At 36.7% G+C, this 57,671-nt stretch carries 55 protein-coding genes (1 of these 55 only partly in view); 8 read left to right on the top strand and 47 right to left on the bottom strand.

Annotation, left to right across the window (positions count from 1 at the left end):
- The 22 genes from AC0KTX_RS06905 to AC0KTX_RS07010 form a co-directional block, all read right to left on the bottom strand.
- On the bottom strand, nucleotides 1-1,444 hold the 5' portion of the coding sequence (locus AC0KTX_RS06905; RefSeq protein ID WP_474251484.1) for a glycosyltransferase. 458 nt of this gene lie to the left of the window's left edge; 1,444 of the gene's 1,902 nt are visible here — the first part of the coding sequence; it begins with the start codon at nucleotides 1,442-1,444; the stop codon falls past the left edge of the window.
- Nucleotides 1,445-1,700: 256 nt separating this feature from the next.
- A complete protein-coding gene (locus AC0KTX_RS06910; RefSeq protein WP_474251485.1) occupies nucleotides 1,701-2,399 on the bottom strand; it encodes a class I SAM-dependent methyltransferase in 699 nt (232 codons plus the stop codon).
- A gap of 28 nt (nucleotides 2,400-2,427) precedes the next feature.
- The gene (locus AC0KTX_RS06915; RefSeq protein WP_474251486.1) at nucleotides 2,428-3,348 is read right to left on the bottom strand and encodes a glycosyltransferase; all 921 of its coding nucleotides are present in this window, start codon (nucleotides 3,346-3,348) and stop codon (nucleotides 2,428-2,430) included.
- 727 nt (nucleotides 3,349-4,075) lie between these two features.
- Entirely contained in the window at nucleotides 4,076-5,212 is a 1,137-nt protein-coding gene (locus AC0KTX_RS06920; protein ID WP_474251487.1) for a hypothetical protein, read from the bottom strand.
- Between the two features lie 102 nt (nucleotides 5,213-5,314).
- Nucleotides 5,315-6,286 (bottom strand): UDP-N-acetylglucosamine 4,6-dehydratase (inverting), encoded by a 972-nt coding sequence (gene pseB / locus AC0KTX_RS06925; protein WP_474251488.1) that lies wholly within the window; start codon nucleotides 6,284-6,286, stop codon nucleotides 5,315-5,317.
- A 687-nt stretch (nucleotides 6,287-6,973) separates the two neighbouring features.
- On the bottom strand, nucleotides 6,974-7,336 hold the full coding sequence (locus tag AC0KTX_RS06930) for a hypothetical protein (protein WP_474251489.1): 363 nt from the start codon (nucleotides 7,334-7,336) through the stop codon (nucleotides 6,974-6,976).
- A gap of 2 nt (nucleotides 7,337-7,338) precedes the next feature.
- A complete protein-coding gene (locus tag AC0KTX_RS06935; protein WP_474251490.1) occupies nucleotides 7,339-9,075 on the bottom strand; it encodes a motility associated factor glycosyltransferase family protein in 1,737 nt (578 codons plus the stop codon).
- A gap of 105 nt (nucleotides 9,076-9,180) precedes the next feature.
- Nucleotides 9,181-9,993, bottom strand: coding sequence for a flagellin N-terminal helical domain-containing protein (locus AC0KTX_RS06940; RefSeq protein WP_311066850.1), 813 nt, complete (start codon nucleotides 9,991-9,993; stop codon nucleotides 9,181-9,183).
- A 303-nt stretch (nucleotides 9,994-10,296) separates the two neighbouring features.
- Nucleotides 10,297-10,527, bottom strand: coding sequence for a carbon storage regulator CsrA (csrA, locus tag AC0KTX_RS06945; RefSeq protein ID WP_474251491.1), 231 nt, complete (start codon nucleotides 10,525-10,527; stop codon nucleotides 10,297-10,299).
- Between the two features lie 4 nt (nucleotides 10,528-10,531).
- Nucleotides 10,532-10,966, bottom strand: coding sequence for a flagellar assembly protein FliW (gene fliW, locus AC0KTX_RS06950; protein WP_474251492.1), 435 nt, complete (start codon nucleotides 10,964-10,966; stop codon nucleotides 10,532-10,534).
- A gap of 14 nt (nucleotides 10,967-10,980) precedes the next feature.
- A complete protein-coding gene (locus AC0KTX_RS06955) occupies nucleotides 10,981-11,571 on the bottom strand; it encodes a DUF6470 family protein (protein ID WP_474251493.1) in 591 nt (196 codons plus the stop codon).
- Between the two features lie 537 nt (nucleotides 11,572-12,108).
- Nucleotides 12,109-12,981 (bottom strand): flagellar hook-associated protein FlgL, encoded by an 873-nt coding sequence (gene flgL, locus AC0KTX_RS06960; RefSeq protein ID WP_474251494.1) that lies wholly within the window; start codon nucleotides 12,979-12,981, stop codon nucleotides 12,109-12,111.
- 95 nt (nucleotides 12,982-13,076) lie between these two features.
- Nucleotides 13,077-14,594, bottom strand: coding sequence for a flagellar hook-associated protein FlgK (gene flgK / locus AC0KTX_RS06965; protein ID WP_474251495.1), 1,518 nt, complete (start codon nucleotides 14,592-14,594; stop codon nucleotides 13,077-13,079).
- A 17-nt stretch (nucleotides 14,595-14,611) separates the two neighbouring features.
- Nucleotides 14,612-15,091, bottom strand: coding sequence for a flagellar protein FlgN (locus AC0KTX_RS06970; RefSeq protein WP_474251496.1), 480 nt, complete (start codon nucleotides 15,089-15,091; stop codon nucleotides 14,612-14,614).
- A gap of 110 nt (nucleotides 15,092-15,201) precedes the next feature.
- Nucleotides 15,202-15,468 (bottom strand): flagellar biosynthesis anti-sigma factor FlgM, encoded by a 267-nt coding sequence (flgM, locus tag AC0KTX_RS06975; RefSeq protein WP_474251497.1) that lies wholly within the window; start codon nucleotides 15,466-15,468, stop codon nucleotides 15,202-15,204.
- Nucleotides 15,469-15,563: 95 nt separating this feature from the next.
- Nucleotides 15,564-15,986 carry a TIGR03826 family flagellar region protein gene (locus tag AC0KTX_RS06980; protein ID WP_474251498.1) on the bottom strand — a complete coding sequence of 141 codons (423 nt, stop codon included), beginning with the start codon at nucleotides 15,984-15,986 and terminating at the stop codon, nucleotides 15,564-15,566.
- 73 nt (nucleotides 15,987-16,059) lie between these two features.
- A complete protein-coding gene (locus AC0KTX_RS06985; RefSeq protein ID WP_474251499.1) occupies nucleotides 16,060-16,761 on the bottom strand; it encodes a ComF family protein in 702 nt (233 codons plus the stop codon).
- Nucleotides 16,749-17,033 (bottom strand): late competence protein ComFB, encoded by a 285-nt coding sequence (gene comFB, locus AC0KTX_RS06990; protein WP_474251500.1) that lies wholly within the window; start codon nucleotides 17,031-17,033, stop codon nucleotides 16,749-16,751. Before comFB ends, AC0KTX_RS06985 begins: the two co-directional genes overlap by 13 nt.
- A 101-nt stretch (nucleotides 17,034-17,134) precedes the next feature.
- On the bottom strand, nucleotides 17,135-18,541 hold the full coding sequence (locus tag AC0KTX_RS06995; RefSeq protein ID WP_474251501.1) for an ATP-dependent helicase ComFA: 1,407 nt from the start codon (nucleotides 18,539-18,541) through the stop codon (nucleotides 17,135-17,137).
- A gap of 340 nt (nucleotides 18,542-18,881) precedes the next feature.
- The gene (locus tag AC0KTX_RS07000; RefSeq protein ID WP_474251502.1) at nucleotides 18,882-19,721 is read right to left on the bottom strand and encodes a DegV family protein; all 840 of its coding nucleotides are present in this window, start codon (nucleotides 19,719-19,721) and stop codon (nucleotides 18,882-18,884) included.
- Between the two features lie 228 nt (nucleotides 19,722-19,949).
- Nucleotides 19,950-20,630 (bottom strand): response regulator, encoded by a 681-nt coding sequence (locus AC0KTX_RS07005; RefSeq protein WP_474251503.1) that lies wholly within the window; start codon nucleotides 20,628-20,630, stop codon nucleotides 19,950-19,952.
- Nucleotides 20,631-20,697: 67 nt separating this feature from the next.
- The gene (locus tag AC0KTX_RS07010; RefSeq protein ID WP_474251504.1) at nucleotides 20,698-21,861 is read right to left on the bottom strand and encodes a sensor histidine kinase; all 1,164 of its coding nucleotides are present in this window, start codon (nucleotides 21,859-21,861) and stop codon (nucleotides 20,698-20,700) included.
- 187 nt (nucleotides 21,862-22,048) lie between these two features.
- On the opposite strand from AC0KTX_RS07010, the gene AC0KTX_RS07015 reads away from it, so the two are divergent.
- Both AC0KTX_RS07015 and AC0KTX_RS07020 read left to right on the top strand, forming a co-directional pair.
- Nucleotides 22,049-22,699 (top strand): YigZ family protein, encoded by a 651-nt coding sequence (locus tag AC0KTX_RS07015; protein ID WP_474251505.1) that lies wholly within the window; start codon nucleotides 22,049-22,051, stop codon nucleotides 22,697-22,699.
- 10 nt (nucleotides 22,700-22,709) lie between these two features.
- Nucleotides 22,710-23,696, top strand: a complete 987-nt coding sequence (locus tag AC0KTX_RS07020) for an LCP family protein (RefSeq protein WP_474251506.1) — start codon at nucleotides 22,710-22,712, stop codon at nucleotides 23,694-23,696.
- Nucleotides 23,697-23,818: 122 nt separating this feature from the next.
- On the opposite strand, the gene AC0KTX_RS07025 is transcribed toward AC0KTX_RS07020, so the two are convergent.
- The 16 genes from AC0KTX_RS07025 to AC0KTX_RS07100 all read right to left on the bottom strand — a co-directional run bounded on the left by AC0KTX_RS07025 (nucleotide 23,819) and on the right by AC0KTX_RS07100 (nucleotide 43,428).
- Complete coding sequence (locus tag AC0KTX_RS07025) at nucleotides 23,819-24,874, bottom strand: glycosyltransferase family 4 protein (RefSeq protein WP_474251507.1); 1,056 nt, start codon at nucleotides 24,872-24,874, stop codon at nucleotides 23,819-23,821.
- Between the two features lie 153 nt (nucleotides 24,875-25,027).
- Complete coding sequence (gene galU / locus AC0KTX_RS07030; RefSeq protein WP_474251508.1) at nucleotides 25,028-25,912, bottom strand: UTP--glucose-1-phosphate uridylyltransferase GalU; 885 nt, start codon at nucleotides 25,910-25,912, stop codon at nucleotides 25,028-25,030.
- Nucleotides 25,899-27,026: a glycosyltransferase family 4 protein gene (locus tag AC0KTX_RS07035; RefSeq protein ID WP_474251509.1), complete on the bottom strand. Its 1,128-nt coding sequence runs from the start codon at nucleotides 27,024-27,026 to the stop codon at nucleotides 25,899-25,901. Before AC0KTX_RS07035 ends, galU (AC0KTX_RS07030) begins: the two co-directional genes overlap by 14 nt.
- Nucleotides 27,027-27,081: 55 nt before the next feature.
- Nucleotides 27,082-28,167 carry a glycosyltransferase family 4 protein gene (locus AC0KTX_RS07040; RefSeq protein ID WP_474251510.1) on the bottom strand — a complete coding sequence of 362 codons (1,086 nt, stop codon included), beginning with the start codon at nucleotides 28,165-28,167 and terminating at the stop codon, nucleotides 27,082-27,084.
- Nucleotides 28,168-28,321: 154 nt separating this feature from the next.
- Nucleotides 28,322-29,845 (bottom strand): murein biosynthesis integral membrane protein MurJ, encoded by a 1,524-nt coding sequence (murJ, locus tag AC0KTX_RS07045; RefSeq protein WP_474251511.1) that lies wholly within the window; start codon nucleotides 29,843-29,845, stop codon nucleotides 28,322-28,324.
- 472 nt (nucleotides 29,846-30,317) lie between these two features.
- Nucleotides 30,318-33,587: an SH3 domain-containing protein gene (locus AC0KTX_RS07050; protein WP_474251512.1), complete on the bottom strand. Its 3,270-nt coding sequence runs from the start codon at nucleotides 33,585-33,587 to the stop codon at nucleotides 30,318-30,320.
- An 86-nt stretch (nucleotides 33,588-33,673) separates the two neighbouring features.
- Entirely contained in the window at nucleotides 33,674-34,948 is a 1,275-nt protein-coding gene (locus tag AC0KTX_RS07055) for an ArnT family glycosyltransferase (RefSeq protein WP_474251513.1), read from the bottom strand.
- A gap of 19 nt (nucleotides 34,949-34,967) precedes the next feature.
- Nucleotides 34,968-35,339, bottom strand: a complete 372-nt coding sequence (locus AC0KTX_RS07060) for an EamA family transporter (RefSeq protein ID WP_094245081.1) — start codon at nucleotides 35,337-35,339, stop codon at nucleotides 34,968-34,970.
- Nucleotides 35,336-35,698 (bottom strand): DUF2304 domain-containing protein, encoded by a 363-nt coding sequence (locus AC0KTX_RS07065; RefSeq protein WP_474251514.1) that lies wholly within the window; start codon nucleotides 35,696-35,698, stop codon nucleotides 35,336-35,338. The genes AC0KTX_RS07060 and AC0KTX_RS07065 overlap by 4 nt, the downstream gene beginning before the upstream one ends.
- Nucleotides 35,699-35,709: 11 nt before the next feature.
- Nucleotides 35,710-36,396, bottom strand: coding sequence for a glycosyltransferase family 2 protein (locus tag AC0KTX_RS07070; RefSeq protein ID WP_474251515.1), 687 nt, complete (start codon nucleotides 36,394-36,396; stop codon nucleotides 35,710-35,712).
- Between the two features lie 171 nt (nucleotides 36,397-36,567).
- Nucleotides 36,568-37,944 carry an O-antigen ligase family protein gene (locus AC0KTX_RS07075; protein ID WP_474251516.1) on the bottom strand — a complete coding sequence of 459 codons (1,377 nt, stop codon included), beginning with the start codon at nucleotides 37,942-37,944 and terminating at the stop codon, nucleotides 36,568-36,570.
- 147 nt (nucleotides 37,945-38,091) lie between these two features.
- Nucleotides 38,092-38,799 (bottom strand): WecB/TagA/CpsF family glycosyltransferase, encoded by a 708-nt coding sequence (locus AC0KTX_RS07080; RefSeq protein WP_474251517.1) that lies wholly within the window; start codon nucleotides 38,797-38,799, stop codon nucleotides 38,092-38,094.
- 10 nt (nucleotides 38,800-38,809) lie between these two features.
- Entirely contained in the window at nucleotides 38,810-40,093 is a 1,284-nt protein-coding gene (locus tag AC0KTX_RS07085; protein WP_474251518.1) for a nucleotide sugar dehydrogenase, read from the bottom strand.
- A 173-nt stretch (nucleotides 40,094-40,266) separates the two neighbouring features.
- Nucleotides 40,267-41,397: a non-hydrolyzing UDP-N-acetylglucosamine 2-epimerase gene (gene wecB / locus AC0KTX_RS07090; protein ID WP_474251536.1), complete on the bottom strand. Its 1,131-nt coding sequence runs from the start codon at nucleotides 41,395-41,397 to the stop codon at nucleotides 40,267-40,269.
- Between the two features lie 98 nt (nucleotides 41,398-41,495).
- Nucleotides 41,496-42,380, bottom strand: a complete 885-nt coding sequence (gene galU, locus AC0KTX_RS07095; RefSeq protein WP_474251519.1) for a UTP--glucose-1-phosphate uridylyltransferase GalU — start codon at nucleotides 42,378-42,380, stop codon at nucleotides 41,496-41,498.
- Between the two features lie 256 nt (nucleotides 42,381-42,636).
- Nucleotides 42,637-43,428 carry an SGNH/GDSL hydrolase family protein gene (locus tag AC0KTX_RS07100; protein ID WP_474251520.1) on the bottom strand — a complete coding sequence of 264 codons (792 nt, stop codon included), beginning with the start codon at nucleotides 43,426-43,428 and terminating at the stop codon, nucleotides 42,637-42,639.
- A gap of 389 nt (nucleotides 43,429-43,817) precedes the next feature.
- Between AC0KTX_RS07100 and tagU the strand changes: the two genes are divergently transcribed.
- Nucleotides 43,818-44,777 (top strand): polyisoprenyl-teichoic acid--peptidoglycan teichoic acid transferase TagU, encoded by a 960-nt coding sequence (gene tagU / locus AC0KTX_RS07105; protein ID WP_474251521.1) that lies wholly within the window; start codon nucleotides 43,818-43,820, stop codon nucleotides 44,775-44,777.
- Nucleotides 44,778-45,070: 293 nt separating this feature from the next.
- Here the strand turns inward: tagU and AC0KTX_RS07110 are convergent, their stop codons facing one another.
- Nucleotides 45,071-45,613, bottom strand: a complete 543-nt coding sequence (locus AC0KTX_RS07110; protein WP_474251522.1) for a competence protein ComK — start codon at nucleotides 45,611-45,613, stop codon at nucleotides 45,071-45,073.
- 170 nt (nucleotides 45,614-45,783) lie between these two features.
- Between AC0KTX_RS07110 and AC0KTX_RS07115 the strand changes: the two genes are divergently transcribed.
- The 5 genes from AC0KTX_RS07115 to AC0KTX_RS07135 all read left to right on the top strand — a co-directional run bounded on the left by AC0KTX_RS07115 (nucleotide 45,784) and on the right by AC0KTX_RS07135 (nucleotide 48,429).
- The gene (locus AC0KTX_RS07115) at nucleotides 45,784-46,659 is read left to right on the top strand and encodes an alpha/beta fold hydrolase (RefSeq protein ID WP_474251523.1); all 876 of its coding nucleotides are present in this window, start codon (nucleotides 45,784-45,786) and stop codon (nucleotides 46,657-46,659) included.
- A gap of 545 nt (nucleotides 46,660-47,204) precedes the next feature.
- The gene (locus AC0KTX_RS07120) at nucleotides 47,205-47,540 is read left to right on the top strand and encodes a PadR family transcriptional regulator (RefSeq protein ID WP_474251524.1); all 336 of its coding nucleotides are present in this window, start codon (nucleotides 47,205-47,207) and stop codon (nucleotides 47,538-47,540) included.
- Nucleotides 47,541-47,542: 2 nt separating this feature from the next.
- Nucleotides 47,543-47,665 carry a hypothetical protein gene (locus AC0KTX_RS07125; RefSeq protein ID WP_474251525.1) on the top strand — a complete coding sequence of 41 codons (123 nt, stop codon included), beginning with the start codon at nucleotides 47,543-47,545 and terminating at the stop codon, nucleotides 47,663-47,665.
- Nucleotides 47,666-47,779: 114 nt separating this feature from the next.
- Nucleotides 47,780-48,220 (top strand): hypothetical protein, encoded by a 441-nt coding sequence (locus tag AC0KTX_RS07130; RefSeq protein ID WP_474251526.1) that lies wholly within the window; start codon nucleotides 47,780-47,782, stop codon nucleotides 48,218-48,220.
- On the top strand, nucleotides 48,217-48,429 hold the full coding sequence (locus tag AC0KTX_RS07135) for a hypothetical protein (protein ID WP_474251527.1): 213 nt from the start codon (nucleotides 48,217-48,219) through the stop codon (nucleotides 48,427-48,429). The genes AC0KTX_RS07130 and AC0KTX_RS07135 overlap by 4 nt, the downstream gene beginning before the upstream one ends.
- Before the next feature lie 321 nt (nucleotides 48,430-48,750).
- Here the strand turns inward: AC0KTX_RS07135 and AC0KTX_RS07140 are convergent, their stop codons facing one another.
- The 8 genes from AC0KTX_RS07140 to AC0KTX_RS07175 form a co-directional block, all read right to left on the bottom strand.
- A complete protein-coding gene (locus AC0KTX_RS07140; RefSeq protein WP_474251528.1) occupies nucleotides 48,751-49,038 on the bottom strand; it encodes a PTS sugar transporter subunit IIA in 288 nt (95 codons plus the stop codon).
- Nucleotides 49,039-49,370: 332 nt separating this feature from the next.
- Nucleotides 49,371-50,321, bottom strand: a complete 951-nt coding sequence (manA, locus tag AC0KTX_RS07145) for a mannose-6-phosphate isomerase, class I (protein WP_474251529.1) — start codon at nucleotides 50,319-50,321, stop codon at nucleotides 49,371-49,373.
- Nucleotides 50,322-50,555: 234 nt separating this feature from the next.
- Complete coding sequence (locus AC0KTX_RS07150) at nucleotides 50,556-51,377, bottom strand: carbohydrate ABC transporter permease (protein WP_474251530.1); 822 nt, start codon at nucleotides 51,375-51,377, stop codon at nucleotides 50,556-50,558.
- Nucleotides 51,377-52,279 carry a carbohydrate ABC transporter permease gene (locus AC0KTX_RS07155; RefSeq protein WP_474251537.1) on the bottom strand — a complete coding sequence of 301 codons (903 nt, stop codon included), beginning with the start codon at nucleotides 52,277-52,279 and terminating at the stop codon, nucleotides 51,377-51,379. The genes AC0KTX_RS07150 and AC0KTX_RS07155 overlap by 1 nt, the downstream gene beginning before the upstream one ends.
- Before the next feature lie 88 nt (nucleotides 52,280-52,367).
- Nucleotides 52,368-53,657: an ABC transporter substrate-binding protein gene (locus tag AC0KTX_RS07160; protein ID WP_474251531.1), complete on the bottom strand. Its 1,290-nt coding sequence runs from the start codon at nucleotides 53,655-53,657 to the stop codon at nucleotides 52,368-52,370.
- A gap of 101 nt (nucleotides 53,658-53,758) precedes the next feature.
- Nucleotides 53,759-55,156 (bottom strand): response regulator transcription factor, encoded by a 1,398-nt coding sequence (locus tag AC0KTX_RS07165; protein WP_474251532.1) that lies wholly within the window; start codon nucleotides 55,154-55,156, stop codon nucleotides 53,759-53,761.
- The gene (locus AC0KTX_RS07170; RefSeq protein WP_474251533.1) at nucleotides 55,153-56,580 is read right to left on the bottom strand and encodes a sensor histidine kinase; all 1,428 of its coding nucleotides are present in this window, start codon (nucleotides 56,578-56,580) and stop codon (nucleotides 55,153-55,155) included. Before AC0KTX_RS07170 ends, AC0KTX_RS07165 begins: the two co-directional genes overlap by 4 nt.
- Nucleotides 56,577-57,554 (bottom strand): sugar-binding protein, encoded by a 978-nt coding sequence (locus AC0KTX_RS07175; RefSeq protein ID WP_474251538.1) that lies wholly within the window; start codon nucleotides 57,552-57,554, stop codon nucleotides 56,577-56,579. The genes AC0KTX_RS07170 and AC0KTX_RS07175 overlap by 4 nt, the downstream gene beginning before the upstream one ends.
- Nucleotides 57,555-57,671: the final 117 nt, after the last annotated feature.

Raw genomic sequence — 57,671 nt, forward strand, 5'->3', positions numbered from 1 at the left:
GATTCCAAACATTATAGTAACCTTTTTCCAATATCTTTAGACATAAATCTACGTCATTATAAACAACGGACAATTCTTCATCAAATCCATCTATCTCCTCAAAAATCTTTTTGGATACCATTAAACATGCACCGGTAACAGCTGAACAATTTCTTGCGACATATAGCATATCAATAAAAGGAGATTCTGAAGGATATCCATAAAAAGCATGCCAAGCAATCCTTTCGCCAAATACAACGCCAGCATGTTGTATAGTATTATTGGGATAAATTAATTTTGCTCCTACTGCCCCAACGTGTGAACGCTGTGCATATCCCAATAATTCTTCAATCCAGTTATTAGCTATAACTTCTATATCATTATTTAAAAACAATAAATAGTCGCCATTAGCCTTATGTACTGCCAAATTATTTAATTTAGAATAATTGAATTCAATTGGCAAATCAACGATATGTATTTTATCTATCTTTTGCAGTTCCTTAAAATACAAAAATGTTTCATTCTCTACACTATTATTATTGATTACAATAATTTCAAAATTACTGTAAGTGCTTTTTTCATAAATAGAAGATATGCACTTTTTCAACAAATCTACCTTATCTTTGGTTGGTATAATAATGCTAACTAGTGGATTACCAACGATCTTGTAACGAACCCGATATATTCCAGGGTGTATCATATCAACGTTTCCATCAATTCCTCTTCTTTTCAACGAATCTTCTAATGCTCTTTTAGCAGAAATTAAGGCATATTCCTTTGCATTAATTTTATCCGCTGTTGAACCCGGAACTTTTCTCCAGTGATATAAAATTTTTCTTATATGTGCTACCCTGTTTGTTACTTCTGTTACTCTTAAAACTAAATCGTAATCTTGACTTCCTTCATAATTTTTACGCCATCCGCCCACTTTTGTAATGATACATTTTCTAAATACACTAAAATGATTAATATAATTCATTGCCATAAGCAAGTCTGGTGAAAAATCGGGCTTAAAAAATGGTTCTACATATCTTCCATCGTAGGCAATTTTATCTTCATCTGTGTAAATAAAATCAAGTTCAGGATTTTCATTTAATAATTTGACAACCTCATATAGACAAGAGGAATCTAACTCATCATCATGGTCCAATAATCCAACAAATTCCCCACTAGCTAGTTCAAACGCATTATTAGTCGCACCTGAAATACCTTGATTTTCTTCAAGAAAAATGATTTTAATTCTCTTATCCTTTTCTGCATATTCTTTAAGTATAGTACGTACATCCTCATTAGGAGAACAATCATCTGCTATACAAAGTTCCCAATAAGGATAACTCTGATTTATTACCGACTCTATTGCAGAACGTAACCATGTTTCTTTAGAATTATAAACGGGCATTATAATACTTATGATTGGCCGATATTGAAAATCTTTTAAACCATCTTTTCTATTTGAAATAGTCAAATATAATCACTCCCTAAAATGAAGTGAAATTACCACAATTGTGGTTTCATGATATCTAATTATGCGTTAAAACAGAGTATCACAGTTATTTTAATTTCAATTCCTTATTAATGTTTATTGCATTTCTACAACCGTCGATATGAATAATTCTAGGTTTAACAGACATGCTAAATTATGAAAAATCCCGTTGAAAAAACAACAAACAAACTATAATATAAGATTTCCCGGTCTTCTTTAAAATACTAAATAAATAGTTTTACTCCCATTTTAACCAACACACATCTTTGGTAATTTCATAGATAGTATGTTCCCTGTATTGTAACAAAGGACGTACGACTACATTTCGATCGACTCTTTCAATTAACTGTTTTAAATCCCCGTAAATAGCCGTGTCAGCACGGGGAATATCCGGGTCTAATTTGCTGAAAAATTCAAGAAATTCCTTTTCTTCACTAATAACACTATAAGGAGCGTTTTCTAAAACAAATTTAGGTATTACATTATTAACTTTCATTTGTTCTCCAGGTGTTAAATAGCTGATCAATGCATGTTTTTTGGTAGAGAAAATTATATTTCTTAATACTCTCAAAAATAATTCAAAACTACATTGATGAATAAGAACATCGAAGGAAACAATTAGTTCTCCTTTTATCTGTATAGGTTCTTCTGCCAAATCATGGTGCTCAAACTGTAAATAAGGGAATTTTTTTCTGTTTCTTTCTATTATTACCTCGGAAATATCAATTCCAATATAATCTGTATCTTCTAAAATACCATCTTTTAACCAACATAAATCACCACAACCAATATCAATTATTGTGGAAATATCATTTAGCTTTAAAGCTTTTTCAATTACATAACTTTTAATCCATGCTGCATAGCCTCTAGATCCTGGACCACTTCCTAATTCAGGATTCTCCAGATATCTTTTGTTCCAAAATTCTCTATTATCCACAACCTTTCCTCCTTTGTATTTCTCTAAATTATTTAAATACATATTCGCTTAAATAGTTAAACCAGTTTTCATCAAAAATTTGTTTAGTAAAACGTTGGGCTTCCCTCATACCTAACTTTGCCGTCAAAAAAACCTCTTCAGGATTTAATTCGGTCAAATACAAAAGTTCTATTAATTCATTAACAGAACCATATTGTACTACATAAGAGTTATGAGATTTAAAATATTCTCTTCCACCCATTCCATCAAATCCAAAAACTGCACATCCAGATGCCATTGCTTCAAGAGGAAGTAGCCCAAAACCTTCTACAGGTGAGAGAGTTAAATAATATCTATAACGTCCCATTAATTCCGCTAAAACTTCTTGTTTAACATTACTTATAACTTGAATCTCTTTTTGCGAAAAGGGATAGCGTTTTTTATAACATGATATTATATGTTCTAGTAATGGCATTGTATGTTCTTTAAAGTTTAATACAAGAAATTTATCTTCTCTTTCTTCCCACGGCAATCCTTTATTAAACAGATGATGATTTATAAATGGAAGAATTACTTGAGTTTTTATATTATAATAGCGAGAAATAAAATCTTGGACAAAGCTAGACACACTGACATAGTAATCGAAAAACACATCTAACACTTGAAATGTTTTAATATCTTGTATATACATTAACTTTTTACAAGGTAACTTAATCCCAAAAAAGTTATTTGAGAACGAGGGATTGCAGATAAGTAAATCATCATCTTTAACCTCTTTATGTAGATATTCAGTGGAAACAACAGGAAACTCATAATCATAATTAAAAAAGTTGCTGTTGGTTTTATTACTTCCAACAACATATACTGGTACACCAAATTTTTCATAACATATACGACCTATTTGATATGCCATATATGTTCCGCCACGTGGAATATATCCCTCAAAAACAAATACACGCTTAATCGACAACTATAACCTCTCCCTTATTACTTAATCCGGTAAGAATAACTATTAACCTTTGCTTTTATCAGACCATAATAACCGTGAAAATCTCTTTCAGACCGTTGAATGAAAGTAATAAATGTTATTTCTTCACACAAATTCTGAAAACATTTTCTTCAGTTTCAAACTTGATCATTCCCAACAACACTCGTTTATGGTACTAATAGATAGACACTTAAACATCAATTTTCTAAAAAACTACGACACTATTTCAAAAATCAAGTCGACCTTTTAAAAATCAAATATTTTCCTCACTTTCTTCAAAGAATACACTTGTACAAAATATTCAACATATCCTGTCTTGTATAACTCTTCCCTTGATATAATATGTTGCACAATACGGAACAGCTTTTTTTAGCTTCTTCTTCACCAGCCAGAACCAAAATTAACTCCCCATCTGGTTCTACTGAAGGTATAAGTTCTTCTGTTTCTTCTTCAAGGCTTCTGAACACGTCTTTCTTTATTAATTATGATGCTTTATAATGACATGCCAGGGAATTGCCCCTTCAACACTCAACCCTTCCCAAAGAATTTAGGCGTTCAGTATCCAAAAGTAGTAGTCATCATCGGACAGTACACCACACGGAGATAGCCCCTTTGATTTGCTAGATAGATAGCTCGATCCACTCACTTATAAAAAATGCTTTTGAGGTTTTAAATTCTAGTTTTGCAACACCACTAATTCATTTGACTATTATTTTACAAACGGTGATATAAGAATTCTAGGATCATGTTCTTTATAGCCGTATGCACGCAAATCCTGAATTATCTCCTTATAAAACATTGAACAAATCATAATATAAGGTTTGCTGTTCTGATTATGTAAGATACTGGGCGAATGAACAGTATACCCATGAACAATAGAACCATGTTTTTTTGAATTGCTATCAATAATGCCCTTTATATTGTATAAGCCTATTTTATTCAATTGCTGAAGGGTTTTTCTGCCTCCTTCTCCAATTCCCCATAAATAAATACCAGACAAATAAATTGAATTACTTAAAGCCATTAAAGATAAATACAAATCTGCTATAAAGCTTTTGAATTCATCACTTTCCAGGTACATCCGATTATCTAAACATCTTAATATCTCTTTATATAGATTTCTGCTATCATAATCAACAGAATCGTCGGATAAAAAAGTTCTATCCTGTGTTTGACTATGTCTTAAATCTTCACTTAAAAAGTCATCAATTTTTTCTTTTAAATCCATGTATGAAACATCTATTCCAAGAAATTTAGAAATCCCATTAATCACCAATTCTCTATTATCCAATAACCTGTCAAAATGTACAATTAACCTATCATAACCATTAGTCCAATAAAATGAAGATAATGTATAATGCTTCCAAACATCTATTGATTTAGAAAGATCGAATTCGTCTCTTTTTGCTAATGAATAGTGAACATCTAATGGATTCCTAACACAAATGATAAACCGAAAGTCAATCCCAAGCTCCTTTAAAATATCATTATAAAGCGGTAGAAGAATAGAAGTTCTAGGGTCTTTCCAAATCCATCTTCCCGTGCCTTTTAAATTACGATTTAATACTTCAATAATCTTATCTCTAAATGGTTTTATTTTGCTTTGCTTCCACCAATCATCATGTATAGGGTAAGAAGTATCCCATCCTCTTAAAAAAAATTTTAAAATCTCATTATTAATTTCTACTAATTCCTTATTTTCCCAATAACCTTTAGGATTAAACATTTGGGGCTCTATTAATGTAGTTTCATCACCTACTTCAACTCCTAAAAGATTTATCACCCTTGTAACAGCCGATGTTCCACTCCGATGCATTCCTATTACACATACAACAGTCTTCTTCATAATTTTCTATCCCCTAGCAGACAATGATTATTATCTATACATTCGATAAATACATTTATGAAAAAAATGGGTTCACAATAACTTGAAAATAAGATCTAAAAATTACATTTCCTCTGCTAACATCCGCAATTCATCCACTGTCAACCATTCAGTGTTCGTATCACTCGTATATTTAAAACCCTCCGGTAATGTTCTGCCTTGTTTAATATATTCTTGCGGACACCATGGAAACTCAGGAGTAATCACATAATAATTATCAAACTCAATTGTGTGCCTTGCATCATCTTCTGTAATCATTGCTTCATGTAGTTTTTCACCGGGTCGGATTCCTATGATTTCAATTTCTGCCTCTGGTGCAATCGCTTTGGCAAGATCCACCACTTTCATACTTGGAATTTTCGGTACAAATATTTCTCCGCCTCTCATCCTATCGAGACAATCAATAACAAACTGTACTCCTTGGTCAAGCGTGATCCAAAAGCGAGTCATTCTTTCGTCTGTGATCGGCAATTTCCCGGTAGCGGCCATTTTCTTGAAAAACGGCACCACGCTGCCGCGGCTTCCAACGACATTTCCATAACGGACAACCGCAAATCTAGTATCTTTATCTCCTACATAAGAGTTCGCTGCAACAAATAGTTTATCAGAAGCGAGTTTTGTAGCGCCGTATAAATTTATCGGAGCTGCTGCTTTATCCGTGCTTAATGCAATCACCCGCTTTACACCGCGGTCAATGGCAGCTTCAATAATGTTTTGAGCACCGTAAATGTTTGTTTTTACCGCTTCAAACGGGTTGTATTCACATGCGGGCACCTGCTTCAAGGCAGCCGCATGCACAACTACATCAACACCATCAAATGCACGGTATAGACGATCCTTGTCTCGGACATCGCCAATGAAGAAACGTATGCGCGAATCTGGAAATTCCTGTGCCATTTCATATTGTTTTAATTCATCCCGGCTAAATACAATCACTTTTTTTATATTGTATTCTAAAATTCGACGAACAAATTTTCTTCCAAATGATCCGGTTCCTCCCGTTATTAAAATCGTTTGATTGGTTAACCATTCCATCATAAATTACTCCTTTGAAGTATAAATTGCAAAACTGCTGATTTCCTAAGCTTTTTATTGTTTCATCAAACGGGAATTCCGTTAGTTCTTTAGCATTTGAAATATGTCTGAAATCGGGGAACATTATGTGCTCCTTGAATCATTAAATCTTGTCCACGAAATTTTTTCCATTAAAGAAGAAAACCGATGAAAAGACATTTTATTTTGATTTCTTCCAATATTTTTTAATGGATTGTTATTGGGCAATGCTTTGACCAAGGGATTAGGAAAGATCAATTTTACTTTCAATTGTAACAATTTTTTTAAAGATTATTTAACTTCCAAATATCTACATAAGGGCAAGAAAAGATTATCAGTTAAATCTTATGTTTTTAGTGCTTTAAAACACGTTAAATAAGATTCTATAACAAACACTCGTTTATTTTTCTCATTTTCCAACATTACTTTCACATGATACCCTAGGCCAAATCTGAATAAACAATAAACGTTTGCTTTTTTAGTCTAATTCCGATTTAATAAATGGTGTTTCGATGGCACACAATGGATTTTAACAGCTATATAGTTAATAATCATTTAATGTTAATGTTGGAAGACCATGATTTTGGTTCTTGAATACTAATTTCAATTCATTTGCAGATTTTAATAATGGATCCCTCAATTGACCATTTTTAATTTTTTTTAATAGACTCAATGCGTATCTTCCTCTATCATGCAAAACCTCTTTTTCTTTGCTTCCTCAAAAAAGGGTTGTATTTCATATTCAAACATATCCGCCACAATGACATAGTCTTGGCGCTCGATTCCATCATTAATTTCTTTCAAAAATGGATTAATCTTGCTAAAATTAATATCAATAGTGTATTTGTGATTCTCCATTAACTCAACTACTTTTGTCAACCAACCCATTCCTTCACTGAATTGAACAATAAGCTCTATGGCCTCACCAATCTTATCTTCACGTAAATAATCTGCAATCGTTTGGGATCCTGCTGCAACTCTTTCAATATATTGATAAAAGCTTTCTTGCGTTTCATGAATGATATTTTCCATTTTCATCCCTCAATATCAAATGATTTTAATTTATTTTCAATTTTATTTTTTAAATGTTGGAAGAACGATCTCGAGTCGGAAGCCGCCTCTTTTAGCCTAGTATATAAATCCAATGAACGAGCAAAAATTCGCTGAAAAGTTTCGTGTTCCAATTCGTTCTCCTTTGGAAGATAGTTTTGGAAAGTATTTAAAACAATAGGCTGGGCAATTAAAGACATGAATCCCTCAGCAAAGATTTGTTTTAATTTTTCATCAATGTTGTCTAACTTTTTTAAAATCTGTCTTTCAAATTTTGTCTCTAGCCTATTTTGTTTTAAAAGCAAAATAGCATCTTGTAAAAGGCGCTCCACTTTTTGATGAGTGGTAATTTCATGATTAACACGGACTAAAAAATTTTCCCAATCATTTTTATTTTTCTCTTGTTCTGTAACTGCAACCATTGGCTGAGGATATTTATCCTTATCGACAAATTTTTGACAAAACTCATTAAAGGAAATTTGTTGAAAATGTTTTAATTTCACTCCACCTTCGGTACAATTGTAAATTCGTTCTGGTTTTTCAAAAGTTTGAATGAGTTTTTCGAAACTCTGCTTCATTGTGAAGAAGGGGTAGTCTGTTAAAACTTCATCTCCATGATACCCTTCTGTATAAAATAAGGCTCTTTGTTTTATAAAAGTTTCATCTATTTCTCGATAATTTTTATTGCTCTCCGCATGGGTTTTATTTTCTGTATAGGCTAAATCTTGTCCTATTATAGCTACTGGTCCTGTCGTGATTAAATAGGCTATGTTTAAGGCAAAATTGGCAACGGAAGTACCTCCCATAACCAAATCGATGTTTTTGTCTAATAACTTACAAACATACTTTTGTATACCAGCATGTACATCAGGAATAAACACAATGGAGCGGCGATTATACTTATCAAGAATCTTTTCATGGTGCAACAATGAATAAATAATCCTTGCATTTTTTAATTGAACAGTTTCAAAATGTCTATAGTTGTTGATTCCCCCATCTATAGAAACAACAAAATCAGGTTCAATTTCATTTTTAAGCAACGTGTTGATGGTTGAACCTGAAGAAATCAGCACTACATTTTTTCTTACCTTTTTTAGTAAAGGTAACTGCTTTGTTAATGAAGGACCGCCAGAAGCAACAACAACCGGTAAATCATAAAAGCGTTTCAAATCCTTAAAAGGGATATCATTAAAAGCATAATACAAATTTGAAGTAATGTTCCTTTGCCAATCTTTAGAATACATTGTAAGAGTATTCATTTCTACTTGTTGCAAATATATTTGATCTTTTACAAATTTTAATATTTGCTCATAATAGGTGGAAGCAAATTTATCATAATTAGGGGAACAAATGACATGAATTCTGTTCATGTAGTTGTTTTCAAATAACTTATAGACTTCCTTAAACTTTTTAAGATCTTCTCCCTTAATTAGAATCACTTGTTTTAAATAATTGAAATTTTTTAATAATCGGTCAGCAATGGCTTCAATTGGTTCAATTACAATTAAAAATTCTTCTTCAGACAATCTATTGCAGAGCGCTTTAACAAAATATCCTGCACCGCAGCCAAATAATATATGAAGATGGTTTTTTTTAAAATGTACATCAGCAAATTTTTCTGCTTCCCGGAACGGATTATATTTACTATGCAAATAGAAATCATTCACCTTTACTATTTTGTCTCCACTTTTCGCTATTTCGTCTGTAATTTTATAAACCATGATTAGCACCTCAATATAAATATCGTCGAAAAAGGTGTTAATCTTAATATTTTTTATAAAAAAGAAAACCAGACCTCATAACGAAGTCTGGTTGATAATTTTATTTTATCGAAGAAGCTGAAGTACACCTTGAGGCACTTGATTAGCTTGCGCAAGCATTGCTTGGGCAGCTTGAGAAAGGATGTTGTTTTTCGTGAATTCCATCATTTCTTTTGCCATATCTACATCGCGGATTCGGGATTCCGCTGCTGTCAAGTTTTCTGAAGTAGCTCCCAAGTTGTTGATGGTATGTTCTAAACGATTTTGGATTGCCCCAAGTTTAGAGCGTTGAGTTGAAACTTTTTCAATCGCTGTATTAATAGATGTAATAGCAGAATTTGCATCTGTATTATTGGAAACTTTAAGAGCATCTACGCCAAGATCTGCAGCTTTCATACTGTCAATTGAAATTGTAATCCCTTGACCGCTGTTGGCTCCAATGTGGAATGTTTTATTAGTGAATGTTCCATCTAGTAATTTTTGAGTGTTAAACTCTGTGTTTTGAGCAATTCTGTTAATTTCTGATACAAGTGCATTAATTTCTTCTTGAATAGCAGTACGGTCAGCGGATACGTTCGTATCGTTTGCTGCTTGCACTGCCAATTCACGCATACGTTGAAGGATGGCGTGAGTTTCTGTTAAAGCTCCTTCAGCTGTTTGAATTAAAGAAATACCGTCTTGTGCATTTTTTTGCGCCATTTCCAAACCGCGGATTTGGCCGCGCATTTTTTCAGAGATCGCAAGACCTGCTGCATCGTCGCCAGCGCGGTTGATGCGGTAGCCGGAAGAAAGTTTTTCAAGGTTTTTCGCAGTTTGTGTGTTGTTAAATGAAAGTTGGCGGTAAGTGTTTAACGCCGAGATGTTGTGGTTAATTCTCATGATTTTTTCCTCCTTGAATTGTTGTTTTCCACGTCCTTGTGGATGTGTGAAGAGCCGCGTCGGCCGCCGCAGCTTTTCACACATATTATATCGGATTGTTTTTTTGATGTTTAATAGGGGTTAAAGAAAAAATGGGACTTTTTTAATAGAAAAATAAAAAATGTAATGATAGATTTGATTAAGTCCTGAATTTTGTGTAAAAAGGAAGCGGTTTGATTGGCCGGGAATTAAGGTTTACTGGTCTGGGATGTGATTTTACACAATAATTAGGACTTGGCAATTGGTCTCCCGATGAGCACAGTTTTATTTTTTATTGAGCTTTTCTTGAATTTGTTTTAGCAGGTCAAGGTCGGTGCGGGAAGCCGCGCTGTTTTCTGTTTGAATGGTGTCGTATATTTCTTTGCGGTGGATGTCGATTTGTTTTGGAGCTTTAATGCCGAGTTTGACTTGATCGCCTTCGATGGCGGTGATGGTGATTTCGATGTTGTCACCGATAATGATGGATTCGTTCAGCTTTCTTGTTAAGATGAGCACGGCTTCACACCTCCTTTTGTTCTATAAGCGGATGTTTTGTTTTATATGTAGTGTTCGTTAAGATTACTTGCTTTGCCCGGTTGTTTTGTTGGTTGATGACAATGGGCGCAAGTAGGTTGGCGGTGGTATTTTCGAACGGGTCTTCTACCGTCAAAATGACGTAGACGGCGACATCTTTTTCCGATTTGATCTCCAGTTGTTCGATTGTAGCGCCGTCTAGATCAAATGCATAGTCTTTGAAAAATAAAAACGGTATTGTTATGACGAAGGCGAGTTCCTTCGTGTTGGCTGATTGCAAAATCCAAAAGGGGGAATCGCCGCCAAATGGCAAAAGGACAAACTGCTTTTCGTCTAAAAATCCCGGGATGCCTGAGGGAAAATCAATGATGCTTTCTTCGCTTATTTCGATTTCGCCATGATATTTTGTTTCCAGCTTCATGTTTTTCACAACCTTCATATGTTCATTTCAAAGTTTGGTCCTTTAAAGGTGAGATGGGCAAAGTCGATTTTTACATTTTGGTATTGGGCCATTTTTATGTCGACATGACCGCGCTCGTAGTGAATAACCGGCTTATTGGGAATGGCGCGAAATTCGGCTTTTTGCAAATGCCAATCAATATCAAGCGTGCCTGGTTCGTAATCGAATTTCACGCTGAACAACGACGGAATCCAGCCGACATTTATATTATACTGCGGTTTTTCGCTGTTTTGTTTGGCTTGTTCCGCGAGGGGATTTCCCCCCTTTTCTATCTTCATCAGTTGATCCCCCTGCTCGGCGCGGCGGGCAATTCCTTCAAGCCATGCTTTTTTGGCTTCCTCTGTTTGTTTTTCTATGAAACGGAACGTGTTGGCCAAATTACGGTCTTCCCACGCTTTCGTTTGATCGATTGTCAATTTTCCAGGTGTTCGCTTGATTTCCATCGCTACTTTCGCCGGCTGCAAGTCAATATCCGCTTTCGGCTGTTCGATCGACTGCTTCCCGGGAGTGGAGTTGATTGCGATTTTTGCCATTTGGCTTTCCATCCTGATTTGCGGCAGGAGCATTCACTTCACCTCGATTCGCAACATAAAATGAAAACAGAGAAAATTCTCCTTCCACTAAGCAATTTTCCGAAATTTATCATGTATACATGGAAAAACAAGTTTTTAACAGAAACACTTTGGAGGTCCTTCTAAGTTAAATAAAAGCAATTTTCTTCTTAGAAGTAGGCCAAACCAACTATCCATTACTGCATTTATTGGCAGGAAAGTTTTTTTCTATAGTTTCTCCCTAAGTAAATAACAAATAGACAAACGCATTCTTTCATCCCGGGAATTGAATTTTTTCATGAAAAACAGTAAAAGACAACCTTTACTGGCAGCCAAAAATGATTGAATGCATGGCAACAACTATGGATAAATAATAGACGAATCCACTCGCTCTCATCAAAACTCCCAGCAAAAAGCAGCGAAAAACCCTTTACTGGCCGCTGGGAAAATCTCAATAATTGAATAAAAAGGATTTTTTAACAATCGCTTCAATTTAAAAGAAATCAATAGTGAACAAAAAGGACCTCTTATGCAGGTCCTTTCGCTATCGCATTATCGCAAAAAGTCGATTAAGCTCGGCTGAATGATGCGGGCACCGACTGCAAGCGCCGCTCGATGCACGCTTTCTTGCGTTACCAAATCCGTGATAACCCGCTCGATGTCGGCATCTTCATTGTCCGACAAAATTTTAGTGGCAATCACTTCCTGTTGATTGATGCGAGCTTCCATCTGTTCAATCCGGTTGTAGCGGGCGCCAAGTTCTGCCCGTTCGGCGTTGAGGGCATCGATATGATCGTCAAGCTGGCCGAGCAAACTGTCCAAGTTCGTTGTGTCGTTGTTTTCAAGCGCGGTTTGAACCGCTTGAACCGTATCGAACATTTGTTGGTTAAAGACATTGTCAGGCGTCACGTTCACTTGAATGCGGATGTCTTTTGACAGTTCGACCATAAAAGGGTCATTGTTGTTATTCACAACAGGCGGATCGCCTGCAACTGGCGGTTTGTCTGTTCTTGTGCCGTTAAAAATATAACGGCCGGCCACTTGCGAGTTGGCGATCGAAATGAGGTCGTCTTTAATTTGCTTCACTTCACGGAAAATGGCATCACGTTCGTCTTCCGAATAGGAACCGTTATTGGCTTGAATCATAAGCTCGCGGAGACGCTGCAGCCCTTTATTGGCTTGTTCCAGCCCTGCTTCCGAGTTGTCCAGCCAAAGGTAAGCTTCCGACAAATTTCGTTTATATTGCTCGACTTCCTTCAAATTGGTTCGATAATACATCCCTTTAATCGCTACAACCGGATCCTCGGACGGACGGGTGATTTTTTTTCCGCTTGAAAGCTGATCTTGATATTTATTTAATCTTTGATAGCTTTTGCTGATATGACGCAGAGAATTTTGCGCCAGCATCGATTGAGTGACGCGCATGCTGCCTGCACCTCTCTTTCCAAGATTAAATTGACGGCAAAACTAACTGTTTTCCGATTGGAGGCTACCCTGTCATGCCCTAAACTAGCCTTTCGTTACCTTCCAACCAATCCCATACCATTGATGATCCGATCCAAAATTTCATCTTGCAAGGTGATCATTCTCGCTGCTGCGTTGTACATATGCTGGAATTGGATCATGTTTGTCAATTCTTCGTCTAATGAAACGGAACTGACGGATTTGCGGCGGTCTTCAACAGATGATGCCAACGTTGCCGAGTTGTCTGCCATGCGATCCGCTTCTTGCGCCAAGACAGCCATTTCACCTATCAAATTCTCATAATACGTTTGAATCGTTGTGTACTGATCTCCGATTAACATTGGTTTATTTTTCACTTCAGCAAGCGCCAAAGCGTTAGAGCCGTCGCCCATTTCTCCTGTTCCGGAATAGGCGATTCTGTCCGGCGTTTCCATTATCTCATCCGCCACTCGAATGGTAGCAGCCGCTCCTTTATACGTTGTCAACCCGCCAAGGTCGAAAAAGTCAAGCTGTGCCTGCGTGCCATTGTTGATGTCTTCAATGCTCCAACCGTTGCGGTGAACCTCATTAAATGCATTGGCAAATTCATAGGCCATGACATCCAAAGCGTCCATCATTTCGGGATACAAGCCGTATTCTACAGAACTGGCGCCATTCGTATATCCATATGATTCAATCAGACTTTTTAAGCTGCCCGTTGATTGAAAAGAACCAAAATCAACGGTTCGTGCGCCGATTGAAACAGATTGGACAAGATCGTTTGTCCCGCTGTAGTCAATGTAAAATTCATTCGTTTTTAACCGGTTTCCATCAACAAGGGTGATGGGCGGATTTACGCCGGCCAGTTCAACCGTCACTTTTCCTTCCGCAATTTCCAGTGAGTTGCCTCCGCTTTTCACCGGTGTTACTTTAATATCGACATAAGAAGAAAGTTCGTCCAAAAGCCTGTCGCGTTCATCGTACAAATCGTTCGGCAAATATCCGTTCGGTTCAACTTCCCCTATTTGCTTGTTAATGTTGTTGATTTGTTCAAGCAGCGAATTGATTTTTGTCGTGGTGACATTTAATTCGTTTTTTAAATCTTGCTGATTATGTTGGAGGGTTTGAGCTAAATAATTAAAGGTATCCGCCACTGCGACCCCGCGCTGCCGAACAACGGAACGGGCAGCTGAATTTGTGGCTAAATCTTGCAAGGATTGCCAAAATTGATTCAATGTTTCATTTAATCCCGTCCCTGTCAGTTCATTCATAACATCTTCCATTTTTTTTAACGCATCAGAACGGGATGTCCAATAGCCCAGTTTAGCATTTTCACCGCGATACTGGACGTCAAGAAAACGGTCGCGAATACGCTGGACGGTTTCCGTCTCAACACCTGTACCGAATTGCCCCGGAATATCCGGCTGAAAACGGCCTGGAGTTGGATAGGCCTGCTTTTGGGCAAGATTGACCCTTTGTCTTGTGTAACCGGGCGTTTCTGCGTTTGCCACATTATGCCCGATGGTATATAATGCGCTTTGCGCCGCCGTTAATCCGCTTCTTGCAGCTTCTAAGCCAAAAAAAGTCGATATCATATCAAATTCCCCTGCCTTTAAATTTTTGAATCAATCCATGATCTCCGTTTCATCTGCTTGTCTTCCTGACTCGGGTTCTGATAATTCGGCGACGCTTCCTGCGGCGCGACGAGATCAAGCGTTAAATTCACAAACTGCAGCGCCTGAAATGTTAATTGCTGATTTAAAACATTGACGTTTTTCAAGTTTGCCACCGCATTGGTCAATAACTCTTTTAACTCAGCCAACCGCAGTTTCTCATCGCCTTCAGCTTTTTCTATGCAAGCGGAAATCGTTAAATCATCTTCCCTGTCTAAAAATGAAACCGTTGCTTTGATTCGTTCTTTTTCCGCATTCTCAAGTTGTTTGACGTATTTCTGTTCTTCTTTTAAAAGCGGCATTAATTGTTGAATATCATCCTTTTTCAACAATTCCGTCTTTTTTACCGCCAAATCATATAATTGTTCGTGAAGCTTTAGTTGTTTTTCCAATATTTCAACTAAAATGGAAAGAGACACGAAAAGTCCTCCCTGTTTTTGAAAGAGTTGTTGAGAATGATTTCACCGGCTTTCCGCATGCACTTAAACAATTTTTTCATCCATTTGGTTATTTGTCCTCACGCCAAAAGTTATTGCTTTTCATAAAACCGAACCATTCCTCTTGCGATTAAGTTTGGATCAATCTTATACCCGCCGCTCTCAATCTCCTGTTTGAGCGCCAGCACCTTTTCATAACGTACAGGCTCTTCCGCATTTACTCGTTGAAGCTGTTTGGCTTGGAAAGAAATTTCCACTTTATCTTCCTGCGCTTTCATTTTAGGGATTCTTTGATTCTCCAACTGTTTTTGATAAGGATTGCTGATGCTTGCCGAGTGTAAGTTATGGTCTATTTTCACGGATATTGCCCCTCCTTTCTCACCGCAGCCTCACAGCACTCCGCTCATATTTCCGTCTTTCCCTATATTCTTTATCGGCGGTGAAGTTCATTTTGTTAATGGTTTGCATCATTTTTCGGATGAAGCGCATAATATGTCTGCTGTTTCTTTTTTTCTTCCAAAAATTTTTCTTCTTTTTCCATTTGATCAATTTGAGATTGAATATCTTTTTTGCAAGAAAAACATATTCTTCCTTCCCGGATCATTTTGCCGCATCTTTCACATGGATATCCAAGATTGGGAAAATTGACGAGCTGTATCCGCCCCTGGCGGATAAATTTTAAAATTAACTCCTCGCTCACACCCGTTTCTTCCACCACAACATGCAGCGTTGCCGAACGGTTTTCCTTTTTCCGCAAAAATCGATACACTGTTTCAAACGCTTTTTCTTCTTGCCGATAGCACGCCTGACAAAGTGACCGCCCGGGCGTTTTGACAAACAACGAACCGCATTGCGGACAGTTTGCTAATTCCGCCATTCGCATTCACCTTCCAATTCATTCCTATTTCGTTCCTATTTACTATTTTATATCGGCACATCCAAATTGTCATTTAACTGCGAACAAGCGTGAAAGATTCGACAGTTTTCGCACCTGCCCGGAGCAAAATCTCAGCAGCCTGCCGAACGGTCGCCCCCGTTGTGTAAATGTCATCGATAATCATAATATTTTGATCAACCACAAGTTTAGGATCCATTAATGTAAACAGATTTCTTGAGACGATCCGATCTTTCCGGGGCTTTTTTGATTGCTTTGTGGAATCTCTTTTGCGCAAAGGTTCAATGATCGGGAGGGGAAGAAGTTCAGCCAGCAATTTCGCCTGATTAAAACCTCTTTCAAGAAGCCGTTCTTTACTCAATGGAATTGGGAGAAGCAAATATGATTCGTACGAGCGAACTTGGAATGCTTTTAGAAAAGATTCGCGGAACATTTCCGCTAAAATGGCATCGCCGCGAAATTTAAAACGTGTCAAAACTTCTTTCATAAAATCATTGTATCGAAAAACGGAGCGGTTCCTTTTCAAAACCCCTTGAAAATCCGGGTGTTTCTCCCATTGATGGCAATCTGCGCACCATTCAGACCTTTCATTCGGCCTGCCGCACAACGGACACGTACAGCCGCTGATCGGTTCAAGCTTTTTTGAGCATTCATCACATAGGACCGGTTCTTTTTCAAGAAAAAAAAGTCTTCGCCAGCTCAAGCGAATGTCCAGATCATGAAAACAATAAAGACATTTGCCCATCATCTTTTCCATTCCTTCACATTTCCGCACTTCGGGTTTTCGGAAACGACTTTAGCGCACTCAGCAAGACATACAAGCAAAGTCGTCATTTGCTGCCGATCAAAAAATTCAGCTTTGACATAAGCGATTTTTTCCACATCTGTCACATAATGCGGCTGAACCTTGTTTAACGCCAGAGCCAATACATCGTTGCGGCATCTTTCACACGTGCAGCTCATATGAAATTGATCAATATATTCATCAAGCAATTGTTTTAAAATAATTTCTAGCGCATTCAGGATCATTCTCTGTCAACTCCAATCGGTTCCGTTATCTTTCGAAAGCCGTTCTTTCCATACAATATATAAATTTCATATAAATGGTCTTTTGACAATTATTTATTTTACTAAAAATATTTTCCTTGAACCAGTTTCAAAAGTCCTTGTTTTTTCGCCAGTCGATTCATTTTTTGTATATGATGTTTGGCTGCAACCATTTCGTTCGTTTTCCCATAATGAAAAAATAAAACTGATCCCGTTGGCTGTTTCGCGCTGCGGCCGACACGTCCGGAAATTTGCACAAGAGCACTTTCGGTAAAAATATCTTCCTCCGCTCCTAAAACAGCCACATCTGTTCTCGGAACAGTCACACCCCTTTCCAAAATTGTCGTCGTCACAATAATCGGAATTTTGCCGCTGCGGAATTTTTGCACTTTTTCTTTTCTTTCCGGGTCTTCCGCATGCACCCCTTCAATGGCCGGATCAAGTTTTTTCAACAGATGGACAACATCTTCAAGCACTTTTATTTCCGGGACAAATAAAAAGGCTTGCTTTTTTTCTTGCAAATGCGAACGTATCCACGAAACCACAATGTTCGGCAGGGTTCCTTTTTTCAAACTCTTTTTCCAATTCCCGCACCATTTGAATTCAGGGACAGGGAGCGGATGGCCGTGATATCTTGCAGGGATTTTCACAATTTCTTCATGTTTGAATAATCGAATCAGTTCTTTAGGAGGGGTAGCTGACAAAAAAATAAGGGAACTTGTTTTCTTCCGAGCCTTTTGTGCCGCAAATTGCAAAGAGGCGTCAGCCGAATAGGGAAAGGCATCGACTTCATCAATGATGATAACATCAAAGGCTTCCTTATAACGGAGAAGCTGATGTGTCGTCGAGATCGTGATCGGACACAACTTCCCACGATCTTCGCTGCCTCCGTATAACACAGCAATATCTACATCCGAAAACGCTTTTTTGAAACGGGGGCCAAGTTCGAGGACGACATCCGTACGCGGAGCCGCAATGCAAATATAATCGCCTTTTTTTAATGCCGTTTCTATACCTGCAAACAAGACTTCGGTTTTTCCCGCCCCACATACCGCCCAGACTAAGAGATTGGTACGGTGCAAAACAGCGTCAACAACCCGGTCAGAGGCCTTTTTCTGCGCCGATGAAAGGCTGCCGTCCCACTTCAAAAAATTGACAGATGCAAGAGATCCACCCCCGGAAACACCATCATTCACCTTTTCTCTTATCGGCAAGCTGACAAGTTTCGTACATTCGCTTACCCGTCCCATCATAAGGCAATTGCGGCAATAATGGCAAAAACGCCCGCAGCGGGCGCAATGGAAACCGGCAAACAAGTGCGGCTGATGATTTCCGCAACGATGGCAATAAAAAGAGTTGGAAGTTTTAACAACACCTTGAACAATTTCTACCTGAAGCGTGTTTTGTATGAGATCAAGCGGAAAGGGTATTTCTTCGGAAAGAAGATGTCTTCCGAGGAGAAGCTGCTGAGGAGTTTGCGCAGGATCCATTCGATTCCCCCGTTTCCCATTGTGATTGTCATTCATCCATTAATAGGTTTATCAAAAAAACGGCCAAAAATCAACCTGCCTTTCAACAAACATTTCTTACTTTACAATTGGAAGCGCACCCCAGTTCGTCTGTGTCGTTTATCGTTTATTTATTCGAGCGTTCTGTATCCCTTAAGGAGGCTTCATCTAAATTAATTGGTTTTCACTGCGGCTGGAAGTCCCATTATGATAGCCTTCTCTTTTCGCAGGAGTTTAGCCTCGCAAACTATTTTATACACCGAATCATTTTTTTATCGGCGTTTTCAACGGAAAGGCGCAATGCGCACCTTCCGCTTCATCCTTATTTCTGATACCAGCCGATTCCAATGGCTCCTTCTCCAAGATGAGTGCCGATCACTGCGCCAAAATAGCTGACCATAAATTCGGAGTCCGGATATTTTTTTTCAAGTTCTTCTTTGATTTTCTGAGCTTCTTCCTCCCGATTGGCATGAATGACAGCCGCCCTTACCGGATGTTTGCCCGCAACTTGTCCAAAGAGATCAAAAATCCGGTTCAGCGCTCTTTTGCGCGTACGCACTTTCTCAAACGGCACGATCACCTTATCGGAAAAATGAAGAAGAGGTTTTACTTGCAGAAGGCTCCCAACAAAAGCTTGGGCTCCGCTTAGTCTTCCTCCCCGCTGAAGATGGGAAAGATCATCCACCATAAAATAAGCATCCATTGATTTCTTCATCTCATCGAGGCGGCTGATGATTTCTTCGGGGGATTTCCCTTCTTTTGCCATTTTTGCCGCCTCAATCACATAAAATCCTTGAGCCATGCAGCTGATTTCCGAATCGTAGACAAATACTTGAATGCCTTCAACCATTTGGCCAGCTGTTTTCGCTCCGTTGTATGTGCCGCTGATGCCGCTGGAAAGGTGGATGCTGATAACCGCTTCATAATCTTTCGCCAACCGTTCAAACAGCTCGACAAATTCGCCGACCGGAGGCTGGGATGTTGTCGGCAGTTCCTTTCTTTTCTTTATTTCTTGCCAAAACTGTTCCGCAAAAATATCGACTTCTTCACGCAAAGTCTCACCGCCGAATACCACACTCAGCGGAATCATGTGTATATCGTACTTGTTGCGGATTTCTTGCGGAATATAGGCAGTGCTATCAGTCACAATGGCTGTTTTCATCATTCTGTCCCTTTCTAAACGAAATTTTTGTTTTTCTCAATGAACCTTTGATGTCATCCTTTATAAATAAGTTTTCGCCATGCCATCAAAAATTTCCTACCGATCAAGAAAAATTGCAAAAATATACTATAGATAGAGTTTTCGGTTCCGTTTTTAACAAGTAAAATAATTTGCCTCTATTCAAACAAAAATAAGGTTAAAGCAATGGTACCTTAACCTTAAGAAAAATTATCTTACTTCCACCCAGCCGTTTTTGATGGCAAGGACAACCGCTTGTGTACGATCATTGCAATTCAATTTTTGCAAAATGTTGCTGACATGGTTTTTTACAGTTTTCTCGCTGATGAAAAGCGTTTCGCCAATTCCGCGGTTGCTTTTCCCATCCGCAAGCATTTGCAATACTTCACACTCACGGCGGGTTAGAATATGTAAAGGACGCTGTACTTTCACAGGAATTTGTCCATTGGCACCGGTTGAAGACAGACGGCGAAATTCATTGACAAGATTGTGGGTGACTTTCGGATGCAAGTAGCTGCCGCCTTCTGCGACAATTCTCACTGCTTCCACCAGCGTATCTGCATCCATTTCTTTTAGCAAATATCCGGAAGCTCCTGTTTTCAGAGCGTGAATCACATAGTTTTCATCATCGTGAATTGATAAAATGATCACTTTTGTGCCCGGATAAGAATCCACCAATTTTTTTGTTGCTTCTACACCATTGACGTTAGGCATATTAATATCCATTATGACCACTTCAGGACGATATTCCTCGACTACCGTTAAAACTTCACTGCCGTCCCCGGCTTCCGCAACCACTTCAAAATCTTCTTCAAAATCGAGGATTCGTTTTACACCTTCCCGAAAAAGGGCATGGTCATCTATAATAACAATTTTTATTTTTTTGCTCATTTACACTCCTCCCCATCATTATTGTTTACATGTTATACTTGAAGTGTCAATGAGACAAATTCTCTATTTATGAACTAATAGGCAGCTGCAAAAATATGATCGTTCCCCTTCCCGGCGTTGATTGAACATTCATTTTTCCATTGAATAATTCCACCCGTTCCTTCATCCCTATTAATCCTAATGATTCCCGCTTCTTTTCCAATACTTCTTTCATCACAAAGCCTTTGCCATTATCCCGTATCAACGCATTGACTTTATTGACGCCCACTTCCACCTTCACATCGATCCTTGTCGCTTCCGCATGTTTCAACGCATTCGTCACCGCCTCCTGAATCATGCGAAACAGGGCGACTTCAAATTTCGGAGGAAGCCTTTTTTCCTCCATATCTCCCACATTATCAAAATGGATTTCTACATTTTGTTCATATTCTTGAATCGTTGAAAAATATTTTCTGAGAGTAGGGATTAATCCTAGGTCATCCAGTGTCATAGGTCTTAAGTCATAGATAATGCGCCGAACTTCTGTTAAAGTGCTTTTGACCAGCTTCTTTAAATTTTGGATTTCCCGAAAGCCTTCTTCTGCTCCTTTGTCGCGGAACACCCTGTCAATGATTTCAGCCCTCATCAGAACATTGGCCAGCATTTGGGCAGGCCCATCGTGAATTTCCCGTGAAACCCGCTTCCGCTCTTTTTCTTGCGCTTCAATGATTCTTATACCAAAAGCTTGTTTTTGTTTCGCATCCTCTAAAAGATCGCCGACTTGGCGCAAATCTTGACATAAATACTGCAATACAACTGTTATTTGGTTAACCAATAGATCAGCGCGGTCGATCATCTCCTTCAAAGATATCAGCCGCCGTTCCAATTCATCCCGCCGATTCCTTAGCTGCTTTTCTTTTTCTTGAAGCATTGCCAGCTCCACCTGAATTTTTTGCGCATTTTCATAAGCTTCAAGAATATCTTTTTCTGAATACTTGTTAAAATTTCGACTGACTTCGACAAGATGTTTTCGGGCAAGCCTTGACTTCACGGTCAATTTATCTGTTTGTTGGATGATTTCTTGTACTTGTTCTTTCACATAATTTAATTCCTTTACAATATTCTCGTATTCCCGGCGGGAGTTTTCTCCAATTTCAAATATTTGTTCTTTGCTTGATTGCACTGTTTCGATCATTTTGTCCAATATTTCATCCAATATTTTTGGATCCATCGTCTTATAAAATACTTTCATTTCTTCCATTTCCCCCATTAATTGAACGGTTTGCAACAAAATCTTTACATGAATCAATAGGAATCTGATTGAAGTAAAATGTATGACGTTTTATAATAAAAAAATGTGAGTGCTTTTTTTTTAAGAAAAAGGCGATTTTTGTCAAAAAAACGCCATTTTTCTGTTTTTGCCCATGGAGGTGTTGTGGTTGCTTTCCAATTATTATACCGTAAAAGGATACGGAGAGCATGAAATCGTAATCCAAAAATCGCGATTTATTTGTTATATCCATCGCGCCAAAACCGAAAAAGACGCTCAAGCGTTCATTGATTCCATAAAAAAAAAGCATTGGGATGCCACCCATAACTGCTCCGCCTACTTAATCGGCGAACATGATCAAATCCAAAAAGCAAACGACGACGGGGAACCCAGCGGAACAGCCGGAATCCCAATGCTGGAAGTGTTAAAAAAGAAAAAATTAAAAGATACCGTCGCCGTTGTCACCCGCTATTTCGGCGGAATCAAACTCGGCGCCGGCGGCCTTATTCGTGCCTATGGAAAAGCCGTCTCCGAATGCGTCAACCATACCGGAATTGTCGAGCGAAAACGAATGCGCATCATGCATACGACGTTCGACTATAGCTATTTAGGCAAAATTGAAAACGAACTTCGCTCCTCTGCTTACCGGTTGAAAGACATCCACTATTTAGATACTGTGGAAGTGGAAACATATGTCGAAGAAAACCAAGTCCAAGCCTTCAAAAACTGGATGACTGACCTCACCAACGGAAAAAGCTCGATCAAGGAAGGGGATTGGGTTTATTTGGAGGAGGAAGTTAATAATTCATTAAAAAAATAAGGAGTAAATTATGAATAGAAGAACGATCAAAAAAAAGAAAAAGAAAAAAAAATTAAGAGCCTTCGGTTGTTTGTTTTTTATTTTTTTATTCATAATCGGCGGCTACGCTATTTATCTATCAATTAAATTAGCGAATGCTTCTTTTCAAGCGCAAGAAGATCTGGAAAGAGGGAGAAAATCTGAATTAAGAGAACAGCCTGTTGATCCAAAAAAGGATAACTTTTCAGTGCTGTTCATCGGAGTGGATGCGCGCCCCGGAGAAAAACGAAGCAGATCGGATGCTTTGATCTTGGCAACATTTAATAAAGATGAAAAATCGATCAAAATGGTTAGCATCCCAAGAGATTCAAGGGTGAAAATTCCAGGTCATAATCGAGATAAAATTACTCATGCACATGCTTTCGGCGGAAAAGACTTAACGGTTGAGACTGTGGAAAATTTGCTTGATATTCCCGTCGATTATTATGTTGAATTAAATTTTAACGCTTTTATTGATATTGTAGATGCTCTTGGCGGCGTCGAAGTAAACAGCGACAGGGAATTTACAGAGCAAGACAGCAAAGGGCGAAAAAACGCCATCCATATTAAGAAAGGAGTCCAAACTTTAAACGGTGAAGAAGCTTTAGCTTATGTCCGCATGCGTAAAAAGGATCCATTAGGCGATATCGGTAGAGGGAAGCGGCAGCAAGAGGTAATAAAAGCAATCATTGAAAAGAGCTCTTCTTTATCTGCCATTACGAAATATGACGACATCATCGATTCTTTAGGGAAAAACTTAACAACCAATTTCAGCATTGGCAATATCTTGGCACTGCAAAAATACTCCGGTTCCATCAGCAGCATTGAATCGTTAACGATTGACGGGTATGACAACCCAATAAACGGAACCTACTATTACCAACTGGATGAAGATTCTTTGGAAGAAGTTTCAACTCAGTTGAGAAATCATTTGGAATATAAAGTAAATTTTTCCATTAACAGCAGTAAATTGCGTTAGTTTCTAAAAAAGAGCCATGGGTTTTCTCTATAATTGTTTGAAAAACATTTAAAGTTTGAAAACTGCATGGCTCTAATAGGCTTTACACAATAATCCTCATTTTAATGAGCTATATAGTCTGTTTATTTCGGTTTAAATGCATATGTGATCTTTTTCATTAAATTTGTTAGCGGTTTAAAATTTCTTCCATGTAGTTCAAGTATTTCTCCGAGAATTTCAATAAAAAACAAAATAAGAAAAATAATAAAAATTGACAGCCACATGGCACTTCTAGAAAAAACTATTGCTGCCAGACTAAACAGGAAACTGATTAAGTAAATTATTAGAACAGTCTGAAGATGCGAGAAACCAAACTTTAAAATACTATGATGCAAATGGGATTTATCTGCCATAGAAATTGATTTTTTGTTCATTATTCTTCTCACAATGGCGAAAAAAGTGTCAGATAACGGCACCCCAAGGATTAAGGCGGGAATTAGCAATGAAAAAACAGTGACGTTTTTAAATTCCAATAATGACAATAAAGAAATCACAAAACCAAGAAAAAGAGCTCCAGTATCTCCCATGAATATTTTCGCTGGATAAAAATTAAAAACAAGAAAACCTAAAGTAGCAAAAATGGTTATTAAAGCAATTTGAACAACAAAAGATAATCCGGGCATGCTTAAATAAACAATTGTTGATAATACAATTATTGAAACTCCCGCAGCTAAACCGTCCAATCCGTCTATCAGATTTATTGAGTTCGTAACAATTAAAATCCACAAAAAAGAAATGGGAATCCCCCACCAACCTATATTTACTTGTCCAATAAAAGGTATGTGAATAAATTTTAAATGCAGTCCGCTCAAGACCACACATAATGCAGCCACCACTTGACCTGAAAGCTTCCACTTCCAATTTAATTCAAAAAGATCATCAAAAACACCTGTAATCATTATAAAAAAAGAGCCAATTAAAAATCCCTCTAGATAAACACTTTCAGGTTTAAATAGAAAAATCCCGATATAAACCGAAATAGCGATCGACAATCCACCTAATCGAGGCATAATTTTTGAATGTACTTTTCTTGATTTAGGAATGTCCACAGCCCCGATAGCAAAAGCAAATTTTATGACAAAGGGAGTCAATATTACTGAAATTAAAAATATTAAGATTAACTTCATTAGCAATACCATTGTTATTACCTCTAATATTAGTTTGTTTTTATTTTTTCCAAAAGTAATACTTGCCATTCAAAGAACATGTCGACTATTTCATTAAATAATTACTATAAAAAAAGAGCTGCCTCATAAGTCAGTTCTCTTGACTTTGGGACAGCTCCTTTCGTATTAGTTCAACTTTCCTTCGTTGTAAAGCATTCTTAAATATTGTTTTAGCTGTTCACTTAAATCTTCTCTTTCAAGTGCAAAATCTATTGTGGCTTTTATAAAACCAAATTTATCGCCAACGTCATATCTTTTTCCCTCAAATGCATATGCCAAAACTTTTTTCTCCTGAGCCATTTTCTTTATCGCGTCTGTAAGTTGAATTTCTCCACCGTAACCAATATCTAAATTTTCAAGATAATCAAAAATCTCAGGTTCAAACACATATCTCCCCATTACAGCAATATTAGAAGGTGCATTTTCTATTGGTTTTTCTACCATATCTTCCACTTCCACTAAGGTTTCGCTTATATATACATCTTTAGGTTTAATTACTCCGTATTTGTGCAAATCTTCCTCAGGCACTTTTTTTGTACCAATGACTGAACATTGGAACTCATTATATACATTTAAAAGCTGCTTCAAACAAGGGACTCCATTCTTAACAATGTCGTCCCCTAGAAGGACTGCAAAAGGTTCATTTACAATAAAACTTCTTGCGCAGTTTACTGCATGACCTAATCCTAACGGTTTCTTTTGTCTAATATAATGAATGTTAACCATATTAGAAATCTTCTGCACTTGTTCTAATAGTTCAAATTTCTCTTTTTCTTTCAACTCCATTTCAAGTTCAATTGAATAGTCAAAGTGGTCTTCAATGGCTCTTTTATTTCTTCCTGTAACAATAATAATGTCTTCAATTCCAGACACAATTGCTTCCTCAATGATATATTGAATAGTCGGTTTATCAACTATTGGCAACATTTCTTTCGGTTGTGCTTTTGTAGCAGGTAAAAAACGTGTACCAAAACCTGCTGCTGGGATTACAGCTTTCTTAACCTTCTTCATATAAGGTGCCTCCTCTAAAAGAAAGAAAAATATTAATTAATTTATGTTTAATATTTTCTACCTTATATTCATTCGCTTTAAATATGGCTTTATAACTCATCGTTCTTCTTTCATTTTCTGGCATTGAATAAAAAAATTTAATCTTTTTATATAGATCTTCAGACGAACCAGCTTGAAACAGTAGGCCGTTTTCACCGTCTATAATATAATCCAACAATCCTCCAATGGCACTACCAATGACAGGAGCTCCGCAAGCCATTGCTTCCAAACCGACAAGTCCCAAGCTTTCTCCTTTTCTTGTAGTCGGAAAACAGAAAACATCTATCGCATTATATATTGCATTTAGTTTCTCTTGAGGCAGTAAAGGGTAATGGATAATGACATCATTTAATTCATAATCAGACACCATCTTTACAAACCGTTCCTTATCCTTCCCATCCCCCACCATAATGACCTTAATTTTATTTTTTAACAAAAAATTTTCATCTTTCAATTTCTTTAACGATGTTAATAAAATGTCCCAACCTTTTCCCACATCTAATCTGCTAACATATCCAATATAATGAGTGTCTATATCCAGCATAAGTTCTTTTAGTGCTGTTTGTTTATCTTCTCGCTTATAAAAAGTTTTACTGTTCACCCCTCCGGAGGGAAACACTTCAATCCGGTTCCGCAAGTTAAATTTGCTTCTCACTAAATCCTGATAGTACTTACTTGGTGTTATCACTATATTAGATATATTCAACAGCTTATCTACATAAGGTTGGTATTTTTTTTGAGACGGCACTTCAGGTACTACGTCACTGCCATGAACATTTGTGAAAATAACAAGGTCTTTTTTAAATAGCTTTAGAAATAAAATTGGAAGTGCATTATGTGAAGCATAATGCACATATGTAATATCATACTTTTTTGTTAAACCTTTTAAAATAATTTTTGAAAAATAAAAAAAATACTTAACTAGCTTTATTAGTCTATTTTTTTCTTTTAATAAAACTGTTTTGTCAACATTAAAACCTGCTCCCACCAAAATTTCCTCAGTATTTTTTACAAACACACCGTAATTTGGAGCAATTTTACTAGGATACATATTGGCAATTAAATGTATTCTCATAAAACAGACCTCACAAACTTAAATAGAGTTATAAAACAAAAACGCTTAATTCTCATCAAGCGTTTTTGTCATTTTCAATGCCTATTTTCTTACTATTTAACTTTTTATATAAACTTAGTAAAGGTTTATAATTTTTACTTATTAATTCAAAACCTTCAATTAACAATTCAATAATAAGTAATATTAAAATAAAAATAATAATAGATGCGAATAAATTTGCCTTATATAAAAGAATTGCTGAAACTCCGAAAAAAAGTGAAATAGAGTATATAAAAAGAACAGCCTTTCGATGAGTAAAACCAGCATCTAACAATCGATGGTGCAAATGATTTTTGTCGGCATCCATAATTTTTTTATTTTGAAGTTTCCTACGAATTATGGCTATTGTTGTATCTGTTAAAGGAACAGCAAGTATTACCATCGGAATAATGAAAGTAACAAATGTCACTTGCTTAAACCCGATAATAGAAAGAACTGATAGTAAAAAACCAAGTAATAATGACCCTGTGTCTCCCATAAAGATTTTGGCTGGATGAAAATTAAATATTAAAAATCCTAAGGTTGATCCGATTAGAGCAATTGATAAGAAAGCAACATTTGTTTCATTCATAATTAATGCCATAACGAAAATAGCGCCAGCTGCAATAATCGAAACACCTGAAGCCAAACCATCTAAACCGTCAATCAGGTTAACCGCATTTGTAACACCAATTATCCAAATAAATGATACAATTAGAGCTACCCAAATATTAACTGGTATACTCTCATCCAGAAATGGAACAGTTAGATATTTTATAGAAAGGCCGTCTGCTAAAACAATTGCTGCTGCCAATGTTTGACCAACCAATTTTTGCCAAGGTTTTATTTGTAATTTATCATCAATAAACCCAGTTATCATGATTATTGTTGCGGCAACGATAATACTAGTGTTCAAATCTATTAAAGTTGAAATATAGATAAAACCTGTTAAAAAAGCAATATAAATTGAAATCCCGCCGATTCTGGGGATAGCTTTCTTATGGATTTTTCTATTATCAGGTATATCTACAGCTCCAATATTTTGTGCAAATTTAATTACAAATGGTACGGAAATCGTACTAACTATAAATGTTATTAAAAATGTTGTCATGTAAGGAGACATCAAGTTACACCTCACAAGGAAAATAATAAAAAAACAGGTTAAACATTATCCGAAAATATTTAATTATATAAACTATTTCCTAATTGTTTTAAATTTTTTAAACCCTTATTATTATATCGTTTTATCGAGAAAAAGAAAAGTATTCTTTTGATTTTCATTTTTTAGATCTGTGATTTTTATTACTTGACCTGATTGCAACAATATCATATAAGGATGTTGTTTTGAATGCCCATAGCATAATAAAATAAATGCCACCTCCAATAATTGTTAAAGTCGTTACATATAAAAATACATGAAATTGTTCAAAAAGATGTTTAATTATCCATAAAATAACTATCATGACAGTGCATGAAAAAATGATCTTAACGTATTCCTTTCCAACTTTTCTAATGGAAAGCCAACCTATGTGTTTATTTAAAATAACAAATGCAATAAAGGTATAAATAAATCCAACTACTGAAGTTGATAATGCTAATCCTTTATAACCTATCCAGCTTGAAAAGACAAAATTAAACAATATATTTAGTAATATAGACAAAATTCCAATTCTCATTATTAAATTCCCTTTATCAAGGGTATAAAAACCCTTTGCAATAATAACCTGAATGCTATAAAAAAGAACCGATCCTACATAATAGTAAGCAACTTCTGAAGTTGCTACCGTTGCTGCACCATCAAATGCCCCTCGTTGATAAACAATCTGTATGACCTCTTCCATCATTAACATCATTCCCGAAACAGTAGGAGCCAAAAAAAGGAACATGATAGACAAGCCTTTTTCCATTCCTGTCTTAAATAATTCGATATCATTATTCGTGCGTGCCTTTGCAATAATTGGATATATAATCGTCGCTACCGTTACTCCAAAAATTGCTTGAGGAATACTTACTAAACGAAAAGCATAATTTAAATATGAAATCGCATCCGCCCCAAACATTCCTGCATAAAAGTTGCTAATATTTAAATTTATTTGTCCAACCATTATAGTTAATCCTACTGGGATAAAGATAAGATAAAAAGTGTTCACTTCTTTTATATTCATTTTTTGACGCCAATTTATAAATTTTCTCGGACCAAAGTAAAAAAACTTAATTAAAAACGAAATAAATGTACCAACTAAATACCCTAAAGCAATCGAATAGCCGCCTATCAGTTTGCTTAAAAAAAGCGTACTTCCAATGGTGCTTAAAACAACGACAGTCTGTGAAAAAGTTGAAAACGAGTATTTCCCCTTTGCATCAAAATATCCTTCAAAAACTGCATTAATTCCAACTAAAAAAATTGAAAAAAAATACATAATGGATGTCCAAATTGCCAATTGTTCAATGTCTCCTCTAAATGTGGGAAACAATAAATGGATAAGCAACGGCGAAAATGCCGCACCTGCAAGTGAAATCAATAATCCTATATAAAATGTCCCTTTTACGATATTCGTTAAATGTGAAAATCCTTGATTTTGCTTATCATATTTCAAATACGAAGGAACAAATGCATCCTTCATGCCAGATAGCATAAATAAAATAAATGTATTAGGGATGGTCATAGCTGCATTATAAGCTCCAACAATATCGCCAGCCCCAAATTGATGGGCAATGACGATATCACGAATCATACTTGAAAATTTAAGAAAAAGTGTAGAAATAAAAAATAATATGCTAGCAAGTTTAAATTTAGACATTATTTCACTTCCTTTAGCTATTCATCAGTAAATTATCCCAAAGGTTTTGTCCAAAAGGATCTTAAACTTCCAGATATATTTCGCTAAAAAGAATAAAAATAAATCATGACATTGTGCATAACTATTTGTAACACGTCAAATATAAATTCAAATTTATTTCTAGTGGCTCCTATCAATTCAGACAGCCTACATCATCTTCTTTTTGACTGTTCCTTTTTTAAAAAAGAAAAAATCTCTTGATTAAAATTACTCTTTACGCAATTTTAAGTCAAGAGATTTCCATGAAAATATTATTTTAATTGTTGTAAGCTTATAAATATATCAACCATATCCAAATATTTTATAATATTAACCTGACATTTTTTAAAAGAATTATAGCAGTACATTTACAAACACAAACGCTAAATCCTAATAAACTTCAATAAAAAGTAAAGTATTATTCTATTTAAAAGGAGGTTGGTTAATCAAAAACTCATTTGAATACTGGAATATCTAAATACAAGATATACTTGTCAAGTAAACTATAATATTTTCCTATATAACTATTTGCTTGCAATATAGCCCAACGGATATCTGTTGCATATTGATGAGTTCCAGGATTATCTGGATTCCATCTCATTTTATATAACGTATCTTGTCCATTATGAATATAACCTTCCCCAATAAAAGCAGCACCACCAATAATAGCTTTCTCAGGATCTGTCCAACCTTTTTGAAAAGCATATTCAGCACCACACGTTATTGGACAGGAATCCTTTGCTCCTATTCCATACATGTTATAAACTGTTTTTCCATTGATTTGTACTCCATTTGCCAATCTGGATGTTCCATTTCCAGTCTCATGTAAAGCATGAGCAACTAAATAAATTTCATTTATATTGTATTTTTGTGCAGCAGTAACAAATGCCTGTCCTTTACCTTCTAAAATTCCTTTACCTTTTAAAATTTTGTTATTGATTTCATCAGCTGTAAGCCCAGTGTATTGAGATAATTTTAAAAACTGAAATATTTCGGATCCATTATAGTTTAAAAAGTTATCAGGATTTAAGAAATACAATACATCTTCTCTGTCTGCATCTTTCCATCCTCCACAGGATTTTGAATATTTAACTTTGTACCATTCCCCAACTTTACCAATGATTTCAACTGTTTCACCTTTTTGCAGTTGCCCGCAACTATTGCTTTGGCCATTGATGGATGGTGTTGTTCGAACATTTAAAGCATTTGCGATTACAATTCCTGTATTTCTGTTATTCATTAAATTAATATAATTTTCATGTACATATCCATGATTTACAATTTGAGTTTGCGGGCTAACTCTCATTTGTATATTCAACATCTCATCTAAACTCATGTCATAGTACGACAAAATGCTTGATGTTGCTGGCATATAGACATAACCTATTCGACCTAAAACATCTACCTTAAACCATCTTCCAACAATATCAATAAAATTGTACGCCTGATTGCCCTTTAGTTCGCCAATTACATTTCGGTTGCTATCAAAGATTTGTGTAGTATTATTTGTAGTAAATTTTCTTTTTGGAATTGTATAAACACTATTCAAATCTTTTACATTTGGATTCATTACTGATTGTGTGTTATCTTTCCAAACATAGGCATACTCATTATTAATCTTTACCCTGTGCCAATTACCATCATCTTTTACCCGTGGGTAAATTTCATTTTTTGAGAGCTTAATAATTTCCGTTCCATTTGAACTTACTGCATAAACATTATCTCTTATTACCTGAAAATAACGGTCTGAGTTAGCAAAGGTTCTTTGCGTACCACTCTTATTTACATACCCTATTCTCCCCATAACATCGACTTTATACCAATTTTCATACTCTTGTATAACCGGATATACTACGCCTTTGTTTAAGACAGCAAAAGTCTTCCGAGAGCTCGCAGAGGTATCTATAACTTTAACATCTTGTAACGCCTTAAAAGCTCTACTGTTTGAAACTTGTCCTTTATTCAAATTTGTAATATTTGTTGATGTCGTTGGTTTTGTGGATTGCTTCCACACATAACCATATTTATCCCCTACTTTGACTAAATGCCAATTACCAGAGTCCTGAACTCGTTCAAATTTTTCACCTTTTTTTAGATAAACAAACACATTAGATGTTCCCGGTGCATATACAGGCAAATTATCTGCAAGAACCTCAAAATATTTTGTTGAATTACTAAATTGAAGTTCTGTATTTGATTTATTAACAAAGCCAATTCTTCCATCTATATCTACTTGATACCAATTGGCATATTTTTTATAGTCACCCAATATCGGATATATAGCATCCTTCTTAATTGTAGCAAACGGTACTCTTTTTCCTGAAGATGTATCGTAAACAACTAAATCATCAAGAGCTTTAAATTTATTCTCACTTATTTTTAAACCATTATTTTTATTTTTAATGGAACTGTCGTCCGCAGGTTCAGTTGCTGCCTCCCAAACATATCCATATCCATCTGCCACTTTTACCTTATGCCAATTTCCATAGTCTGAGACTCTTTTGAAAACTTGACCTTGATACAAATGTACAACTTCCTTAGAACCATTTTCGTGATTCACAAAAATAGGTGTGCCCCCATATTTAACTCTAAAATATTGCATATCATTAGAGAAATCTACTCGAGCAGAGGTCTTCATAATATACCCAATTCTACCGAGTATGTCTACCTCATACCAATTTGCATATTTATTATACCCTCCTATTATCGGATATTTTGTGTTCGCAGAAATTTCAGCAAAAGGAACCCTTTTTCCACTAGAAGTGTCATAAACAATTGTATTATCTAAAGTGATAATATAATTGTTTGATATTTTCAACTTATTAAGATTTTGTATTGTTGACCCCGTACTTGGCAAAGTAGCTTCTTTCCAAACATATCCATAACCTGATCCTATTTTTACTTTGTGCCAATTACCAGAATCAGCCACTCTTTGATATTCTTGATCTTTCTTTAAATATGTAATTATTTTATTATTTTGATAAACAGGTGTGTTATCATATTTTACTTTAAAAAATTTATGTGAGTTGCTATTCATTAATAATTTTTTTTCCATTATTGGGTTATTTTCAACTTGTAAATTTTCGTTAGAATTTTGTATTGCGGTTTGTTGATTGTTTTCAGAATTAATCTGAACATCTGAGGTTATTTCCTTTTGAATATCACTACTTTCACCAGAGTTTAAATTTTCTTTTTCGTTTATTTGTGGACTCTCCACATTATTTGCTATAATCTCTAGATTATTTTTAGAAATCTGGACCAATTGATTTCCTATAGAAAAAATAACTTGTGTATCATTTTCTTGAATGGGTTGAATGATAAAACCATTAGATAAAATACCAACTTGTTTGCCAGAGGATTCTGTTAAGAAAACAGGTGTTTGATCAGTTAGTACTTTGTATTGAGGTAAATCCAAATTTTCTGGTACCGTTGACACATTTTCATTTTCTTCCAATTGATAATTTACAGATTCTAATTTAATATAAAACTGTTTATTATTCATATTGAATATAATTTTATCGTCCAAAATTTTATTTGAGTAAAATTCAAAACCTCTATATAAGTATCCTACAATTTTTTCATCATCTAATGAATATACTGGGGCTTTTTCAGATGTTATACTTACTTTATAAAATTCTGTCGTTACAGCTTTTCCGATATTTATTGGCAAAACGCTAAGAAGGATTATTAAACTGCAGAAAAGTGCTCCTAACCTTTTATACATATATATGTTCCTCCTTCAACTAAATTATTTACTACAAAAATAATATACCTAGCTAGTAAACTGCTAATAGAATATCTATATTTTATTTAACTTCTAAGCCTGAATATACTTTTAGTTTTTTGTGAAAAATAGGAGATAATAGATCCAATAAATAAAAACCAGATTGACATTAACGGTTGGTTATACCGATCAAATGCAAAAAATATATTATTAAGAACAGTAAAATAAGCGAGTATTCCAAATAGAAGAACATTTTCTGATAGAGATCTTTTGTATAAAAATATGGATAAAATCATAGATATTGTTGCAAGTACCATCGTTAGTTTATGAATTTTCTGCATTAACTCAATTTTAACCCCAAAAATTTCTTTCCAATAAAATGATGTATTCCATTGTTTAATTGTTTTTTCAATTGTATAACTTCTAAGAAATGATTTTGGATCACTTTTCCACCATAATTTAATTCTATCAATGGCTGCTTCTTTTTGTAAGTTCATGTTTTCATATGCAGAAATGTTTGGGTGTTCTTTGTTAATTTTTTTAATTACGTCATCATAGGGTTCGCCATATCTATATCCCGACCCTTGATAAGTTCCCAGTAAGAGAGGATTTCCTGTTCCACCACTAAGTGGTATAAATTCATGGTAATGAATATAATTTCTAATCCACCAAGGTCCTAATACAATAAGAAGCAAAACTAAAGCAATAAGAAATTGTTTTAACATCATTTTTAAAGGGTATTTTTTTAATAATAGGTATATTAATAAAACTAAGGGATACAGTGCAATTGTTGGTCTAAACATGAGACAAAATAAATAAGAAAAAATAACTCCAAAGAAGTAAGACCATTTGCGTTCATTAGCCAGTTTAAGAGAACAATATAATAAAACATACATTCCTGCCATAAAAGGTGATTCGGTTAACAAAAGGTTATCTGTCAAAATTTGAGGAACGAATATCGCAAGTAAAAAAGCGGCTATAAGTCCTGTACATTTATTAAAAACATATTTACCAATTAGATATACAAATAAAATACTAGTTATGCCGAACAAAGATATTACAACCCTCGCTGCATATAAACCTACCTCTTCAAATCCAAAAATTAAAAATACTAATGCTAATAAAAAAGATTGACCAGGCATAATATGAACAGTGGGTTCTCCAATTTGATGGTATGTTAGCATCCCTGTCTGTATAAGAACTCTTGCACTTTTTGTATACCCTACATCATCGCTATTTAATGTTAGATTCAATCCATATTCATAAAGAGCAAACAATCTTAAAACTAAGGCCAAAAGCAATATAATAATTATTGAATAATGTTTCCTAACTAATTGAAGTAATTGATTATTTATACTCAAGAGAATATCCTCCTAATTTTTAAGTATTACTGTTGGGAGACAAACCTATTATCGAAACTCCCGCCATAATTAACAAACAACCTAAAACTTTTTGGAAGGTGATTGTTTCATTAAAAACAAAGTGGGCACCAAAAACAGCAAGAATATATGCGATACTTTGAAAGGGATATGCAACGCTGAGCGGAACTTTCGATAATATATATAGCCATAATATTGTTGCAATACCATACATTGCAAGTCCAGAAAATACAAAAGGGGAAAATATTACCTTTAAAATGGAAAGTAGAGAAAAGCTAAGTGTTTGATTTTCCATGCCGTATTTCCATAAAAATTGACCAGTAACTAAAATCAATGTATTTCCTAATATCAATATGAAGTTTACCAAAGTCATTTCTTATCTTCCTTATCTTTAATATAATCTTTTATTTGTTTTTTAAGAAAAGCTAGTTCTTGAATAACATTTTTTAACTTTTCTTGTTGACTTGAAATGACAGTCGTCTGATAAATAAGTAAATTTAAAATTACTAAAAAAGCAATCATAAAAATCAATGCTGGCATATAAGATATTCCAATATAATGGGCAAACTTATTAATACTTGGAAGGAATAACGCAATCAATAATGAAATAATACCAAAAACGATCCACAAAAATGCTTGTTTATCTTGAAGTTTATTTCTGCTAGTAAAGAATATAACTTGCATAAAAAAAAGCAAAGCAAATATTAATGCTATAACTTGGACAATATCCATGACTACCCTCCCTAAAAAACTGAACGGATTAATGAAATAAACGTAACTTTTGTCATGTAATATAATGATTTTAAAGGTGTGATCGATGATCTTCCTCCTTGGCGGTTTTTCATTTCTACTTTTATTTCTTTTATTCGATATTTTTTTTGTGCCAACTTTACAAGTACCTCTACTTCAGGATAGTCAACAGGATAATATTTTGAAAATTCTTTTATAATCTTCCTATTTACAATTCTATACCCTGATGTTGGATCTGTAATTTTTATTCTTGATATAATAAGTAATAAGTAATAAAAATACAATATCCCTATTCTTCTCATTAAAGATCCTTTATAGTTTGTTTTCTCAATAAATCTTGAACCAATTACCATATCATATTGCGATCGTTCTATCTCCGCTACTAATTTTTCAAGATCGTCAGGATCATGTTGTCCATCTGCATCTAATTGGATTGCATATTCATAACCGTGTTTAAGAGCATATTTATAACCCGTTTGCATCGCTCCACCAATTCCAAGATTAACCGGCAAATCAATATAATTTAAATTATTTTCCTCTAAAATTCTCCTTGTTCCATCAGTTGATCCATCATTTATTACCACATAATCATACTTACAAGTTTCAATCAGTTTTTTTACTGTATTATATATTGAGTCTTCCTCATTATATGCAGGAATAATTATGAGGACTTTGCTCATTTTAATAAACTCCTTTCAAAATAAATAGGATAAGACAAATACCTATTATTCCAAGATATTATATCTTATTTTTAATACCCTCTCCAATGTATTCTAAAATATTTCATACTTCTTTTAAAAAACCTATCCACTTGGGATAGGTAAAAATTTTTAAGAGACCGTTAGCTGTAATTATGTGGTTTTAAAAACTAAAGTACAATATAAGTATACAATAAGCACGCCTAAATAAATACTCACCGCCGGTGCTGTTAAAACATGCCCCGCAGTATAGGCAATGCCAAGACCTAAAATAACGGCAGAACCAAATAAAACCACTTCATGATTAAAGTTTTCTTTAACATTTTTAAAAAAGTATGCAATGATTTTATAACCAAGATATAAAAATGGTACAATGTACAAAGCAAATCCAATAATTCCTATGGAAAAAAATATATCAAAAAAGTCCATTTCAACTGTTTTTCCTTCTTTTTTATAATTCCCACCATATCCCATTCCGAAAAGCTTTTGAGATAATGGTGCTTCAGTAAAATATTTTTTATGTTGTGCTAAAAAATGCTCTCTTCCGCTTAATAAAACATTTTCTACTGCTTTTTCCCTTTCTTTTTCTATTTCGTTTTTGGATTCTTCTGTTTTATTATCATTATTAAAATCAGCTTGTTGTTGATCCAATCCAACCCATGATAAGTGGATATTCATATTATGTGCAACAGGTGTGTATGGGGTCAATAGTAGAAATAACACTAATACTACAGAATTCACCACTAAATTTACACTAAATTTTTTTGCCAAAACCGAATCATGTCTAAATCTAATCCGTTCAATCAAATAAATGAAAAATGCAATCACTAAAATGATTAAGACGGAACCATATCCAACTTTTGTTCCGACTGCTAACTGAGAAAATATCAACATACATACAGGAATCCAGTAATAAATAGTTTTCCACGATTTTGTGTTTTGAACAGCGTAATACACCACCACTGCAAAGCATATCGCCATTATAGCACCAATTTCGTTACCCGCAAAAAACCATCCTTGGTGTCCAAGTTTTTCGCTTTCGTAGCTTTTTATACCGGTACTTGTAATAGTAGATATTATCATTACCAAAGAAACAATATTCATGGAAATAAAAATATTCCTTTGAATCGTTTTTTGAATATTCTTTAACTCTTTTAATTTTTTGATAACAATTAAGTATCCAAATAAAATAATGGGGACATATGCGATTTTTGCAATATTTCGTATCTCTGAAAACAAATGAATTGGATTTTTAACTAAGATATTATTTATTAAACCAATTATTAAAACGAACCCGAACAGAAATAAATAATAAAATATTTTTTTCTTTGTTTTGTCCAAAGGAATCCACAAGATATATAACAAGATGAGAAACATCACACCGAAGCGAATGATTACCCCAAAAGTTAGATCAATATGAAAAAATAATATTGAAAAAGATGTCATTAGATCAATAATTGGCTGTAAAATTATAAAAAATATCAAAAACCACTCAAATTTTGACGAAAATGCTTGTAAACGCTTATTCACTATACATCCTCCCGTTGCTTGATCCGTTCAAAAGTTATTTCTATCTTAATTAACTGATATGGAATAAGTTCATTAGAAAAGCCTTTTCCCAACAACGACATATTTTGTTGGAGAAAAGGCAGCTCTAAAAAACTTAAATAATGCCAATTATTTTTTTAGCACTTTAATCAAAAACTTCGGTAATATTAATTGCCTTTTCCATCTCCAAGGTTCTTTTATTAATCTGTAAAACCATTCCAGCCCTAATTTTTGAAAAATTTCTGGAGCTCTTTTAAGATTCCCGGAAATGACATCAAAAGAACCACCTACTCCTTGAAAAACAAACGGGTGAAGGGAGTTCATATTTTCAAGAATCCAATATTCCTGCCGTGGGCTTCCTAAAGCGACAAATATTATATCAGGTTTGGCTTCGTTAATTGTCCTACGAATATTGTCTATATCCTTTTCATAGCCATGCAGTACACCAACAATGTTCAACCCTGGAAATTGCTTGATAAGCACTTCTTTTGCTTTTTCAGCAATTCCTGGTCTTGCTCCATATAAAAAGATTTTTTTATTATGCTTTGCCGCTGCCTCGCAAATCTTTAACATTAAATCGATTCCAGTAACACGAGAGCGAATATTTCCTCCCCTTATTTTAGATGCTAAAACCACACCTATTCCATCGGGGATTTGGTATGTCGCCTTATTCAACAATTCTTTTAATTGTTCATCCACTTGTGCTTTCATAATTTTCTCTGGATTAATCGCAACAATAAAAGCTTTTCTTTTTTCCTCAATATCTCGTATTAATGATGATGTTAATTCTTCGTAATTTAACGAAGAAACATCAATCCCCAGTATCTTTTCCTTCATAATATCACCTTTAAATACGAGGAAAATTTTTAGAATCCCCTAATGTTACCACTGTAAAACCGGCCTTTTCCCATGTTGAACGATTTATGCAATTTTTTGTATCGAAAATGATTTTAGAGCGGATTCCCTCAATATTATTTGGGTCTAATTCTTTGAATTCATTATGATCAGTCAAAATCAAAATGAGATCGGAATGATCCAAAGCTTCGGATAGACTTTGTGTTTGACGATCAATCTTGTTTTCTTTAATATGCGGGTCAAATGCTGTGTAATCAATACTTAGTTTTTCTAAGTGATTGATGACTTCAATAGAAGGACTTTCTCTCATATCATCTATATTTCCTTTAAACGCAAGACCCAGCACAGCAACACGGCCATGGGAAATTCCTTTTTCTTCGAATAATCTCTTAACTTTATTTGCTGTATAAGCAGGCATGCCATCATTGATCGTTCTGGCAAGATGAATCATTTTCGCAACATCAGGCTGAAGTTCAACAAGAAACCATGGATCAACTGCTATACAATGTCCGCCAACACCGGGGCCAGGAAAATGAATATTGACTCGAGGATGGAAATTTGCTAACTTAATTGCCTCCCATACATTAACTCCAATATTTTCACTAATTTTAGCCAATTCGTTTGCAAAAGCAATATTTACATCACGATACGTATTTTCAATCACTTTTACCATTTCGGCAGTTGTTGCATCTGTCGTATGAATCGTTCCTTTTACAAAAACTTGATATAATTCCTTTGTCAATTGACTCGATTTTTCATTAATTCCTCCTACAATACGATCATTTTGAACTAATTCCTCGAATACTTTACCTGGTATGACGCGTTCCGGAGAGTGAGATACAAATAATTCTTCTCCAATTTTTAGGCCGCTTTTTTGCAATATCGGCAACATAACGTCTTCCACAGTCCTTGGTGGAACAGTGGATTCTAAAATAACTAAATTTCCTTTTTGTAAGTACGGAACGATTGAATCTGTTGCTTGACTGACGTAAGAAAGATTCGCAGTCTTATCTTGATTGATTGGAGAAGGAACTGCAATAATAAAAATGTCAGCTTGTTCAGGTTTTGTAGATACTGTAAAATTGCCATCATCGATTGCTTTGTTTAGACGTTCCTGCAATCCATTTTCTTCTATATGAAGTCGTTTATTTTTTATTGATTTGACAGCATGTTCATTTATATCCACCCCATGAACCTTTAGTCCATGGTTGGCAAACATAACAGCTGTTGGTAATCCAATATAACCCAATCCAATAACGCATATTTTTTTCTCCATAGTCTTAAAAACTCCTTTGTAATCAGACAGAATTCACACTATCAGTTATTATATCGAATAATGTTTAAAGAAGATAGGCTAAATTTTTTTTGTAAAAGGATTTTAAAAAAATACAACCTTTTTATATGACAAAAGCCTTTATAAGTCAACAAGAGCTGTCAAAATTCAACAGCTCAAGTATTATGGTTAAACAACACTGGTTTTACTGAACTTACCCCAAAATGATACAAAATCCCCTGCACAATCCGTTCCGATGCTTTGCCGTCTCCGTAAGGATTGGATGCTTGTGACATTTGTCGGTAGACCTTCTCGTCTGTTAGGAGCTGTTTGGCTAATTGATAGATTTGCTCTTCATCAGTGCCTGCAAGTTTCAATGTACCTGCTTCAATTCCTTCAGGTCGTTCTGTCGTATCGCGGAGAACCAAAACAGGCACGCCTAAAGAAGGAGCTTCTTCTTGTACGCCGCCGGAATCTGTCAAGATTATGTGAGAACGGGCGGCAAAATTGTGAAAATCTAAAACTCCCAATGGCTGAATTAAATGAACTCGGCTGTCATGGCCGAGAATTTCATCCGCTACCTCACGAACGGCCGGATTTAGATGAACAGGGTAAACAACTTGGATATCGGCAAATTCGTTTACTAATCGTTTAATGGCATGAAACATATTTCTCATCGGATTTCCTAAATTTTCGCGGCGGTGTGCAGTGAGCAAAATCATTCGGTCATTTCCAATTTTATCTAATATTTCATGATGATAATCATCTTTTACTGTTGTTTTCAATGCGTCTATTGCCGTATTTCCTGTTATGAAAATCGAATCTTTCGGCTTATTCTCTTTCATTAAATTTTCAAATGCCTTCTTGGTGGGAGCAAAATGCAAATCCGCCAAAATGCCTGTTAACTGACGGTTCATTTCCTCTGGAAAAGGAGAAAATTTATGATAAGTGCGAAGCCCAGCCTCCACATGGCCAACGGGAATCTGATTATAAAACGCAGCCAAACTTGCCACAAATGTTGTCGTTGTATCTCCATGAACAAGAACGATGTCAGGCTTTACTTTTTTCATAATGGCATCCAAGCCTTCCAATCCCCTTGTCGTGATATCAACTAATGTTTGCCGGTCTTTCATAATATTCAAGTCATAATCCGGAACGATTCCGAAGACATCCAATACTTGATCGAGCATTTGGCGATGCTGCGCAGTGACGGTTACAAATGATTCGATTTTATCTGTATGTTTTTTTAATTCCAACACTAACGGAGCCATTTTGATTGCTTCAGGTCTGGTTCCAAAAATCGTCATTACCTTAATTTTTTTCAAGAACATCACCTTCACATTTTTAGGAATATAATATATCTTAACATGTTTCCATAAAATGATCCGTATTTCCCGGAGGTTTCCTATTTTTTTCTTAATTCTCCCACTTTCCCCTCCAAATATTTCAAAAAGGCATCCTTTAGTTCATTTCGGCTTAAAGCAAAGTCGACTGTTGCTTCAAGGAAACCAAGTTTGTCGCCGATGTCGTATCGTTTTCCGGAAAACAGATAAGCGATGATTGGCTGGTGCTGCACGAGTGTTTTTAAAGCGTCAGTCAGCTGTATTTCTCCGCCGGCGCCTGGTATTTGGTTTTCCAAAATGTTGAAAATGACCGGGGGCAAAATATATCGACCCATGATGGCGATATTGGAAGGGGCGTTTTCCGGCTGCGGTTTTTCAATGAAATCGAGCACTTTAAAAACCCCATGTTCCAGCGGAGGAGAAGCTATGTCGATGATACCATACTTTGACACATTTTCTTTGCGAACTTCTTGCACCCCTACCATCGGACAATGGTATCTTTCATAAACGGAAATAAGCTGCCGTAAAACAGGTGTTTCCGCTTGGACAATGTCGTCGCCCAGCAGAACGGCAAACGGTTCATTGCCGATAAACGTTTTGGCGCATAAGACGGCATCTCCAAGCCCTTTCGGCTCTTTTTGGCGGATATAGTGAATGTTGGCGAGATTAGAGATTTGCCGCACAATTTCAAGCAAATCCCATTTTTCCTTCTTCGCCAAAGTTTCCTCCAATTCAAAAGATTTGTCAAAATGATCTTCAATTGCCCGTTTTCCTCTGCCCGTGATAATTAAAATGTCTTCAATGCCAGAGGCAACTGCTTCTTCGACAATGTATTGAATGGCCGGTTTGTCAACAATCGGCAGCATTTCTTTCGGCTGCGCTTTTGTTGCCGGCAAAAAACGTGTACCTAAACCGGCGGCAGGGATGATCGCCTTTTTAATTTGCATAATAACCTCCATGCGTTATTCATTTTATTCTTCTTCTCCTTAACCACGAAATTCTAATAATAAATGAGCATTCCACGAAGCAAAGATTCGGAAATAAACCGAGCATTAAAATGGCAACATTTCACCTTGCCGGCCAAAATCATTTCCTTATTGCTCCATAATCATTGGTTATACAACAATTTCTTGCATGAAAACTCGACAATATCATTATTTCCCGGAAAATGATATGTCATATATTGACTTCCGAACCAATTCCTCATTCATCCTCGGCAACAAAATAGTCGATCAAATACTCCCCCCATGCCTGATTTCCTTTTTCACTCGGCTTTGATCGGTCCTCCGTGACGTATTCTTTTAATTGTTCATCTTCCTCGTCCGGCCAGTTTTCCCAATGGTTTAAATAGATGTAGCCGTGATCTTTTGCATATTGTTGCAATGCTTCCACTTCTTTCGGATAATGAACGGCTCCGTATAGTCTATGCGCCGGCTGCAGCATGATGGTTACATCAGGATTGGCTTTAAGAATTTGCTCTAATATCGCTGTAATATTATTAAGTGTATTGTCGATGCCGACAACCCCATTGTCTTTTAAAATGAATGGTTCAAAAAGAAGAAGATCCGGTTTTTGTTCAACAACTTTGTTGTATAACTTTTCATTTAAAACCGTGTTGGTTGTTTGCCCGCTGTCAGAAAAAACCGTGATGTTGAATAAAGTGTCTCCATACGTTTCTTCCAATTGTTCCTTTAATTTCTCTGGCCATCCGTCTTGAGCGGCTGAAACCGATTCAGATCCCCAAATGACAAAATTTAACGGCCTTCCCTCTTTTAATGCTGTTTTCATCTTTTTTTGAACTGTTTCAGGCAAATTTTTTGCATATGCCATGATATCTTCATTGACGTTTTGTGCACTGTTGGATTCCATGTTTTCTTGGGTATCTGCTTGTGCGGCAACCGGTTTTGAAATTTTTTGTTTCCAATAAAAATGGCCGATCACAATGGAAACGAAACATAATAGCACGATGGCCCAAACACCAATTGATTTTTTCACAATCAATCCCCCAAACGACAAAATTCTCAATATATTATATCGGAATTTGCCGAATCATTCCATGTTCCCCGTCTACATTTTTTGCAGTTAAATCAATTCTATGTTTTAAGATCACACAAAATTGGATGGTTCACTTATTTCCACATAGACTTTTGGATGAAGCCCGCAGCCGTGCAGCCGCTGGGCAAATTCTTTCGATCATTGTTCAATGAACGCTCTTCGTCCCTCTCCTTGAATGCAGTCTTTCCGTTTTATCTTGATCAAAATGGCTGGCCGCCTCATTGTTTTCATTTTCGAAATAATTTGTAAGGAACATCTTTTTTATATTGTCTTGGACGTTTTCGAAAATTATAATCATAGTAGACAAATTTTTGCAATGAGGGATGAGAATGAGATCGGAAAAACGTCAAAAAAAGAGAAGAAAATGGCTTTGGATTACATTGTCAATTATAGGTATCTTTATTTTAGGAGTTTCTGCATATGGCTATTTTATTTGGCATAAAGCCCAGTCAACGATTGCAAGCATTCAAGAGGACATTCACAGGGACAAATCGGACAAGCGCGAGCAGCAAGTCAATTTTAAAAAGCGCGACCCGATTTCTATTTTGTTAATGGGCGTCGATGAGCGGAAAGGGGATCGGGGGCGTTCTGATTCGCTGATTTTAATCACCGTTAACCCCAATGTTCAATCAATGGAAATGGTCAGCATTCCGCGTGATACGAGAACAGAAATTGTCGGAAAAGGCACCCAAGACAAAATCAACCATGCCTATGCTTTTGGCGGGACGGAAATGGCCATTAAAACAGTGGAAAACTTTTTGGATATACCAGTAGATTATTTTGTCAAAGTGAACATGGAGAGCTTTCGGGACATCGTTGATGCGGTTGGCGGAGTAACGGTAGACAATGATTTGGATTTTACTTATGAAGGCTATCATTTTAAAAAAGGCAGAATCTCCTTGGATGGGAAAAAAGCATTGGCCTATTCAAGAATGCGGTACGATGATCCGAGAGGCGACTTTGGCAGACAGGATCGCCAGCGGCAAATCATTGAAGCGGTAATTGAAAAAGGAGCGAGCATTTCCTCCATTACGAAATTCGGGGAAATGTTTAAAGTGATTGAAAACAATGTCAAAACAAATCTGACATTTGATGAAATGTGGGCAATTCAGGAAAATTACAAAGAGGCACGTCATCATTTAATACAGCACCAAATGAAAGGAAGCGGAAAAAAAATTAACGGCATTTACTATTATATTGTTCCGGAAGAAGAACGGCTTGCGCTTTCAAACGAATTGAAAGAACATCTTGAACTTAACAACAAAACAGCAGAAAAATCAACGAATTAAAAACTGGTCGTTTTGTTGCAGCGTACGCACGACAATCTTTCAACATTTAACTGATCCAGTCCTTACAAAATGAAAGGAGCTGTCTCATAAGTCGTTTTTTCGACTTTGAGCAGCTCCCTTTTTTATGTAATAGCGTTGATGTATCAATGTTTTTGTTTTTTGAATTTCTTGGAATGGCTTTTTCGGAAAAGCCCTTGATTGGTCATGCAGCTTCCACAACAGGCCATTATAACGGCGCCGTCTGCACCAAACAGCAAATGATGGTCTAAAAAGAATACCTGGAGAAGCAAACTTTAATCGGTCAATTCATGATCAGTCTGCTGATAATAATAGGGTTTTCCAAAAATCATAACGGTTTCTTGTTCTTTTAGTTCGTGCAGTCTTTGCAGATATGTAAAGAGCAAATGGGATGCATTTTTGATCTTATTAAAAAGCAGACATGCCTGTTTTTCCACAATCACCTCTTCCTTGTTGATTAAAATAATTTTTGAACGTTTGCCAGCCGAAACGATGGTCTTTACAGCCGAATGTGCGATCCACTTGCAGTCCGCATTTTCCATTGATCTGGTCGGAATAAAACAAAGATTGGCCACTTCTGACACACAGACAGGAAGCATGCGGTGGCCTGGAAGAACCCTCTTGGCTGACTCAATTCTTCCTCGAAGCGACACCCCATAATAAAGGCAGCTCTCTTTGATAATCGTTTTCGGCGCTTGTTCCACTTGAATGTTCCGATACTTTTCAATCGCTTTTGTCCAACATTCGCCAAATTCATTGAAAAAAGGTACCAAGGCTAATGTATCGCTGTTCACAATGTAGTCGTTTACCTTTTCCATACAAATCTCCTCCTTTTTTCCTAAGTCTTTTATACTGTTTTTTACAATTTCTATTATACTAAATTTTATTCAAATTTGTTGAAATTTTTAAAAATTTTGGTTAATTTCAACCATTTCCTGCCGATAATAGGAACGGTGTTGTGGTACAATATTAGTGGGGTGAACATGTTATGCAAAAAAATGCCGCAGCAAAAAATCAAATGCTATATATAGGCCTTTTCTTCTTTTTTCTTGTTTTGACCGTTTTCATCACATGGCGTTCAAAACATGTTGAGTCTCGGAACGCTTATCTTTCGCCTGAGGCACAAATTCCAACGCTGTTTGTTCATGGCTATAAAGGAACTGTTCGTTCATTTCAAAACATGCTCTACCGCTTTGAACAGCATTATCATTGGGGTTCAAAAAAAATGGTAATCACAGTGGATCGCTTGGGAAATGCTCATATCTATGGTGCATTGCATCCCAACTCCAAACATCCGTTGATCCAAGTTGTGTTTGAAAATAATCGTGCAAGCATCGAGGAAACAGCCTATTGGCTGAAAAACGTGATGAAAAGGTTAAAAAAAGACTATTCCATTGAAGACGTGTATATTGTTGCCCATTCAATGGGAGGGCTTGTCTCAACGAAATATATTGAAGATACAAACGGTCATGCCGAATACCCAACAGTCAGCAAAATCGTCATTTTAGGCAGCCCTTTTCAAGGCATTGATCGCGAATCTTATTTTCGTGCAAATACAGGCAAAGCGCTCAAAGATTTAAAAACAGGCTCTGCGGCATTACAGCAATTATATAATCATCGCAGGCAGTTTTCTTTAAAAACAATAGTTTTAAACATCGTTGGCGACAATCCTAACTATCATCACTCTGACGGCGTTGTCCCCGTGCAAAGCGCCCTAGGCGTCAGGAACATTGTTCCGGGGGAAAACTATAATGAAATCATTGTCAACGATGAACAGGTCACTCATAGCGGGCTTCATGAATCTCGGGAAATAGACAAATATATCGGCGAATTTTTATGGGGATATGCACCACCCGTCCGCTAATAGCATAAGGAAACAGACTGCCTTCTCATGGAGGCAGTTAACCAACTTTAATGCGATGAATGAGAAAATGGATTTTGCCATTTTCATTATCGGCTCACGTGGCTTATGATGAATCACTGCAAAGGCATGCGCAACGCAAGAATGCCAAATAGATCCCCCTTTCCCCATTTTTTCACTTTAAACATTTAGACCATACCCTTCATGAAAACTACAAACCGTTTAGAAATCCTTTCTTTATTATCAAATGCTAAACAATTTGAAATGTATTGCTTGCTAGATGAAATAAGCGGACACAAAGCGGTTCTACTTCAGAAGACGTAAGTTCTCTGGACTGGGAGTCGGCTTTAACACAAATATTAGGATCCGACCTGCTCTAAGTGAAAAATTTTATTAAATTGATGTAGAATCATGCCATGCTAATGGTAATATTTGAGTTTTTCATTATGGTACTTGGGTATTTTTTTGTTATATTACTATGACAGATATAGTAATATGGAATTGATAGTAATTTATCCGAGATAGTATTATGATTAGGAGGTTGAACGATGCACGGAAAAGTGTCGGCAGATCTTCTGCGCGGACATACAGATACCATTGTTTTAGGCATCCTGTTAAAAGGCGATCATTATGGGTATGAGATATACAAAACGATTTTAGAAAAAACAGAAGGGCAATTTGAATTAAAAGAAGCCACACTTTATTCCAGCTATAAAAGACTTGAAAAGGACGGCTGCATTATTGCTTATTGGGGCGATGAAACACAAGGAGGACGGCGTAAATATTACAGGATTACCGATAAAGGCAAAAAACAATATTATCAAAATAAATTGGACTGGGAATTTACCAAAAAAATCTTAAACAAATTATTCGAGGAGGAGTAACCGTGAATAAAACGATTCATTCGTATATTGAAGATTTATTTAAAGGTTATGAGGACACAGCTGAATTGCGGGATTTTAAAGAAGAAATTATCTCAAATTTAAACGAACGAATTCAAGATCTGTAACATAATGGGTTAAACAAAGAGGAGGCTTTTACGAAAGCTATAGCAGAGCTAGGGGATATTAAAACAATTGCAGATGAAATCAGCAGGCAAAAACGGAACGAGGTGATTGGAAACATGTATATTCAACAGGGAGTGAAAACCAGTTTAAAACATGCATTCGGATATGCAGCAGCAGGAGCAGTTCTTCTTTTCGGAATTATTTCTGCACTCATCACCTATTTTTCAACTGAAAAATTTTTCTATGGCGTTTCGGCCTTATTACCCTTCCTTGTTGTATCGGGAACAGCTTTTGTCTTCCTTGGACTTACACAAGAAACTAAGAGAAACTATCCGATGTCATGGAAACGTGCTCTCATTTATGCACTGGCGGCAGGATCTGTATTGGCCGGCCTGAATATTTCTGCCATCCAATATTTTATGGATGAGGGCACATGGACAATGGTCCTTGGCACAATCATTCCATTTGTCATTCCTGCTCTCGCCATCATTGCCTTTTTAATTCTTGCGGAAAAAAAACGGTACAAACCGTGGGTCTTAAAAGAGCAACAAACATGATGGAACACTATGCCAAAAAGTACAGCGACCCGGAATTGATGACAAAAAGAGGATTATTATCCGGAGCCCTCTGGATTTTAACTTTTGCAATATTCGCTCTTATATGGATGGTATTTTCCATTAAGTATGCATGGATTGTCTTTATATTTGCCGTAGCTTTGGAGATGTTTATTGAATACTGGATGCAAACTAAAAGAGTAAAACATTAAGATGAGCAGAAAAAGCGTTTTTGTAAAGGGAGCCATCATTGCTCTATATTCAATCTGTTAAAAAAATATAAACAAAGTGTTGGCTTGAGAATAGAACAATCTTTCCTCATCGAAAAACGAACGGGGCTGTCTGAAAAGCCAATTTTAATGTCACATGTTTCCAAATATATGACCAAAGAATGTTGATTTAACAGCATTCTTTGGTCTTACTTTTTTCATGATTGGACTAAAAAACCATTTTTGGACAACCCAAAATGTCAGGGTAACTGACTTTTTGAGCCTCTCTTACCAGTATGAAAACCGGATTTGCATCCGGTTTTTTTATAAAAGCTTGAGCATTTTTTCCTTTGATTGAACTTTAAGAAGATTTTGGCTGAATTCATCATTCATGAGTTTGCGAGACAAGAGCTGCAATCTTTTGAAATGTTCGTTTCCTGCGCTTTCTTCCGGAACAGCGATCATAAAGATCAATTTTGCTGGTTCTCCGTCAAGGCAGTTCCAATCAATTCCTCTCTCTTTTTTGGCAAAAGCCTCTTTCGACACCAAGGACGATGCCGATTTGCCAAGAGGGATGGCAATTCCAAAACCGATTCCCGTGCTTCCCTTCATTTTCCCGATTCAGCAATGCTTGTTAGTACTCATCCCGATTGATTTATTTCAATTAATGAAATCATTTCATCCATAACCTCAATCTTCGACACGTTTTTCAAATTCCATTCAATCAAGTCTTCATGCAGAAAGTGGCGCAAGGCCTTGCTTCACTGTCATTATATACGACTTTTTTTACACAAACTCTCAAAAAATTACCGTTGAAGTTCCAGTATCGCAACCATTTTTTTGATTTTATGATTCCACCTGTATACGGCCTTTTTCCTTTCATAAAAAAAGAGCTGTTCAGCTGACAGCCCTTTAATGAATGCCGAAACAAATGCGGCGTTTTCTTATACGTGTGAGACAATAAGCTCGCATTGGCCTTGGATGGAAAACCGACCGACTTGGCTTGGCAGAATAAAATGAGTTCCCTTTTTCAGTTTATAGACCTGTTCTTGATGGATGAGTGCGCCTTCTCCTTCAATAACGCTTGCAAGCAGGAACGGCTGGTCTTGTTCGAAATCGGCTTTGCCGTCTATTTCCCATTTGTAAACAGAAAAAAACTGGCTTTGCACAAATGTCGTAATGACAGCGCCATCTTTTTTCTTCACAGACCGTTCTGATTTCCCATCAACGTGTGGAACTTTTGCAACGTCAATTGCTTGCTTCAAGTGCAATTTCCGTTTGTTTCCGTTTGAGTCAACACGGTCATAATCATACACCCTGTATGTAGTATCGGAACTTTGTTGCGTTTCAAGAACAAGCGTGCCTTCACAAAGAGCATGAATGGTGCCGCTCGGAACGTAAAAGAAGTCGCCGGGTTTGATTTTCACTTTGCGAAGCAGCTTGTCCCATTCCCCTTTTTCAATCATGGAAACAAGTTCTTCTTTTGTTTTCGCATGATGCCCGTAAATTAATTCAGCATCCTTTTTACAATCAATAATGTACCAGCACTCTGTTTTTCCTAATTCGCCGTTTTCATGTTTATTGGCATATTCATCATCAGGATGAACTTGCACCGAGAGATCTTTGTTCGCATCCAAAATTTTGGTCAGGAGCGGAAATTTGTCACCTTTGATTCCGCCGAAGAGTTCCCGCTTGCTGTCCCACAGTTCCCCCAACGTTTTCCCTTTCAATTCTCCTTCCGCTACAACACTTTGGCCGTGAGGATGAGCGGAAATTGCCCAGCATTCACCTGTCGTTTCCGTAGGGATATCGTAACCGAATTTGGTCCGAAGCTGGGTTCCTCCCCAGATCCGATCTTTAAAAACAGGCTTTAAAAATATTGGCGATTGTGTCATTGGATCCACTTCCTTTTCGCGAATTCCTTCGTTTTCTATATTAAATCGTTCCTAACAGTTTTTCTATACTAAAATGCTTCTTCAGTCAAATAGAAAAAGGCGGGGTTGTCTGAAAAGTGTTTTTCAGCCTAAATCATAAATAAAGCAAAACCCAAGAATGCTGTTATATCAACATTCTTGGGCCTTTTATTTGGAAACATATAACATGAAAATGGCCTTTTTAGACAGCCCCGTCTATCCTTTCACAGATCCTGCAAGCAAGCCTCTTACAAAGTATTTCCCGAGCAATGTATAAACGAGAAGAGTAGGTAGTGCAGCCAACAGAGCGCCAGCCATTTGCACGTTCCATTGAACAATTTGGCTTCCAGACAAATTTTGCAACGCCACCATCACCGGCTGCTGATCAGAAGTCGTAATGGTGACTGCAAATAAAAATTCATTCCAAATGTTTGTAAATTGCCATATCGCCACAACCACAAATCCCGTGATGGAGAGAGGGATCATAATATGCCGGAAAATGCCGAGAAAGTTTGCGCCATCAATTTGCGCCGATTCCAGCATTTCATCCGGAATATTGGCATAAAAATTGCGAAACATGAGCGTTGTAATCGGTATTCCGTACACAACGTGAACAAAAATAAGCCCCGGTATCGTATTATATAAACCTGTTCCCCGCAAAAATTGAATAAGAGGAATCAAGATGCTTTGATAAGGAATAAACATTCCGAACAAGATGATCGTGAAAACCGTCTCTGAACCTTTAAACTTCCATTTTGAAAGGACATAGCCGTTCATTGCGCCCAACAGTGCCGATAAAAGTGTTGCCGGTATGACCAAATAAATCGTGTTGATAAAATTAGGCGCCAGTTTCATAAAAGCCTCTTGATAACTCGAAAAATCTATCATCGTCGGCAGCGCCCACATTTTATCCAAAGACACTTCATCAAGCGGCTTCAAACTAGTCATCACCATAACGTATACAGGAAGAAGAAAAAAGACGCTAAAAAAAAGTAAAATCACATAAACAATCGGTTTCCCTATTTTCGATAATACCATTAGGAATCCCCCTTCCTGCTGTTCCAAAGATACGGAACGATGAAGACGGCAACCATGATGAGCATGATCATGGCAATCGCTGCCCCGTTTGCATAATAATTTCCTCTGAACGTTGTTTCAAACATGTATACCCCAGGCATATCTGTGACAAAGTTCGCACCCGGTCCTGTCATCGCATAAATTAAATCGAAAATTTTCAGTGAAATATGCGCCATCACAATAATGACGCTCATGGTGATCGGCTTTAATTGCGGAATGATGATTTTCCGGTAAATTTGAAATTCCGTCGCTCCATCCATTCTGGCCGCTTCGCGGATCTCATCAGGAATTCCTCGCAAGCCGGCTAAATACATTGCTAGAGAGAAGCCTGTCATTTGCCATACAGCTGCGATCACAATAGCAATTACAGCGAACGGAATGCCAAATTCAATCTTCCCCCATTGGAAACCGAGTAGAATATTTGTATCCGTATACCACTTCGGTTGAATGCCGAGCGGTTTTAAAAAAATATTAATGCCTGTCGAAGGATTGAGAAGCCATTGCCAAACAACGCCGGTCACAACAAAAGATAACGCCATTGGAAAAAAGAAAATGTTGCGGAATACAGATTCAGCTTTCAATTTTTGATCAAGCAATATTGCTAACCCCATCCCTAATAATATGACAAGTCCGATAAAAAGAATGGTAAAGACAATTGTATTCCGGAGATCGGCTTGGAAGCGAAAATCGTGAAACAAATAAAGATAGTTTTTCAGTCCTGCAAATGATAAATCAGGTACAAGCGAGTTCCAATTGCTAAGCGAAACATACCCTGTCCAGCTGATAAATCCGTAGACAAAAATAAGGATAAGAAGGATGGACGGCATTAAAAATGCAATCGCCGTCCATTGATCCTTCGTCATTCGTCTTTTTTTCGCATCAACCTTGACAGGGGAATGCACGCTTGCGCCTCTTGCCGTTTCCATGCTGCATCCCTCCCGTGTTGCAAACCTATTTTAGTTCAGCTGCTGCATTTTTAAGCGAATCAATCAATTGATTAACGTCTTTTTGCGTAACAAAAATATTGACAGCTTGGTTCACTTTCGTCACAAATCCTTCAGGAGCCGCTGACCCATGAGCAAGGCTTGGCACCAGTTTGGAAGATTGAAAATCTTCGATTGTATCTTTTCCGTATTGGTCATATTTTGATACATCCGCATCTATTCGCGCAGGAATGGATCCTTTGAGCGGGTTGAACGTATCTTGACCTTCGACAGATCCTAATACGCTTAAGAATTTTTTCACATCATCAGGATTTTTCACCCCTTTTGGAAGACCGAAAGTATCGGTAATGACGACAAAATTCCCTTCTGTATTAGGCGTTGCGGCATATCCAAAATCTTCGTTGACTTTTAGTTTTAAATCGTTTACAAAATAGCCTTTAGCCCAGTCGCCCATGATGTTCATCGCTGCTTCACCGTTTCCGACAAGCTGCGAAGCATCCTGCCAGTTGCGGGAGCTGTGGTCTTCATTGATATACGACAGCATTTTCTTGAAAATTTCCGCCGCTTCTTTCACTTTCGGATCATCGAAGGAAATTTCTTTTGCCCAAAGCTTTTGGTACCCTTCAGGCCCTAAGACGCCTAATAAAACGGTTTCAAAAATGTGTGTTGCGGTCCACGGCTCTTTATCTCCCAATGCTAGAGGCGTAATTCCTTTCGCTTTTAACTGGTCGGCCATTTTGAAAAACTCGTCGAACGTTTTTGGCGGCTGCAGTCCATTTTCTTCAAAAATCTTTTTATTATACCAAAGCACATTGCCGCGATGGATATTCACCGGCACGGAGTAGATATGGCCGTCTTTGCTTACCATTTGGATAAGCTGTTCCGGAAATTTATCCATCCATCCTTGCTCCTGATACAAATCATTCAGCGATTCCATTTTTCCCGCTGCCACCCAGCTGTCATTTAATTCGGATCCTCCGTGAACTTGGAATGTAGCCGGCGGATCATTTCCTTGCATGCGGCTCGCCAGCACTGCCTTGGCATTTGTTCCCGCCCCGCCTGCTACCGCTGCATTTTCAACCGGAATATCGGGATATTTCTCTTCAAACAGCTTAATTAAAGCTTTAAGCCCGTCTTCTTCGCCGGCTCCTGTCCACCAGCTGAAAATTTCCAGTTTTTCTTTCCCTTTCTCTTTTGCCCCTTCGCTTTCCGATGAGGAAGACGAATTGCCCCCTCCGCATGCGGAAAGCATCATTGCAAAAACAAGAAGGAAAGACAAGATCAAACCCTTTTTCATCCAAAATCCCCCTCACTTTATTGATACCGCTTACAATTACATTATAGAGAGCCCCGCTCTGATCTTCGGAAGACGTTCCCTTCACTTTTTTACGAATTTCTTCATTTTTTTAAGATCTGTTTTTGAAATTGCTTGGGGGACATTTGAAATTGTTTTTTAAAAACACGGCTAAAATAATTTGGATCTTTATAGCCGACCATATAGCTGATTTCTTTTAAATGATGTTCATTTTTTTCAAGAAGTTCTTTTGCCTTTGTTAAACGGAGATCGGTTAAAAAATCGATAAATGTTTTTCCCAAAGTTTCTTTGAACAATTTGGTGAAATACGTCGGACTTAAACCGGAAAATTCTGCGACCTCTTCAAGAGTGATTTGTTTATGGTAGTGTTCTTTCATATACCGCTTTGCCCGTTCAATCGGATCGTTTGAGCGGTGGATTTCCTGCATGCGATAGCAAGAAATGCGCAAAAATTCGTCCCAATCAAACGGTTCCGAAAAATGAAAATCGGAAATATCGATCCCTTTTTGTTCGAGAAATTGGCGCGCTTTGATGTATAATTCAATTTCTCCATATTCCTTTCGCAATATGGAAAAATATTGTTTTGCCTGAACGATTTCACCTCTGTTTACCGCCTCCAGCCATTCGTTTTCCAATAGATTGCTCTGTTTCAATTGGTCGGGAGGAAATCCGTAGCCGGCCTTTGCTTCCTTTTTTAAGAAATTTACAGCTTTCAGGCCTTCCAGGTAGGATTTTGGAAAAGCTTGAGCGTTGTCATATAATTGACCGATTCCGACATAAAGCTCTCCTTCGTAAGCAAGATGCAGTTTTCTTGCCAATGACAGCGCTTCTGGCTTTGCCCGATTTTCTTTTTCTTCCGATACGCAAAGTGAAATGAGCTGATGATTCAGTTCATAGGTGATCGTTGAAAAAGCGGATGTCTCCGCCAGCATTTTTTTAGCCTGATCATATGTTTTAGAGCGTCCAATTGCTTCGATCACGTAAAAAAAACCGGAGGCCGCTTTAGGAAACAGCTCGCGAAAAAGCATTTCCTCCACTTCAAATTGAATCAGCTTCAGCAAAAAATGCTCTTTGACGACTGAGAGCGCCTTTTCTCTTTCTTTCCGTTCCTCTTCTATTTCTTTGCAAATGCGCAGGACTGCTTCCACCGTTTCTTTTTTGGCAGCCGGTTTTAAAATATATTCTTTCACCCCTTCTTTCATAGCCGTTTTGGCATACTCAAACGAGTCATAAGCAGATACCATAATAAATTTAATAGACGGATCGATTTTTCGGATTTGTTTGATTGCCTCCAATCCGTCAATGCCCGGCATTTTAATATCCATGATCATAAAATCGGGCGAGAGCTTTTCGGCCAGTTCAATCGCCTTCCTTCCAGTCGCCGCTTCTCCAACTACCTTTATTGTTTGAAAGCTCTCCTCTAAAAATTTGGCCATCGCCTTTCGTTCCAGCATTTCATCATCAACGATCACGACATTCATGTTCTTCCCTCCTTCGGCAGTTTGAGCAAGATACGAGTCCCTTTTCCGGGCTCCGAATGGATTTCGACAACATCTTCTCTCTGATAAAACAGTTCAAGCCTTCGAATCACATTATGAACCCCAAGACCTGTTGTATGACCGGCAGGCTTGCTGTGGCTATCTTTGTTTGTTTGCAGCAATCGCTGAAGCTGCTCTTTCGTCATCCCTGCTCCGTTATCCGCCACCTCCACTATAATGCGATGATCTTTTTTATAAATTTTCAGCCTGATGATTCCTCCGTCCTCCATCGGTTCAATTCCGTGTATGAAGGCATTTTCGACAAGCGGCTGCAGCGTCATGCTCGGAATCTGAACATCCAAAAGCTGTTCATCAATATCCGTTTGAAATGCAATTCGATCGGCAAATCTCGTTTTTTGAATATGAAAATACTCTTTCACCACTTTCACTTCTTCACGTAATGGAACAGAATGTTTTAAATGTCCCAAGCTATAACGGAGCAAAGTGGACACCGATTGTATTAACCTGGAAGTGACTTGGGCATTTTCCAAATAGGCCATCCGTGAGACCGTATTTAATGTGTTAAATAAGAAATGCGGGTTGATTTGGTTTTGTAAATGTTTGAGCTCCATTTCCTTTAACAGGCGGTCCAATTCATGCTTTTCCTTAATTTCTTCAATCAATTTGCGAATATTTTTTCTCATCTGGTTGAACGTTTCGCCAAGAAACTTTAGTTCATCATTGGAGCGAATGGAAAGATCTGCGCCGTGAAAATTTCCTTTTGCCACTTCTTTTGCCGCATCCGTTAACATTTGAATCGGTACATTGATGCTTCTGGAAAAAAGCACCGCAAAAAAGATGGCCAGCAGCACTGTGGTAGTAAACAAAGACAAAGAAAACCACTTGAATGCTTCGTTTCTCTTTTTCATATCGGCATTAAAGGCTTGGTATTTTGATAATTCCAAATCAATGACATTCAGGGTTGTTTCCTGAATATAAGAAGATATATTTCTAGTTTCCCGCAAATGAACGGTGTATTGATCGATATCCTCGCGCATGACAAACCCGATCGTCATTTCCGCTTCCATTGCGAGCGTATCAATCATATGAACATACTTATTTAACTCTTGTTGTTCAAGCCATTCGAAACCATTTTCAATTTCCCTTTTTTGTTCCAGCAATTTTTTCCTTTCTTTAAAAAACTGGCCCAGTGTTTCCGCATTTTTCTGCACTACGTAGCCATTGACATTTTCATATAGACGGCTCACCGTTTGCGAAATATCATTTAAAATTAAAAATCGTTCAAAGCTGGATTGGTATTGATTCATAAAATGCTGCGTGCTTGCATAAACGGAGATGGAAACGACATTGAAAAGGATGACAAAGGCAAAAAAATATACGAATAGTTTGCTGCGGATGGTTGTCATGATCGGTCACCTTTTGAAATATCTTTCCTTCTGATAATTTTCGTTTCTGTATAGAGAATCGGTTCGATTCTTTCTCCTTTTTTCAGCTTCAACAGCATGTCAACCCCTTTTTTTCCCATTTCATATGGATATTGGACAACAGTTGCATCAATCGTTCCTTCTTCTATTAAACGAATCGTTTCCGGAAGCGTATCAAAGGCTATAATATACAAATCCCGATGAGGCAATCGGTTTTTAACAACCCGGGCTATTCCAATACCATCCAAAGAACTGGTTCCATAAACAGCGGTTAAATTCGGATGCTCCTTCAACAAATCATAAGTTGCTTGCACGGCTCCGACTTTGGTAATCTTTGATTCTTTTATTCCGACAATATGAATTCTTTTTTCTTTTTTTACTGCATCCCGAAATCCTTGAACCCGTAATTTTTGGTGAATACCGCTATATCGTCCGATCACGATTCCAACATATTGCTCGCCTTTTGTATCACTCAATAGCGCTTGCCCTGCCAAGTAACCGGCATAATAATTGTCCGTACCGATGTATGCAACCCTTTCACTGTCCGGTGCGTCCGTATCAATGGTAATGACAGGTATCCTCTTTTCAACCGCTTTATTGATCAGGAAGGTAAAATCACGATCGGAAACCGCTTGTGTCAAGATCCCATCGACTTTTCCGGCAATCGCTTTATCAATCGTTTTTAATTGATCCTCATTATTCGCCTGCTTCGGACCTAAATATTCAAGGTAAACACGATGTTTTTCCGCTTCCGAACGGGCGCCTTGTTCAACAATTCTCCAATATTCGTTATCCACTTCTTCAGGGATGAGCACAAAATGATATTGATATTCAGGCTTTTCTTGCAAGGCTTCTTTCCGGACGTGAAAAGTCTTTTTTCCGAAGTAAAGCGTAAAAGAAAAGCTAATACAAAATAAAATAGCCAACATAATGTATAACAGCTTCTGCATGAGCAGCCTCCTCCTTTGTTGAAAACGCTTTACTTTTTCTATTTTAAATGAGATAGATGATGATCGGGTAATAGAAAATAATTCCGTTTCTATGAAAAGCAAAAAAGGACGCCCATTATTAGG

The organism is Aeribacillus sp. JST-2 (assembly GCF_056032925.1).

Coding starts and splice junctions, on each gene's coding strand:
- AC0KTX_RS07150 (WP_474251530.1), bottom strand. CDS start 51,377: ATGGTATTATCGAAAATAGGGAAACCGATTGTTTATGTGATTTTACTT.
- flgK (WP_474251495.1), bottom strand. CDS start 14,594: ATGATATCGACTTTTTTTGGCTTAGAAGCTGCAAGAAGCGGATTAACG.
- AC0KTX_RS07010 (WP_474251504.1), bottom strand. CDS start 21,861: ATGAAAGTATTTTATAAGACGATGGATCCAAAAATATTGGATGAAATA.
- AC0KTX_RS06995 (WP_474251501.1), bottom strand. CDS start 18,541: ATGGATCCTGCGCAAACTCCTCAGCAGCTTCTCCTCGGAAGACATCTT.
- AC0KTX_RS06935 (WP_474251490.1), bottom strand. CDS start 9,075: ATGGTTTATAAAATTACAGACGAAATAGCGAAAAGTGGAGACAAAATA.
- murJ (WP_474251511.1), bottom strand. CDS start 29,845: ATGTCTAAATTTAAACTTGCTAGCATATTATTTTTTATTTCTACACTT.
- flgL (WP_474251494.1), bottom strand. CDS start 12,981: ATGCGCGTCACTCAATCGATGCTGGCGCAAAATTCTCTGCGTCATATC.
- AC0KTX_RS06985 (WP_474251499.1), bottom strand. CDS start 16,761: ATGGAAAAGATGATGGGCAAATGTCTTTATTGTTTTCATGATCTGGAC.
- galU (WP_474251508.1), bottom strand. CDS start 25,912: ATGAAGAAGGTTAAGAAAGCTGTAATCCCAGCAGCAGGTTTTGGTACA.
- AC0KTX_RS07000 (WP_474251502.1), bottom strand. CDS start 19,721: ATGAAAACAGCCATTGTGACTGATAGCACTGCCTATATTCCGCAAGAA.
- AC0KTX_RS07070 (WP_474251515.1), bottom strand. CDS start 36,396: ATGAGCAAAGTCCTCATAATTATTCCTGCATATAATGAGGAAGACTCA.
- manA (WP_474251529.1), bottom strand. CDS start 50,321: ATGACACAATCGCCAATATTTTTAAAGCCTGTTTTTAAAGATCGGATC.
- AC0KTX_RS07170 (WP_474251533.1), bottom strand. CDS start 56,580: ATGACAACCATCCGCAGCAAACTATTCGTATATTTTTTTGCCTTTGTC.
- AC0KTX_RS07060 (WP_094245081.1), bottom strand. CDS start 35,339: ATGACTTTGGTAAACTTCATATTGATATTAGGAAATACATTGATTTTA.
- AC0KTX_RS07120 (WP_474251524.1), top strand. CDS start 47,205: ATGCACGGAAAAGTGTCGGCAGATCTTCTGCGCGGACATACAGATACC.
- AC0KTX_RS07065 (WP_474251514.1), bottom strand. CDS start 35,698: ATGGATATTGTCCAAGTTATAGCATTAATATTTGCTTTGCTTTTTTTT.
- pseB (WP_474251488.1), bottom strand. CDS start 6,286: ATGGAATGGTTAACCAATCAAACGATTTTAATAACGGGAGGAACCGGA.
- AC0KTX_RS07160 (WP_474251531.1), bottom strand. CDS start 53,657: ATGAAAAAGGGTTTGATCTTGTCTTTCCTTCTTGTTTTTGCAATGATG.
- AC0KTX_RS07155 (WP_474251537.1), bottom strand. CDS start 52,279: ATGACGAAGGATCAATGGACGGCGATTGCATTTTTAATGCCGTCCATC.
- AC0KTX_RS07110 (WP_474251522.1), bottom strand. CDS start 45,613: ATGGAAAAGGTAAACGACTACATTGTGAACAGCGATACATTAGCCTTG.
- comFB (WP_474251500.1), bottom strand. CDS start 17,033: ATGATCCTGAATGCGCTAGAAATTATTTTAAAACAATTGCTTGATGAA.
- wecB (WP_474251536.1), bottom strand. CDS start 41,397: ATGACGATTTTTGGAACCAGACCTGAAGCAATCAAAATGGCTCCGTTA.
- AC0KTX_RS07130 (WP_474251526.1), top strand. CDS start 47,780: ATGTATATTCAACAGGGAGTGAAAACCAGTTTAAAACATGCATTCGGA.
- AC0KTX_RS07080 (WP_474251517.1), bottom strand. CDS start 38,799: ATGAAGGAAAAGATACTGGGGATTGATGTTTCTTCGTTAAATTACGAA.
- AC0KTX_RS07005 (WP_474251503.1), bottom strand. CDS start 20,630: ATGAGCAAAAAAATAAAAATTGTTATTATAGATGACCATGCCCTTTTT.
- AC0KTX_RS07035 (WP_474251509.1), bottom strand. CDS start 27,026: ATGAGAATACATTTAATTGCCAATATGTATCCTAGTAAAATTGCTCCA.
- AC0KTX_RS07040 (WP_474251510.1), bottom strand. CDS start 28,167: ATGTCTCCTTACATGACAACATTTTTAATAACATTTATAGTTAGTACG.
- AC0KTX_RS07135 (WP_474251527.1), top strand. CDS start 48,217: ATGATGGAACACTATGCCAAAAAGTACAGCGACCCGGAATTGATGACA.
- AC0KTX_RS06920 (WP_474251487.1), bottom strand. CDS start 5,212: ATGAAGAAGACTGTTGTATGTGTAATAGGAATGCATCGGAGTGGAACA.
- AC0KTX_RS06980 (WP_474251498.1), bottom strand. CDS start 15,986: ATGGCGGAATTAGCAAACTGTCCGCAATGCGGTTCGTTGTTTGTCAAA.
- fliW (WP_474251492.1), bottom strand. CDS start 10,966: ATGAAGCTGGAAACAAAATATCATGGCGAAATCGAAATAAGCGAAGAA.
- AC0KTX_RS07115 (WP_474251523.1), top strand. CDS start 45,784: ATGCAAAAAAATGCCGCAGCAAAAAATCAAATGCTATATATAGGCCTT.
- galU (WP_474251519.1), bottom strand. CDS start 42,380: ATGCAAATTAAAAAGGCGATCATCCCTGCCGCCGGTTTAGGTACACGT.
- AC0KTX_RS06940 (WP_311066850.1), bottom strand. CDS start 9,993: ATGAGAATTAACCACAACATCTCGGCGTTAAACACTTACCGCCAACTT.
- tagU (WP_474251521.1), top strand. CDS start 43,818: ATGAGATCGGAAAAACGTCAAAAAAAGAGAAGAAAATGGCTTTGGATT.
- AC0KTX_RS07050 (WP_474251512.1), bottom strand. CDS start 33,587: ATGTATAAAAGGTTAGGAGCACTTTTCTGCAGTTTAATAATCCTTCTT.
- AC0KTX_RS07165 (WP_474251532.1), bottom strand. CDS start 55,156: ATGAATGTCGTGATCGTTGATGATGAAATGCTGGAACGAAAGGCGATG.
- AC0KTX_RS06955 (WP_474251493.1), bottom strand. CDS start 11,571: ATGCTCCTGCCGCAAATCAGGATGGAAAGCCAAATGGCAAAAATCGCA.
- AC0KTX_RS07025 (WP_474251507.1), bottom strand. CDS start 24,874: ATGGTATTGCTAATGAAGTTAATCTTAATATTTTTAATTTCAGTAATA.
- AC0KTX_RS07085 (WP_474251518.1), bottom strand. CDS start 40,093: ATGGAGAAAAAAATATGCGTTATTGGATTGGGTTATATTGGATTACCA.
- AC0KTX_RS07140 (WP_474251528.1), bottom strand. CDS start 49,038: ATGAAGGGAAGCACGGGAATCGGTTTTGGAATTGCCATCCCTCTTGGC.
- AC0KTX_RS06930 (WP_474251489.1), bottom strand. CDS start 7,336: ATGGAAAATATCATTCATGAAACGCAAGAAAGCTTTTATCAATATATT.
- AC0KTX_RS07020 (WP_474251506.1), top strand. CDS start 22,710: ATGAATAGAAGAACGATCAAAAAAAAGAAAAAGAAAAAAAAATTAAGA.